This window comes from Xanthomonas sp. GPE 39, assembly GCF_000963005.1.
Taxonomy (GTDB): Bacteria; Pseudomonadota; Gammaproteobacteria; order Xanthomonadales; family Xanthomonadaceae; genus Xanthomonas_A.
Genome location: NZ_JZHZ01000007.1, coordinates 3015704 through 3072505, shown reverse-complemented (window position 1 = coordinate 3072505; position 56802 = coordinate 3015704). Strand labels below are relative to the sequence as shown.

Below are 56802 nucleotides of genomic sequence, written 5' to 3'. Positions count from 1 at the left end.
AGGAAACCGTGCGCGCGATGGACGCGTTGATCCGGCAGGGCAAGGTCTTGTATTGGGGCACGTCCGAATGGCCGGCCGAGCGCATTCGCGAAGCGGCGCAGGTCGCGCGTGCGCTCGGCCTGCACGGGCCGTCGATGGAGCAGCCGCAGTACAACCTGTTGCATCGTCAGCGTGTGGAACAGGAATACGCGCCGCTCTATGACGAGCTTGGTTTGGGCACCACGATCTGGTCGCCGCTGGCCTCGGGGTTGCTGACAGGCAAGTACAACGATGGGATCGATCCGGCTTCGCGGCTGGGACAGGACCGCAACGCCTGGTTACAGGAGGAAGTGATCGGGCCGCCAGCGCAGCGCCGGGTCGCGCGAGCGCGCGCCTTCACCGCGCTGGCCGCGGCCGAGGGCGTGGCCCCGGCGGTGTTGGCGATTGCCTGGTGCTTGCGTCACCCGCAGGTGTCCACGGTGATCCTCGGCGCTAGCCGGGTCGCGCAATTGCTGGAGAATCTCAGCGCGCTGGAGTGGGCCGGACGCGAGGATAAGGCGCTGTGGGACAGGGTCGAAGCTGCCGTGGAGTGAGCATGGGCATGGGGGCCGCCTTGCGCCTGTCCACGGGTCAATGGCGGCACCTCAATTTGTTTTGACTTTCAAAGTTAAAGATTCGATCTTGAATTTGAATTGATTTGATGAGAATCAGTCTTGATAAGTAATTGAGAATCATTATTATTGGAAGTGCCCTGTGGAAGGAATTCGACCATGACCGCTCAAACCGTTTTGCTACGTCGTCCCGAGATCCTGAGCCTGCCCGAACGCGTGTTGTCGCGCGCGCTGCCGGTCGACGCACCTGTCACGAGTCAGTCGTTGCTCAACGGCCGTCGTGAGGTCCTGATCCAGCATGGTGACCGGCTCTATCGCCTGCGTCACACCAGTAACGACAAACTCATTCTCACCAAGTGATGTCTGTTCGGCTGCGCTGCACGACATCAGTGACGCCATCGACCTGTTGCAGGCCGAGACGCGCGAAGAGCATGGCCGCCAGACGCAAAACTTGCGCACCGGAGCAATCGGTAAGGCGGTGAGCATCGAGACGTTCCCGGTGCGCGATTTTTCGATCACCACCACGCTTAAGGCCAGCGCCGACTGATGGCCGCTTCAGTCTGATTTCGGCGCTGCGTGCGGACGATGATCGGTGATTACTGCATGTGGATGCGGTCCTCGCGACCCGCAATCTCGCAGTGGCGGTGAAGAGGATCGATACAACCCAGGTCTTGTTCAAGCTTGGCGCGATCTGGCGCTGGGCGTGATGCGCAATGCCGACGTGTTCAACGTGACGGGTCGCCGCTACATCGATGCGGAGATGTTGCCCAGTGCGACGTTGACCAGATAGTGTGGCTGTAATCCGGTCACGCGTGCGCCGTCGCCACCCAGTGGCGGCGACGAATGTGGTCGTCGTCGTCGCGGACAGCCTGAGCAAAGTGGCATTGCAACATCTGCTGGTAGACGCCAAGAGCGGTCACGTGACCAAACAATGGTGTCAGCAATGGATTTGCGAAGCGTCGCAGCGCTTGGAATTCAGCATCCACACTATCGGTGCCGGTCGCGTTCATGGCTCGCGCAGTGCCAACGCCGGTGGCGTGCGCAGGATGCGCCGCGTTCCCGACCAGCCGGCCAGTACGCTCAATCCGACGCCGCCAACGCCACCGAGCAATAGCGCTGGCCATGGAGGTGTCAGGGTCAGGTCGAAGGCTTGTTTGGCGACCACCACGCCGATGAGTGCCGCCGCACTGGTCGCGAGCAGCGCGGCGAGCAGGCCGAGTGCACCGAATTCCACCAGGACCGCGCCGCGCAGTTGCCCACGGCGTGCGCCCAGTGTGCGCAATACCGCGCTGTCGTAGCGGCGCTCGCCAGCGGTCGCCTGCAATGCCGCCAGTAGCACCAAGGCACCGGCCACCAGGCTGAAACCCATGACCAGTTGCACCGCCTGCGCCACGCGGTCGATGACCTCCCGCACGCGTTGCAAAATTGCATCGATGTCCAGCAGCGACACGTTCGGATACGTGCGGCTGAGGACGCTCAGTTTAACGGTGGAGCTGTGTGGCAAATGAAACGCACTGATCAGGTTGTATGGCGCATCCTGCACTGCACCGGCGTTGAGCAGCAGGAAGAAGTTGGCTCGGAACGAATCCCAGTCGGCCTTGCGCACGCTGGTCACGGTGAAGCTGCGTTGCTGCTCGCCGAGCAACAGGGTGATGCGATCGCCGAGTCGCAAGTTGTAGCGTCGCGCCCAGGCCTCTTCCACCGATGCCTCGGCCGCCGTGCTGCTCGCGCTCCAGAAGCGACCGGACAATAAACGATTGGCGGGTGGAAAGTGGTGCCGCCAGGAGAAGTTGATCGGACGGTCGGCTGCGTCGCCATCGTCGTCTGGTCCTTGCGTGTGGCCTTGGGGCGGCTTGCCGTTGATTGCCAGCAGTTTGCCGGTGCTCAGTGGCTCGGCCGTCGGATCGGCGACGCCGAGTCCGCGCAAGGTGGCGAGCACCGGGCCGACTTGTTTGGGCTGGATGTTCATCAGGAAATAATTCGGTGTGTCCGCCGGCAAGCGCTCACGCCATTGCACGAGCAGGCCAGGTCCGATCACCGCCAGCAACAGCAAGGCGCACAACGACAACGACAGGCCCACCAATTGCACCACGCTTAGCGCACGGCGTCGGGTCAGCGCCGCCAGACCCAGTTTCCAGGGGCCGCGCAGACGCGACTGCAATCGTCGCAGCAACATCAGCAGCACGCTGCCGATCAAGGCAGCGAACATCGCCAACAGGCTCAGTCCGCCCAGGACCCACGCCGCCAGCACGCCGTCGCCAGTGGCGTAGACCGCCAGCACCACGGTGGCGATCAGCGCGGCGGTATAGACCAGCAGTGAGGTCGGCGGCAGGGCGGCGAAACTACGGTTGAGCACGCGCATCGGCGGCACGCCGCGTAGGCGCAATAGTGGCGGCAGGCCGAAGCCGAGCAACAACAGCAGGCCGATGCCGGCGCCGCTCAATGCCGGTGCAGCCTGCGGCAGCGGTAGTCGGTCGGGAAGCAGGCTGCCCAGTGCGGCAACCAAACCGAGTTGTGTCAGCATGCCAAGGGCAATGCCCAGCGCGCAGGCCGGAATCGCCAGCAGCAGCAATTGCAGCGCCAATGCACCGAGGATATCGCGCTGGCGCGCGCCCAGGCAGCGCAGTATCGCCACGCTGTCGATGCGCTGCATGGCGAAACGGTTGGCCGCTAGCGCCGTGGCGACGCCGGCCAGGAGGACTGCCAGCAAGGCTGTCAGCGCGAGGAAGCGTCCGGCACGGTCGAAGGTGCCGCGGATGCCGCGCTGGCTGTCTTCGATCCCGATCAAACGCAATGCCTTGGCGCGCGGTGCCAGCCATGCACGCAGGGCGGCGATCTCCTGCGCAGCGCCGATAAACATCAACCGATAAGAGGCGCGGCTGCCGGGGCCGAGCAGGCCGGCAGCGTCGATGTCGGCGCGGTTCACCAGCAGTGGTGGTGAGAGTTGCATCAACTCCCCGGAGGTGTCCGGTTCGGCGCGCAGGACCCGGGTGACACGCACGCTGTCCGCGCCCAATTCCAGCGTCTCTCCGAGCCGCAGGCCCAGTGCATCGAGCAGGCGCGGATCGGCATAGGCCTGGCCGCGCGGAGGCGGTCCGGCGGTTTCGCTATCGGCACTGGCGCGATCGCGCGCCACCCGCAGTTCACCGCGTAATGGATAACCGTCGCTCACCGCCTTGATGGTGGCCATCTGGCTGGCGTCGCCATGGAATAGCACGCTCGGGAAGCTGACCACCCGCGTGCTGCGCAGGCCGCGGCGCTGGGCTTCTTGGGCGAAAGCGGCGGGAATCTCCTGGCGTCCGCTGACCCCGAGATCGCCGCCGATCACCTCCGCCGCGCTGGCGGTCAGCGCCAGGGTGACGCGGTCGACCAGCGTGCCGACCGCAGTCATCACCGCCACGCCCAGCACCAGGGCGGCGAACACGGTCAGCAGGTCGCCGGCGAACACTTCGCGACGCAGGGCGCGTGCGGCATGGCGCAGCAGGTTCATGTGCCGGACACCGTGTCTGCGCCGCGCAGGCGGCCGCCGTCGAGCCGGTAGCGGTGCGCACAGCGTTGCGCCAGGCGCAGGTCGTGGGTGACTAGTACCAGGGTGGTGTCGCTGCTGACATTGAGCGCGAACAGCAGGTCGCTGATCTGCTGCCCGGTGGCTTGGTCCAGGCTGCCGGTGGGTTCGTCGGCGAACAAAATCCGTGGCCGTGCCACGAACGCGCGCGCCAGCGCCACACGCTGCTGCTCGCCGCCGGACAACTGCCGTGGATAGTGTTTGGCACGTGCGCTCAGGCCCACCGCCTCCAGCACCTCGCGGACCCGCGCCGGCTCCTCGCGTCCGGCCAGTTCCAGCGGTAGCGCGACATTTTCCGCCGCCGTCAGCGACGGCAGCAGGTGGAAACTCTGAAACACGAAGCCGACCATGCGTGCGCGCAGCGCGGCCCGCGCTTCCTCGTCCAGCGCGTTGAGCGAGTGCCCGGCCAGCAGGATTTCGCCACGGGTCGGCAGGTCCAGGCCGGCGAGCAGACCGAGCAAGGTTGTCTTGCCGGAGCCGGACGCACCGACGATAGCGACACTGTCGCCTTCACCGATGGTCAATCCGACTTTGTCGAGAATGTGGACCGTCCCATCCGGTCCGCTGACGGATTTGCCGATATCGCGCACGTCGATAGCGATGCCGGTGCGGGGAGTGCGGGGCTGACTGTCGATGAGGGGATCTCCGGATGATGCGTGGCGATGCGACGAAAACTAGATTGGCCTGGATGCGTTGCGCCTGGCTATGGCTGGCATGGTGTGTGCTGCTACCCATCGTCGCCTGTGCCAAAGATGCCACGGGGCCGGTGCTGGTGGTCGGCGATAGCCTCAGTGCCGCGCACAATATCCCGGTCGAGTCCGGTTGGGTGGCGCTGCTGGACAAGCGCTTGCACCAGCAACGACGCACACCGCCGGCGGTGGTCAATGCCAGTATCAGTGGTGAGACCTCCTCGGGTGCGTTGACCAGATTGCCGTCGCTGCTGCAGAAGCATAAGCCCTCGGTGGTGGTCATCGAACTCGGTGGCAACGACGCGCTGCGCGGCCTCGCGCCCGCAGAATTACGCGCTAACTTGGAGCAGATGATCGTGTTGAGCCGTCGTGCCGGCGCGAAGGTCTTGTTGTTGGGCATCGATATGCCGCCGAACTATGGGCCGGCGTATCGCCAGCGGCTGCGCGCCGTCTACGCCGATCTGGCCGCACAGTACCGTACCGGGCTGTTGCCGTTCCTGCTGGAGGGCGTGGCGCTGCATCCGGCGTTGATGCAGGACGATGGCCTGCACCCCACCGCCGCCGCCCAGTCGAAGGTGCTGGACAATGTGTGGCCTCAACTCAAGCCATTGATTGAGAGGTAGATTTTTCTAATCCCGAATGAATTACAACAATCTTCACGCTGTCACTACCCCGCATCGATCATGTTTCACAAAGCTGAAGAATGGGGGAGATGGTCATGCGTCAGAATAAGGAAACATCCGGGCTTGTGTTGGTCGTTGAGGATAACCGCAATATTTCCGAGATGATCGGTGAGTATTTGGAAGGGCGTGGATTCGAAGTGGATTACGCCTGCGATGGTTTGGACGGCTACCGCCTTGCAGCGGAGAACAGTTACGACGTGGTCGTGCTGGACCTGATGCTGCCGCGTCTGGACGGCATCGAGGTCTGCCGCCGCTTGCGCAACGATGCGCGCAAGTCCACCCCGGTGCTGATGCTGACCGCGCGCGATACGCTCGACGATAAGCTGACCGGTCTTGGCTTCGGTGCAGACGATTACCTGACCAAGCCATTCGCCATCCAGGAACTGGAAGCGCGCTTGCGCGCGTTGATTCGTCGCGAGCGTCGTCAGGTCGGTGCGGAAGTGTTGAAAGTGGCCGATCTGGTGCTCGATCCGGTGAGCATGCGCGCCACCCGCGCTGGTAGCGAATTGCAGTTGTCGCCGATCGGCCTGCGCCTGCTGACGATTTTGATGCGCGAATCGCCGCGTGTCGTCACCCGCCAGGAGATCGAGCGCGAGATCTGGGGTAATGGTCTGCCCGATTCGGACACGCTGCGCAGCCATCTGTACAACCTGCGCAAGATCATCGACAAGCCGTTCGACCGTCCGCTGCTGCACACCGTGCAGAGTGCGGGCTACCGCATCGCCGACATCGCCCAGCCGATGAGTTGAGGCTGGTGCCGATCGTGGCGTGCAAGCGCCCCCAGTGGATGGGGACGCTTGCACGAAGGACTCACGATCACTGTTTTTATAATCGCGGCAACGATCATGGACGCTGCAATGCCGCACAATTTGTCGCGTAAATTCCGTTTGCCCCCGATCGCCCGCGTCCTGTTCGTGGGCTGTTTCCTTGTGCTCGCCGGTTATCTGCTGGTGGCGATTGTGCAGCATTCGTTAGTCGGCTCGATCCTGCACGAGGAAGCACGTCACTACTGGCAATTGCGCGCGCAACAGCCGCAACAGCCACCGCCGAACAGCTACAGCCTGCGCGGTTATCTGGTGCCGAGCGGGCAGTCGGATCTTGGTTTACCGGCCAGCTTGCGCACCTTGGCACCGGGTATGCACGCCGATCATCTTGGCGGTGAAACGGTGTTGGTCGATCAGACCCCGGCCGGACGCCTGTATCTGGTGTTCATGCCTGCGCAGGTGCAACGGCTCATGTTCTGGTTCGGCGTCGTGCCGGTCGTGTTGATTCTGGTCGCGGTGTTGCTGGTCGCTGGGCTGACACGGCGTGCTTCCCAGCGTCTGCTGTCGCCGGTGATCTGGCTGGCGCGTCATGTCTCGCATTGGGATCCGCGCTGCCCGGTCGCCGCCGAGTTGGCACCGGAAAATTTGCCGGCCGAGGTACAGGGCGAGTCGCGGCAATTGGCCCTGGCGCTGCATGCGCTGGCGCAACGCGTCACGGAGCATGTCGCGCGCGAGCACAACTTCACCCGCGATGCGAGCCACGAATTACGCACGCCGCTGACGGTGATCCGCGTCGCCACCGACATCGCGATGACCGATCCCGAACTACCGCCACGCTTGAACCGCAGCTTGCAACGCATCCAGCGTGCTGGGCGCGACATGGAAGCGGTGATCGATTCATTTTTGATCCTGGCGCGCGAAGCGGATGTCGTGCCGCAGAGCGAGACTTTCGAGGTTGCCGACGTGCTCGAGTACGAGCTGGAGAATGCGCGCGAGTTGCTGGCCGGCAAGCCTGTCGAGCTGAGCGTGCGTGTGCTTGCTCCTGTACGCTTGCATGCCCCGCCAAGGGTGTTGCACGTGGTCATGAGCAACCTGTTGCGCAACGCATGCAGTTATACCGATGCGGGTCGTATCGAGGTCGAGGTCGCAGTCGACCGGATCAGCATCCGCGATACCGGCATCGGCATGTCCGACGACGCGTTGCAGCGTGCCTTCGAGCCGTTCTTTCGTGCCGAGTCGGATCGCCCGCAGGGAACTGGGCTTGGCTTGTCGATTGTGCATCGCTTGTGCAATCGCTTCGGCTGGCGGATCGGGCTGGAAAGTGCCGAGGGCGGTGGCATTACCGCCACGGTGTGTTTCGATCCGGCCAAGTGAGCGCAGCGTCCGACTGCCGCTACGGTTCCAGCGCGGATGGCACGCGATCAACCGTAGCGTATTCGCCAATGCAAGATCGTGCTGCGGTAGGACTGGGAAATCCACCATCCGCTCGGCGCAGGCACGCGGCTTGTGGCAAAATCTGCGCATACCCGGCTTCGCCCTTGCTCATGACCGTTCTTCCTCGGCCTTCGTTGTCGCATCTGTATCGCGCAGGGTTGCGCTGAGCCATGGCCGACCAATTCGGTCACTTGCCGCGTGGACCACGGCGCATGCTGATGGCCGCGCGCTGGTCGTTGCAGGGTCTGCGTGCGGCTTGGCTGCACGAGTCCTCGTTTCGTCTGGAAGTGTGTCTGTGCGTGCTGCTGGTGCCACTGGCGCTGTGGTTGGGGCAGGGGGCGGTGCAGCAGATCTTGATGATCGGCTCGCTGCTGCTGGTGCTGTCGGTGGAGTTGCTCAATTCCGCGATCGAGGCGGTGATCGAACGTTACGGCCCAGAACATCACGAACTGGCCGGTCGGGCCAAGGACATGGGGTCGGCGGCGGTGTTTTTGATGTTGGGCAATGCGTTGCTGTGCTGGGGGTTGATCCTGTTGCCGCGCATGCTGTGACTTTTCTCGGTCTTTTACATCGTCAAAGAAGGATGTGCCCGCATGGCCCTTGAATTCCTCGCCGACCCCAACACCTGGGTGACGCTATTGACGTTGAGCGCGTTGGAAATCGTGCTGGGCATCGACAACCTGGTGTTCATCTCCATTGCGGTGGGCAAGTTGCCGCAGGCGCAGCGTCCTGGGGCGCGCAGGTTCGGCATCGCCTTGGCGTGCCTGACCCGTATCGCGTTGCTGGTGTCGTTGGCGTTCCTGGCGCGGATGCAGGGCGAATTGTTCAGCGTTGCCGGCATGGGCATTTCGATCCGCGACCTGGTCTTGATCGTTGGTGGCCTGTTCCTGCTGGTGAAAGGAACGATGGAGATCCGCGAGCTGATCGCCGGTGGCGAGGAGGAGGCTGATCCCGGCACCGGCAAGGCTTCGACCGTGTTCTGGATGGTGATCGCGCAGATTGCGGTGATCGACATCGTGTTTTCGCTGGATTCGGTGATTACCGCCGTGGGCATGGCGCAGCACATTCCGGTGATGATCGCCGCGGTGTTGCTGGCGGTGGCGGTGATGCTGCTGGCGGCCAATCCGCTGGGCCGTTTCATCGATGCCAACCCGACGGTGAAGATGCTGGCGTTGGCATTCATCCTGATGATCGGCGCGGTGCTGATCCTGGACGGCCTGGACGTGCACGTACCCAAGCCCTATATCTACGCAGCGATGGGATTCTCCGTGCTGGTGGAATGGTTGAATCTGCTGATGCGCCGGCGCGCCGCCGCGCACGCGATGCGGGGCGCCGGTAAGCGCTGAGTTGGGTAAACCCCTGCGCATCGCAGTGATGCGAGATGCCTGCGTCGCGGTTGGTGAGGGCTGTGCTGTGGCCTGCCCGTAGATGAAGCGGTCTGTGTCGATGGCAATCGCGATGCGGTGTCGGGCGGTGTCGGTGGCAGAATAGGCAATCTTTGCCTACTGGCTTACGTCTGCGTATGACCTATCTCCATCAAATCGATCCCATCGCCTTCTCGCTCGGCCCGGTGAAGGTGCACTGGTACGGTTTGATGTACCTGGCCGGTTTCGTGTCGGCCTGGTGGCTGGGACGCAGCCGAATCCGGGCCGGGCGGCTGCCGGGCGTGGATGCGGACGGGTTCTCCGACCTGCTGTTCTACGCGATGCTCGGGGTGGTGCTGGGCGGGCGCATCGGCTACATGCTGTTCTACGCGTTGCACGATGTCCTTGCCGATCCGTTGCTGGTGTTCAAGGTATGGGATGGCGGCATGAGCTTCCACGGCGGCCTGATCGGCGTGCTGGTGGCTTCGGCGTGGTGGACGCGCAAGGCGCGTCTGCACTTCTTCGATACCATGGATTTCATTGCCCCACTGGTTCCGCTGGGGCTGGGGTTCGGTCGCATCGGTAACTTCGTCGGCGGCGAGTTGTGGGGCAAGTTCACCGACGCGGGCTGGGGGGTGATTTTCCCGCGCGCGCCAGAACTACAGGATTGGCCGATGGCGCAGATTCAGGCGCAATACGCCACCGGCGCGTTGGATAAGTTCGCGCGGCATCCCTCGCAGCTGTATGAAGCGACGCTGGAAGGTCTGGTGATGTTCGCGGTGTTGTGGACATTCTCGATGCAGCCACGGGCGCGCTACGCGGTGTCCGGGCTGTTCGCACTTTTATACGGCGTCTTCCGTTTCGCGGTGGAGTTCGTGCGTGTGCCGGATGCGCCAATCGGTTATCTGGCATTTCACTGGCTGACGATGGGGCAGATCTTGAGTACGCCGCTGATTTTGTTGGGTCTGTTCTTATTGTGGCGCTCGCGTAGCGCACCGGTACTGCAGCCAGTGCCGCCGATGGAGGTTGCCAAATGACCCCGTATCTGGAGTTGTTGCGTCATGTGCTCATGCACGGCGCGGAGAAATCCGACCGCACCGGAACCGGCACGCGCAGCGTATTCGGTTGGCAGATGCGCTTCGATCTCAATGCGGGCTTTCCACTGGTCACCACCAAGAAGCTGCATCTGCGTTCGATCGTGCATGAGTTGCTGTGGTTCCTGAAAGGCGAGACCAACATCGCCTACCTCAAGGACAACAAGGTCAGCATCTGGGACGAGTGGGCCGATGCGCAGGGCGAACTCGGCCCGGTGTACGGTAAGCAGTGGCGGCGCTGGTCCAGTGCTGATGGCCGCGAGATCGATCAGATGCAGTGGCTGGTGGAGGAGATCAAGCGCAATCCGGATTCGCGGCGGTTGGTGATCAGTGCCTGGAACGTGGCCGAGCTGCCGCAGATGGCGCTGATGCCGTGCCACAGCCTGTTCCAGTTCTACGTGGTCGACGGCAAACTCAGTTGCCAGCTTTACCAGCGCAGCGGCGATATTTTCCTCGGCGTGCCATTCAACATCGCCAGCTATGCGCTGCTCACGCACATGGTGGCGCAGGCCACCGGTCTGGGCGTGGGCGATTTTGTGCATACCTTGGGCGACGCGCACCTGTATTCCAATCACTTTGCGCAGGCGCGCGAGCAGTTGGCACGCACGCCGCGGCCGTTGCCGACCTTGCGTCTTAATCCGGCAGTCACCGATCTGTTTGCCTTCACTTACGACGACATCGCAATCGAAGGCTACGATCCGCATCCGGCGATCAAAGCGCCGGTGGCGGTATGAGGGGGCGGGACTCGGGACCTGGTGCCCGGGACTCGGCAAAAACACAAGCAACGCTGGCAGGTGGGGAAACGAATGCGCTCCGTGGCCTGGGCGATGGGTTGCGATTGACGCTGATTGCCGCACTGGATCGGGCAAATGCCATCGGTCGTGACAACGACCTGCCATGGCGGCTGCCGGATGATTTGAAACGCTTCAAAGCACTCACTCTGGGCAAGCCGGTGCTGATGGGGCGCAAAACCGCGCAGTCGCTGGGACGCGCGCTGCCGGGGCGATTGAATCTGGTCATGACCCGATCCGGACACGTGCCGTTCGCGGACATGCAGGCGGTGGCGTCGCTGCAGGCGGCGCTCGATACGGTCCAAAATGCCGGTGCCACGGAACTGGCGGTCATCGGTGGTGGCGATATTTTCGCCATGACGCTGCCGCTGGCCGGACGGCTGTACCTGACCCATGTCGACACGCTGGTCGATGGTGCCGATGCACATTTCCCTGTGTTCGATCCGACGCAGTGGGAGGTGCTGGCACGGCAACCGCATCCGACCGATGCCCGCCACGCCTTGGCGTTCGAGTTCGTGGACTACCAGCGCCGACCAAGCGCGGTGTAGGAGCCTAGATGTGCGAAGCGATCAGTCCTGGCCTGGCGACGATGCCGTAGGCGCGTTGCGTTTTTGAGGGTGACGCTGCCGCGAGTTGCCGGTGCGTGCTGCCGGTGGCGGCCCTTCGACTGGGCGCCCCGGCACTTGCACGACCTGCAGCTCCTCGCTGTCCAAGCGCAGTGCGGTGAGCTTGCCCCCCCAGACCGCGCCGGTGTCGATGGCATGCACGCCCTGGGTGATGGTCAGGCCCAGCGTGGACCAGTGGCCGCAGACGATCTTCAGGTCCCGCTCGACCCGTCCTGGCACTTCGAACCAGGGATACAGGCCCTGCGCCTGGGTGCCTGGCGCGCCCTTTTCCTCGATGGCGATGCGACCGCGCGGGGTGCAATAGCGGGCGCGGGTGAATAGGTTGATGATCGCTCGCGAACGGTCGTAGCCAGTCAGTCCTGGCGTCCATGCCGGGCGGTCGCCGTACATGTTGCGCAACAGCCTGCGGTAGCCGTTACCGTGTAGTTGTTGCTCGACCTCGCGAGCGTGTTTTTCGGCCATGGCCGTTGTCCACTTCGGTGCGAGTCCGGCATGGATCATCATCCAGCCTAGTTCACGGTCGGCGTGCAGCAGTTTCTGCATGCGCAGCCAGGTCAGCAGTTCGTCGCGATCTTCGGCCAGCACGATGCGCTGCAAGTCCGGGTTGACCTTGCGCTGTTCGTCCGCACTGCGTTCGCCGATCGCCAGTAGCGAGAGGTCGTGGTTGCCAAGCACCACCACGCTTTGGTCGCGTAACGCGTGCACCAGGCGCAGCGTCTCCAACGACTGCCCGCCGCGGTTGACCAGGTCGCCGCAGAACCACAGCCGATCCACCGCCGGATCGAAGCGGATTTTTTCCAGCAGCCGCTGGGTTATGTCGTAACACCCCTGCAGGTCGCCGATCGCCCAGACGCTCATGTGGCCGCCATCAGTGCAGTGTCCGTGGCACGGATAGCACGAACGGCGCGATCGCGGCGATGAACTGGGTGCCGTCGTCGGCCTCCATGTCGTAATGCCCGCGCATCATGCCGTGTTCGGTTTCCAGCATGAGTCCGGAGGTGTAACGGAAATCCTCGCCGGGGCGCAGTCGCGGCTGTTCGCCGACGACCCCGTCCCCGTCCACGCGTTCGATCCGGCCATTGCCGTCGGTGATCTCCCAGTGTCGGGCGATCAGACGTGCGGCGACGCGGCCACGGTTGCGGATGCGGATCGTGTAGGCGAACGCATAGCGCCCTTCCTCCGGTGCCGATTGGTCGACGAGGAATCGGGGCAATACTTCGACCTCGATGCGATAGGGGGCGTCATCATTCATGCTCACAGTGTAAGCAAAGCGGACGCCAGAATGGACGGCCTGTGCCGAGGAGCGTATCGGGGAAGCAGAACGCAGCGCATTGGTGTGGCTGGCTCATGAGGGCGGCAGGTTGGCTAGTCGCACGAAATCGGCGACCGCCAGTTGCTCGGCGCGCGCGTCTGCGCGGACCCCAGCGGCCTCGAACTGCGCGCCATCGCAGACCCCGTTGAGCGCATTGCGCAGGGTCTTGCGGCGTTGCCCGAACGCGGCGCGCACCACGTCGGCGAAGCGGCGCGGATCGGCGATGCCGACCTCCTGGGCAGGCCGTGGGACCAGCCGCACCACTGCTGAATCCACTTTGGGAGGAGGGCGGAACGCGCCCGGTGGCACGACGAACAAGGCGGTTACTTCGCAGTAGGCTTGCAGCATCACGCTGAGCCTGCCGTAGACCTTGCTGCCCGGTGCGGCGGCCATCCGGTCGACCACTTCTTTTTGCAGCATGAAGTGCATGTCGGCGATCGCCGCGGCATGGTCCAGGGCATGGAACAGGATCGGCGAGGAGATGTTGTAGGGCAGGTTGCCGACCAGACGGATGCGGCCATCGCCAGCCAGCGCGCCGAAGTCCACCGAGAGCACATCGCGGTGAAGGATGGTGAGTTCGCCGAGGTTGGCTGCGGCGGTGGTCAGTGGCGCGATCAGGTCGCGATCGAACTCGATCACGGTCAGCTCTCCATGCCGACGCAGCAACGGGAAGGTGATCGCGCCCTGCCCGGGGCCGATCTCGACCAGTCGGTCGCCTGGTTTGGGATCCACCGCGCGGACGATGTTGTCGATGTAGTGGCGGTCGCTGAGGAAGTGTTGGCCGAGCGATTTCTTGGCCGGTGCGCCGAAGCCGGGAGAGGAGGTCATGGCGTGCATTTTATCGGCATGGGATGGACGATGCGGCGTGCCGGCATCATCCGCATGCGCGTCCTCGGATTTTTGGTTGCCTGGCTGAGCATGAGCGGTGTCCTTGGGCGATTCCGCGTTCTGCTGCCTTGCGCGCTGTCAGTTGCGACGCGCGTTGTGGAGGATGTCGCATGGGCGTGGACCACTCCAAGCCGACGTCGCTGCGACAACCCAGGCAAGGTTATCTGTCCTGGCGCGCAGCCAGTTGCGCGCACAAGGCGACTGCGGCGAACAGACTGGATGGGTCGGCAAGGCCACGGCCAGCCAGTTCCAGCGCGGTGCCGTGGTCGACCGCTACGCGCGGGTAGGGCAGGCCCAAGGTCAGATTCACCGCCTGCTCGAAACCACTGTATTTCAGCACCGGCAGCCCTTGATCGTGGTACATCGCCAGCACGGCGTCGACTTCGGTCAGCTTCTGCGGCAGGAATGCGGTATCGGCGGGTAGCGGGCCGAGCAAGCGCATGCCCTCGCCGCGCAGGGCTTCCAGTACCGGCTGCATGACCTCGATTTCCTCGTGTCCCAGATGACCGTCCTCGCCAGCGTGCGGGTTGAGTCCCAGTACGGCGATGGTCGGCATGGCGATGCCGAATGTGCGGCGCAGCGCGGCGTGGGTGATGCGCAGGCTGCGTTCCAGGAGTGCGGGGGTCAGGGCGTCGGCGACTGCACGCAGCGGTAAATGCGTGGTGGCCAGGGCGACGCGCACGATCTCGTTTGCCAGCATCATCACGACCTCGCAGCCTGCGTGTTGGGCGAGCAGTTCGGTCGTGCCGGTATAGGCGATGCCCCCTGCGTTGATCGCAGCCTTGTGCACCGGGCCGGTGACCATGCCAGCCAGTTCGCCACGCAGGCAGGCGTCGGCGGCCTGGGTCAACGCGCCGATCACCGCAGCGGCATTGGCCGGCTCGGTACGACCAAATCGGTTGGGCGCGGCATTGGGGACGGTGCGCAGACGCAAGTCGCCCGGGGCGATGGCGGCACTGGATTCGGGTAGCAGCCGCAGTGGTAGCGAGAGTGCGGCGGCGGCGGCGCGGAGTGTGTCCGGATCGGCGAAAGCCAGCAGTTGGCAGTCGTGGCGCGGCTGTTGTGCCAGCCGCACGCACAGCTCCGGGCCGATCCCGCCCGGCTCGCCTGGGACCAGCGCGAGCGAGGGGCGCATGGTTCAGTGCTTGGTAGCAGTGGCCGCCGGCGCTGGCGTGGTCTCCGCGGCCGGCGTTGTCGTGTCGGTGTTGCCCAGGCGCAGGTCGACGTAGGCTTCGCCGCGCATTTCCTGCAGGAAGCGGTTGTACTCTTCCTCTAGCTTGCGACGACCGATGGTCTCGCGGACCTGGGCGCGCTGCGTGTCGCTGGTGACATCGGTCTGGCGCGCGCCGACGCGTTGCAGGATGTGCCAGCCAGCCTCGGTACGGAACGGCTGGGAAATCTGCCCGTCCTGGAGGCTTTCGACCTGGTGGCCGAAATCCGCGCCGAACGCATCGATTGGGAACCAGCCCAGATCGCCGCCCTGACTACGGGTGTTGGCATCTTCCGAGGCTTCCTTGGCCACTTTCTGGAAATCGGCGCCACCGGCGATGCGCGCACGCAAGGTCTCGATCTTGGCCTTGGCCGCAGCATCGGTCTGGGTGTCGTTGATCCGCGCCAGGATGTGGCGGGCGTGGTACTCGGTGACGGTTTTCTTTTCCGGGTTGGCGGCGGCGTCACGCACTTCGACCAGCTTCAATAACTGAAAGCCGCTGGGGCCGCGCAGCGGGCCAGCGACCTGGCCGGGCTTCATATCGCGGATCAACTGCGCGAATGCGTTCGGGATCTCGTCCAGGCTACGCCAGCCGAGGTCGCCGCCTTCCAGCGCGTTGGGGCTGTCGGAGTAGCGCACGGCGGCGGCATTGAAGTCGATCTCGCCCTTGTCGATCAGGCTCTTGACGCCATCGATCTTGCCCTGCGCGGTCTTGATCTGCTCGGCGGTGGCGCCTTCCGGCAAACCAACCAGGATATGCGCGAGGTGATACTGGGTGCCGATGGTGGCCTGTTGGGTCAGGGCGGCATCCACTTCGCTTTCGCTGACGTTGATCCGGCTTTGCGCGAAGCTCTGGCGCAGGCGTTGCACGGTGATTTCGTCGCGCACCGAGTTGCGGAAGTCGTCGTAGGACATGCCGTCTGCGGCGATTTTCTTGCGCAGGCCATCCACGTCGGTATTGTTTTGCTGGGCGATGCTGGCGATGGCGCGGTTCAGTTCGTCGTCGCTGACATGGATGCCGGTGCTGTTGGCGCGGGCCACTTGCAGTTTGACCAGAACCAGACGCTCGAGCACTTGGCGGCGCAGCACGTTATCAGGAGGCAACTGCGTGTCGCGACCGGCATACTGTGCTTTGACGTTGCGCAAGGCGCGATCCAGCTCGCTCTGCAGCACGACATCTTCGTCGACCACCGCAGCGATGCGGTCCAGTGGTTGGGTTTGTTGTGCGGTGGCCTGGGTGGAGACGCCAGCGATGGCCAGCACGGCGACGAGGAAAGCAGAGAGGGTCTTGGTCATGGAATCTGGTTCGGATCGTAAGCGTCCGGATCGGCCGTGGTATTGCTGGGCGGGACCAAGTACAGGTCGTCGCGGTTGTAGCCGAGGATAGCACGGCGCAGAACGCGGTCCGTGTCCTGCCCCAGCGACGAGAACCCCTTCAGGACGAATTCGATCTGGAACGCGGTGTCCATTGCGCCGGTGCGATTGCGCACGTAGCGCCGTGCCAGCGCACGCACGGCCACGCAGCAACTGTCCCATTGCACGCCGAGGATGGTCTCCAGCGGCTTTTTGTCCATGAACGAATAGTAATGACGGCCGACCAGGCTCCAATTCGAATTGATTGGGTACAGGAACGAGGCGTCGGCCTGCTCCAGCAGGTCGCGGCGGTAGCGGTAGGCGACGTTGACGATGCCGTCGCCCGGCAGCAGGTAACGCATGCGGACGCTGGCCAGATCCTTGCGGTGATACTTGGGATCCCACTGATAGGTGCTGCCCAGCGTCCAACGGTCGTTGATCATGTAGTTGGCGTCGGCGACCCAGGCCGACTTGCCCTGCGCGATCGTGGTGTCGCTGTTGGGCAGGCTGACCCGGGAGTCGTCGAAATACAGGATCTGTCCCAGGCTGACCGATAGCTTTTCCTTGCCGTCGTTCTGGCGCAGCAGGCGCGAACTCAATGCCATGGTCAACTGGTTGGCATCGTTCTGGCGGTCGGCGCCGGTGTAGCGCGAGTCGCGGAACAACTGTCCCCAACTGAAGGTGAACTCGCGGGTGTCGAAGATTGGCAGGTCGTTCTGGTCCCGATACGGCGTGTACAGATAAAACAGCCGCGGTTCCAGGGTTTGCAGATAGTTGGTGTTGCCGAATTTGGCATCGCGGTCGAAGTAGACCCCGGCATCGACGCTGGCGATCGGCAGGCTGCGCGAGGGGGTGGTGTTGCCGCCGAGCGTGTTCGCCAGGTCCCTTTCCAATTGGTAGGTGGTATAGCGCCATGCCAGGGTCGGCTTGAGGAACCAGGCGGCACCGGCCAGCGGCATGGAGAGGTAGGGTTTGAGATCCAGGCGCTCCCCGCCGGGCCGCTCGCTGATTACCCCGGTGCGCTGGTACAGCGCGTCCTTGGCGTGGACGTCGTCGTGTACGAAGCGCACTGCTTCGCTGTACAGCCCAGCCTCGAAGTAGTCGCCGAGGGGTTTGTTCCAGTTGAAGAACGCGCGCGGCTGGCGGCTATAGGGCAGTGAATCTTCAGTGAGCGTGTAGTCGGCCAGTTGCCAGCGATCGGCCATCAGTCCGGCGGTCCAGGTCTCGCCGGTGCCGTAGACACCGACCGTACTCTGCAGGTTGCTGACGGTGTTGCCGAGCAGGCGGTTGGAAAAGTCTTCGGTATAGCGATCGTCGCTGACCCAGATCAGCGAGGCGCGCGCCTGCCATTGCGCGTTGATGTTGTGGTAGCCCAGGTACTGGAAGCGACCACGGTCCTTGTCGCGTAGTTTGTCATTGGGCAGGTAGCCCGCCAGTGCCTCGCCCTTGCCGCCATCGTAGAGATAACGGAATTCGCTGCCGAGCATCAGGCCGCGTCGGCTCATGAAGCGCGGATACAGGGTGGCGTCGTAGTTCGGTGCCAGATTCAAATAGTAGGGTTGGGTGTAATCGAACCCATTGCGGCCGGTGAAGCCGAACGTCGGAAACAAAAAGCCGCTGCTGCGACTGTCGTCGATCGGGAACTTGAACCAGGGCGAGTACATGACCGGCACGTTGTAGATTTTCAGGATCGCATTGCGCGCGGTGCCGAACCCTTCGTTGCTGTCGACGTCGATCTCCGGTGCGGAGAGTTCCCACACCCGTTGCGAGGGATCGCAGGTGGTGTAGGTGGAGTGGTGCATTTGCCCCAGAGCACCTTGCAGGTCTACCGAGTTGGCGGTGCCGTTGCCGCGGCGGGAGATCAACTGATAGCGGATGTTGGTGATCTTGTGGGTGTTGGTGTCCTGATTGCCTTCGGCGCGGTCGGCGATCAGGCGGATCGACGAATCCTGGTAGCGCACGTGACCCTGTGCGATGTAGTTGCCGGTCTCGGTGTCCATCCGCAGGCTGTCGGTGCCCATGAACTGGTCGCCGCGCTTGAGCGCGACGTTGCCGGTGTAGTTCGGGATGGTCGTGGTGCCCGAGAGTTGGTCGCCCTCGACATCGGTCGGCTGCTGTTCGCGGTTCTCGGCGAGCTTCGGATCCGGCTTGGGGGCGTCGTCGAACTTGGGCAGCACGTCAGGGGTTGGGCACAGCCCCCAGTTCGGCGGCTTTTCGGCCGCCACTGCCGGCAGACAGAGGGCGATACTGAACGGAAGGGGTAGCAGGCGGAGAGCTCGGCGCACGCGCGTCAGGTATCGGGCGAAAACGGTCGCTAGCTTGCCCCATCCTGTGCATGGGGGCAATGAAGATGGCCTGCGGAGCGTGAGGGGTGTATCGGGGGCGTAGGGGTTCAGCGCAATGCGTCGACGTGGGCGATGCTGCATTCGCGCAGCGCTTGCAGGTCGTAGCCGCCTTCCAGTAGCGACACCACCCGGCCGTGTGCATGCCGCTGTGCGAGCGTGCGCAATTGCGCGGTGAGCCAGGCGAAGTCTTCGCTGTCCAGCATCAGGTCGGCGAGCGGGTCGCGCAGATGCGCGTCGAAGCCAGCGGAGATCAGCAGCAGTTGCGGTTTGAAGGCGTCCAGCAGTGGCAGCAGCCGGTCGGCCCAGATGTTACGGAAGCCCATGCCGTCGCTACCCGGTGCCAGCAGGGCATTGTGCAGGTTGCCGATGCCGCGCTCGTTGCTCCCACCCGAGTGCGGAAACAGACCGGACTGGTGGGTGCTGAGGTAATGCACGCGAGCGTCGCGCTCGAAGATCGCTTGGGTGCCATTGCCGTGATGCACATCGAAGTCGACGATGGCGATCCGCTCCAGGCTATGGGTGTCCAGGGCGTGGGCAGCGGCGATTGCAACGTTGTTGAACAGGCAAAAGCCCATTGCGGTGGTCGCGGTGGCGTGGTGGCCGGGCGGGCGTACCGCGCAGAAGGCCGTGTCGCTTTCGCCGCGCATGACCACATCCACCGCCGCAATCCCTGCCCCGGCGGCGCGTAGCGCGGCGGCGCGCGAGCCAGGCGAGAGCACGGTATCCATGTCGAGCGCGTGCGTGCCGTCGATGTCGGCCAGGATGCGATCGATCAGTGCCTGCTCGTGCACTCGTGCCAGATCACCGAGCTTGGCCAGCGGTGCTTGACGCCATTCCAGTGTGGGGAAAGCCTCGCGCAGGGCGGTGACGACCGTTGCCACGCGCTCTGGTCGTTCCGGATGTTCTGGTCCCGGCATGTGGCCGAGGCAGTCTGGATGCGTGTAGATCAACATGTGCGGGCGCGGTGTGGGGTGCTGCTCAGGCGTGTCGACGGTCGTGGCGCCACAGGACTTCGCCGTGACCATCGGCGCGGGCCAGTACGCGCGCCAACACGAACAGCAGATCCGACAGGCGGTTGAGGTAGCGCACCGCCTCCGGGCGTACCGCGTCCTGCCGCGAGAGCGCGACCGTCTCGCGTTCTGCGCGGCGCACGATGGTCCGAGCCAGGTGACAGCGCGCCGCTGCCTCGCCGCCGCCGGGCAGGATGAAGTCCTGCAAGACTGGCAGGGTGGCGTTGTAGCGGTCCAGATGCTGTTCCAGCGCGTCGATGTCGGCGGCCTGGATCGCGGCGTGGCCGGGAATGCACAACTCGCCGCCAAGGTCGAACAGTTGGTGCTGGATCGCGGTCAGCAACTGGCGCACATCCTCGGCCAGCGCACAGGCCAGCACCAGGCCGATTGCCGAATTGGCTTCGTCCACGGTGCCGTAGGCGGCGACCCGGGCCGAATCTTTGCCGACCCGGTTGCCGTCTCCCAGTCCGGTGCTGCCGTCGTCGCCGGTTCGGGTATAGATCTTGGTGAGACGGTTGCCCATGTCCGTTCAGTGGCTGGTTGGCTGGTTGCGTTGGTCCAGGCGTGCCAACTGCTCGCGACCGACCTGGATCGCGGCGGCCAGCGCCACGTACAGGCCTGCGCTACTCAGGTAAGGCAACAGCCAGTCGCTGTAGTTCTTCAGCCAGCCAGCCACCGTGGGATTGGCTACGCTGTGGCTGACCCAGTAAAAGCTGCCCTGGGCGATCAGGTGGCACAGGGCCACCGCGGCCAGCAGGCTGCCCGTGGCCAGGCCCAGCGCGCGCCAGTCGGCGCTGCGGTAGCGGTGCGCCAGCCAAGCGCCGCCGATCCACAGCACAAAGTACGCCGGGATCAGACACCAGTACGCTGGCGATACGCAGTAGTGCTGCCAGAAATCCAGGCCTTGGCCGTGGATGACCAGATAGTCGACCAGTACCGCCAGTGCCATCAGCAGCGGGAACGCCCAGACGGTCCAACTGCGCAGGTAGAAGCCGCCGATGAAGAACACCGCCCAGGACGCATCGGGAATGGCGCCGAAGTGATTGATGCGGGTTGCAGCCAGCAGTGACGCCAGCAAAAGCAGGGCGGGAAGGCGGTGGGGGGAGGACGTCATGGCGAAGGCAATCGTTTGCGCGTGAGACGATGCATTCTACTGGGCTGTATGGGGCTTTGCCGCTGCCGAGTCGAAAGTGGTGGTAGTTACGGGAGTCTGCAAATTGAACCGTTTAACTCTTATGCGATGAACGACGTGCTAAACCGACTTGTCGCACAGGCTGTGAGAATGGCTGCATCTATCGGCAAGCCTGATTTTCTTTCCTCAATGCTTCTTCTAACTGTGCGCGATCACTCCCTGAGACTGCGTCTCTCATCGAATCGACCTCTTCTTTTCGGATGATGCATGGGTCGATGGTATAGCCTGGGGGCCAGAGGCCGATAAAATTTGAAACCATTGCAATAACTTCTCGCGGCGGCAAGTTGGTGCGCATATGCAATCGTTCCGGCCCGGAAGAAAAGGTTTTCTCACTTGTACGGTGCGCCATGATTTTCGGTACGAAATCGATGTTGTCTCCGGATTGATTACCTTTCAGGGAATCAGTTGGTAGCGTCAAGATGAGATGATCTGGTGAGTGTGCCGTGGGTGCAGTTGAATCTTCTTCTGTTTCATGGATTGAGGCGGGGGGGGGGGCATTGGTGTTGTTTGATTTTTTCGGTTTTCCCGAAGCGCGCTTTTGGGCTAATGGCATATCGCGCTCCTTGCCTACGACGATATTGTCTGTGATGTGCTGCAAAGAGGGAGGCTCCAAAGAACTCCTTTGGATGAATTTTATTTTTATTCCTGCTTGGCTGTGCAGGGGTGTTACGGCTGATTTTGAAATTAAAAACAAGAAGAAAAAAAAATGAAGAATTAGGACGGAAAGTGCTGAAATAAATTTCAGTTTTAAATTGCTGTTTTCGAGTTCTTTTTTTGATTTTGAATGCATGGTGCGTGCTTGCCTATTTAGATTGAGATCTCCGGAATTTTGGCTGCGTTAATTCTGGGGTCTTTTGATATTATTGCATCTATTTGAGTGACGTTGATTTTTTTATGGTATTTCGGGGTAGGAGGGTGGCATGAATGTTCAAAGATATAGAGCCAGTAAATAAGGTCTTTGCCAATCATTTCCTCGTAACATTTGTACACTTCTGAAATTGTGTTGTGGTCGCAATAAAAATTCGGCTTGCTGGATATTGGGATTAATTTATCGTATATTTCATTTGGCCTCATGTGGTTTGATTTTATTATTTTGAATTTATAATTTTCCATTATGGGTTTCGATAGAAATGGGATAATTGCGCTATTTGATCGTCTGGCGATATATGCCGCTCCAAGAAGGGTTCTGTAAAATCTACCCATAAAATCGATCGTGTAGGTATTTTTTGTTGAATGGAAGACGTCTGTCATAATTATAGCGACACCTCCCGTTTTTAGCGTTCGGATAATCGATGCTAGTCCTCGTGAGTTGTTATGGACTGGGGTGAAATTGCCACCAACTTCTGCCGCCATTTTTTTTGCTATTAAGTCAAAGTCGCGATTTTTATAATTGACTTCTGGGGGGTCGTAAATTACGCATATCTTTCGGAATTTTGAAATATGAAAAACTAATGCGAAAATGGCGGGGACAAAAGAGCCATAGTGCATGGTGGTGAGGAGTGTGCCGCTATCAGCTTTAATTACAGCCTGTTCGATTTCTTCAACATTATGTGTGTTGTTTTTGATGAAATTGATGCATGCAACGGAGTCTGATTGCTTTAAGATATCAATTGCCAATCTTTCCCTGAGTCTCCATTTGTAATAGTGGTTTATGGTGCAGCCTGAATTTTTACACGCATCGGCCAAGATATCAAAATTCGCTTCCGAAAATTTTATTCCAGTTGCATATTCAACAATTCTGCTCTTCTTATTTTTGGGCGAAAAAAGTAAAAGGAAATCAATTAGGAATTTCTTTAGCGGGATTGGTTTTTTCACGTGTGGCGCCCGGTTTTTCTGATAATATTTTCAATATTCTCCTTGATGCCCTCCAAGTTATTGATGCTGTTTATGGCTTTAACTGCATCAGTGGAGTTATTTGCATTCATGGCCAGGAGGGATTGATAGTGATTTATGTGAATAATCGCCTCTTCCATAACTTTTGGCATTAATCGACGGGGTTGCAGATTGCTTGTTAGCCACGTGCTTTTTAAAATATTATCAGCTTGGTCAAGATAGTTATTCAAGTGGTGGAGTATTGTGGCTGCACTTGCGCATTTTTCGATTTTCACGAATTCATGCCCTTGCCAAATGAAGAGTGTTGATCCGTATTTTGATGCGGCTAGTATCTCAAAGGCGCAAAATCCTCGGCTCAATCCATTGCGAGATGAAAATATTTGGATGTTGGGAGGGGAGGTGATTTGGTCTGGGAAGGAAAATATAATTGGAAGTAATTCATTCTTGCTTTTGCTTGTCGCATCAATTATGGAAATGGCTTGAGAGCGGCTGATTATATTTTTATTGGAAGGGTGAAGTTCTGATAAAATATCTGGATCGCCAGAAATGTACAAATTCTCTCTGCTCTCCTCGCGAAAGGAGAGGTCGATGAAGTTATGGGTGGTTGGTAAGGCAATTATTACGGGGCAGTCAATGTGGCCAAACGCCGTCATCATGACTTCGTCAATAGATATGCCGTGCATCGTCGGTATCTAATAATTAAAAAATAAAAGGGCCGTCAAAATGACGGCCCACCTTGGAATCTAGATTTTATTAAAAATGGCAGACGCAAATAGGGGTGGTCCCGGGCTGCGGTACGTCGCTGGCTAGAAAAGAGAGGTGATCTTTGATGTGATCTGCTGCCATCAGGCTATTTTGCAATACGTCGAGAAAAATATCAGGCGTAACCATTATGAATTATCCTTAATATAAATATGGTTTAATTTGCCAGTTTCGACCGGCATTGCGATTCAAGCAATCTGTAGTTCTCCTTGTCAAGGGCAATTGGTGAAATTTCTACACAGGTAGACGCGCGGGGCTTGGCCGCACCTTGCGAGGCTGGTCGTATCATGGTCGGATGAGCAAACGACATGACGTAGTGATAGTGGGCGGCGGCCTGGTCGGTGCCAGTCTGGCTATCGCGCTGGACCGCCTGGGGATGGACGTGGGCTTGGTCGAGGCCGCGCCGCCGGGCGCGTTGCCGCCGGTGTTCGACCAGCGCAATCTCAGCTTTGCCGCAGCCACGGTCAACGCACTGACCGCGCTCGGCGTGATGCAGCGCTTGCGCGCACCGACCGGCCCGATCCGGCGCATTCACGTCAGTCGTGCCGGCGATTTTGGTCGGGTTCGGCTGGACGCCGCCGACTATGGGCGCGAGGCATTCGGTCAGGTGGTGGTGGCGCGCGACTTCGGCCAGGCGCTGGAGGAGAGCCTGGCCGCGGCCTCGCATGTGCACCGCTACCGGCCCGCGCGCTGCGTGGCGGTCGAAGACGGGGACACTTCCAATGTGCGGCGGCTGCGCGTCGTTCACGACGGCACCGAGCAGGTGCTGCAGGCGCGCTTACTGGTCGGCGCCGACGGTAGCGCCAGCGCGGTGCGCGATGCGTTGGGTATCGGCGCGATCGGCCACGATTTTCATCAAACCCTGTTCGTGGCGCGGGTGCGTGGGAGCCGTCAACCCGACGGCACCGCCTACGAGCGCTTCCGCGATGACGGTCCGACCGCGCTGCTGCCGCGTGGTGATCGGCATTACGGTGCGATCCACGCGGTCGCCACCGAGGACGCCGACGCAGTGGCGGCGTTGGACGAGGAGGCTTGGCTGCGGCGCTTACAAGACGCGCTGGGTTGGCGGGTGGGCCGCTTGCTCGGCAGTGGCGAGCGCAGTGTGTATCCGATCGTGCAGGTTCTGGCCGATCGCCTCACCGATGCGCGTGCGGTGCTGCTGGGCAATGCCGCGCAGACCCTGCATCCACTGGGTGCGCAGGGTTTCAACCTGGGGCTGCGCGATGCGCTGACCCTGGCCGAACTGCTCGAACACGACCGGACCGATCCCGGCGCGCCGACGCTGCTGCAGGACTACGTGCAGCGCCGCGAGCAGGATCGCCAGCGCACGGTGGCTTTTTCTGGCGGGCTGGCGCGGTTGACGGCCAATCCCGCGTCCGTGCTGCGCCCGTTGCGCAGTCTGGGTCTGCTGGCCGCAGCACGGGCCGCGCCGCTGCAATCGTTGCTGGTCGGTGGGGCGATGGGTTTCCGTGGCGAGGTGCCGCGGCTGTGTCGGGAGGCCGCAACATGAGCCGGCGCGGGATGTTGGATGCGGTGGTGGTCGGTGGTGGTGTGGTTGGTGCGGCGTGCGCGTTGGCATTGGCTAATGAGGGCTTGGCGGTGGCGCTGGTCGAGGGGCGCGAACCGCCGCGTTGGTCGCCGGCGACGCCGGACTTGCGGGTGTATGCCTTCGCTGCGGATAACGCGGCGCTGTTGCACGGCGCGGGAGTGTGGTCGCAGGTGCTCGCGCGCCGTGCTTGCGCATACCGGCGCATGCGCGTGTGGGATGCCGGCGGCGGCGGTGAGTTGGCGTTCGATGCCGATGCGCTGGGGCGCGATCAGTTGGGTTGGATCGTCGAACACGCTCTGTTGGTCGAGCAACTGTGGGCGGCGCTGCCAGCGGCGGGTGTGCAGTTGCACTGCCCGGCACAGGTGGAGACGTTTGAACCGTCGCACGAGCGCGTCCGTTTGCGCCTGGACGATGGCCGCCGGCTCGATGCGCGTCTGGCAATCGCCGCCGATGGTGCCGAGTCCACCTTGCGTGGTTTGGCCGGATTGGATGCGCCGGCACACGATTATGGTCAGTGCGGCGTGGTCGCTTTCGTACAGACCGAATTGCCGCATCAGGACACAGCCTGGCAGCGTTTTCTACCGGGCGGGCCGCTGGCACTGTTGCCGTTTGCCGATGGCCGCAGCTCGATTGTGTGGACATTGCCCGAGGCGGAGGCGAGGCGAGTGCTGGCGCTGGATGAGGCGGCCTTCGGCGCGGAACTGACTCAGGCTTTCGGGGCCCGTCTGGGCACGATGCGTGCCGCGTCGCCGCGGGTCGGATTCCCGCTACGTCGACAACTGGTGGAAACGTATCGGCGCGACGGTCTGTTGGTGCTCGGTGATGCTGCGCATGTGGTACACCCGCTGGCTGGGCAGGGGGTCAACCTCGGCCTGCGCGATGTCGCCGCACTGGCGGCGCTGGTGCGGCGGGCACAGGCGCGCGGTGTCGATTGGGCTGCGCCGCATCGGTTGGCGCGTTGGGCGCGTGCACGGCGCAGTGACAACACCGTGGCTGCTTATGGTTTCCATACGATCAACCGGGTGTTCTCCAACGATGACCTGCACCTGACCCTGCTGCGTGGGCCGCTGTTGGGGCTGGCCGGTAAATTGCCGCTGTTGATGCATGCATTTTGGAAGCGCGCATCCGGGATGTGAGTGTGCGTTGCATTGGCTATGCGTGATGCTTATCGAGTCGACTTGTGGCTGCTGCCGTGAGCGAGGTGCGACGAGGCAGGGCTTACCGCCAGCCGGCCAATTGCGTGCGACTGAGGCGTCCGCTATGGGGGGTGTCCAGTGCATCGAATTCGTCGGCCAGCGATGGATTGGCTTGTGCCTCGCTGCGGCTGATGTAGCCGTCGTGATCGCTGTCCAGCGCGTCGAAGTCGATGTGGTAGTTGCCCGCGACGCGCTCGGGTTGGATCGTGCGCACGGTCACCGGCGCTTCGCCGGCAGCGGTGTGCAACTGGACCTGGTGCGTCACCACGCCGTTGCTCAGTGGCTGCGAGCTGACCGTGGCGTGGACATCGCGCAGTGGTTGGGTGGTCACGCTGGAGGTCGCGTTGAGATTCTGTGCGACGCTGGGCATGGCAATCGTTGCGGACAGGCAGGCGATGAGGATGGCGCGAGGGTAGTGCATGGACATGACGGACTCCGGTACAGCAATCGGTGAGCGGTGATGGTTTCAGAGTGGGATGAACGGGAACGCGAGTTTCAACAGTCCCTTCAATCCGCCTTCTGCAGTGCTGGCGATGGCTTTGACGCCAAGGCTGTTGAGCACTCTGCGTACATCCTGCCAGCGTAGCTTGCTCAGGTCTTGTTTCAACAGCTCGGCGACTTCTTCTGCGGTGGGGGCGAGCTTTTCCAGCGCGCGTGTCACCTTTTCCGGTTCCGGCTGCAGGTAACCCCAGCGTTCGGCAATCTTCAGCAGCGTGTCGAAGCGCACGGCGATCACATCGCGGTTGCGCTCGTATACCGGCATCGCGCCGACGTCGAGGATGGCTTGTTCAAAGCGCTGCTGATCGTCCGGGTGCTCGATGCGGATTGCCAGAAAGCCATCTTTTTTGCTGCGCTCGCTGACATGTTTTGCCCCGGCGCGCAGGTTGTCCTCGGTCAAAAGTGCGGCCACGATGCGTTGCAGCGCGGCTTCGCCGTCCTCCGGCACCAGTGCGCGCCAGCGCGCGTAGCCATCGCGACGCAGGCCCTTCACTTTGGTCGGTGTCACCCGCAGGCGCAGGGCCACCACCGCGTTGGGATCGCTGCGCGCGATTGCGCCGTCGCGTTCCAGCAAGACGAAAATCAGTAATTCCAGGTCGCGTTTGGTCAGCGACTGGAACCCTTGAAGCAGGGTCAGTCTGAGGAATTCCTCGGCGAAGCCGGCGGGATCGTTCAATGTGAGCGGTTGCATGTGTGCGTTCCTCCAGGCAAGGCGCGCAGGATGCCCTGCGCCGATTGCGTGGATTGAGACGCCGCTGCGATGCGTATCCCATCAGTGCCCGTGTTCGCGTCCTGGATGATCGCTGCGGAATGTCTCAATCGCGCCGCGATCTTGCAGGGTCACATAGACCTCGCGCCCGTCTTTGCCGCCGAAGGCCAGGTTGGTGGGCTTGCGGCCCTTGGTCGCGATTTCGTGCAGGACGCTACCGTCGGGCGCCAGTACCAGCACCTTGCCTGCATCGTAGCGGGCGATGTACAGGTTGCCGTCGGCGTCGCAGCGCATGCCGTCCAGGCCGAAATCGACGAAGCTGGTAAACAGCCGCTTGTTGGACAGCGTGCCGTCGCTGGCGCGGTCGTAGACCCAGATCCTGCGCTGTATGCTCTCGTTGACGTATAGGCGCTTGCCGTCCGGGCTGACCTCGATGCCATTGGTCGTGCCCATGTTGGTTTCGATCAGATGCGCGCTGCGGTCGCGATCGATGCGCCACAGTTGGCCGACGTTGCGTTTCCAGTCCGGATCGCTGGCGTATAGCGTACCGTCCGGCGCCATCGCGATATCGTTGGGCTGGAAGGCGCCGGGAAGTGCGGCGTAGACCTCGATCCGTTTGCTGTGCAAGTCGATACGCAGGATGCGATGGTGGCCGTAGTCGGCCACGTACATGCGTCCACGGCGGTCGAAGCGGATGCCGTTGCCGATGCTGCCGTCGGGAAGCTCCACGAACAGTGCCGCGTGCGCATGTCCGGCGGAATCGTGGTTGACGCGACCGATACTGCCGTCGTGGCCGAAATTGACCACGTACAACGCACCGTCCGGTCCACTGGCCGGGCCTTCGATGTTGTGGGTGAAGACGCCATCGCCGATCAGGTCGTGGGTGCTGAAGAGGCTGTCTTGCGCACCTGCGGAGGAGGTCAGTAGCAAGGTGGCGATAGCGAGGAACAGGCGGCGCATGCGCGTCTCCGGGAGGGCGGGAGCGGCAGTGTGCCAGAGCCGTCGCCGAGCCGGTGGTACGCCGCGCACTGTGCGATGTGGTGGATGCGGTTAAGCTGTTGCCACTGTCCGGTTGGAGTTGCGCATGACGCTGTCCTCGCCGAATCGTCGTCTTCTGCTATCGAGCGCGTTGTCCGCGGCCGCTGCGGGAACCTTGGCCGCGCCGCTGTGGGCAAGGGGGCGCGGCAAGCGTCGCAAGCCGTTGGGTGTGGCGCTGGTCGGACTGGGCAGTTACGCCAGCGAGCGCTTGGCGCCGGGCTTGGCATTGACCCGGTATTGCCGACTCGCCGGCATCGTCACCGGTTCGCCGGATAAAATTCCGCACTGGCAGGCCAAGTACCGTATCCCGGATCGCAACGTCTACAGCTACGACGAGCTGGAGCGTATCGCCGATAATCCGGCGATCGACGTGGTCTACGTGGTCACACCAACCTCGCTGCATGCGCCACTGACGCTGCGCGCCGCAGCGGCAGGCAAGCATGTGTGGTGCGAGAAGCCGATGGCGCTGCATGCGGACCAGGCCCAGTCGATGATCGATGCCTGCGCGCGCAACAAGGTACGGTTGAGTATCGGCTATCGCATGCAGCACGAGCCGAACACACGGCGGATCATCGCCTTCGCCAGCGAACGCCCATTCGGTGCCATGCACAGGGTATACGCCGAAGCCGGCTACGACGGCTACCACGACACCGATCCCGCGCAGCGGCCATGGCGGCTGCGTGCGCAGTTCGGCGGCGGTGCGATGTACGACATGGGCGTGTATCCGCTCAACGCGGCGCGCTACACGGTGGGCGCCGAGCCGCTGGCGGTCAGCGCGATCCGCTCAACGGAACGGCCGGCGTTGTTCGACGAAGTCGACGAACAGATGCGCTTCACCCTGGAATTTCCGCACGGCGTGGTGGCCGAGTGTGCAACCAGCTTTGGTCGCAACATGAATCGGCTGCGTGCCGAATGCGAGCGCGGTTGGTATGGATTGGCGCCGTTCCAGGCATACGACGGCATCCATGGCGAGGCCAGCGACGGACGTGTGTTCGATGCGACGGTGCGTCATCAACAGGCGTTGCAGATGGACGAGGATGCCTTGGCGATCCTCAACGGTGGGCCATTGCGCGTACCGGGCGAAGAAGGCTTGCGCGATATCCGCATCGTCGATGCGACTTACCGTTCGGCTGGCGCTGGCGGGCAGCGCATCGTGTTGTAGCGGGTATGGCGCAGATGTTCGTTGCTGGCGCGTTATGCGCTGTGTTGCAGCCGAACAAACGCTGCAATCGGCAGTGTGCGCTCAGCCCGGTATCGCCAGCACGGTGATCTCTTCACGGTCGTGATAGAGCTGTTTGGCGCGCACTTGCAGGGGGCGTTCAGCGCGTTCGGCGAATAGATCCAGGCAGAGCTGGGTTTCGTCCCAACGTTTTTTCATCGGCAGCTTGAGGTTGAAGATCGCATGCCGGCACCAGCCCTCGCGGAACCAGGTGGCCATGCGTTCGGCGACGCGCCGTGGTTGTTCGACCATGTCGCAGACCATCCAGTCCAGCGGCTGCGGTGGTTTCCAGTGGAAACCGTCGGCGCGCAGGTGATCGACCAGGCCGCTGTCGAGCACGTGCTGGCGTAGCGGGCCGTTGTCCACGCTGGTTACATGCAGATGTTGGCGGGTCAGCACCCAGGTCCAGCCGCCGGGGGCGGCACCGAGGTCGGCGGCACGCATGCCCGGTCGCAGCAGGTTTTCGCGCTCGTGCGGTGTCATCAGCGCCAGCAGTGCTTCTTCCAGCTTCAGCGCCGAGCGCGAGGGGGCATCGGGCAGCAGTTTCAGCCGTGGAATGCCCAGCGGCCACGGCGCACTGTCGTTGCTATCGGCGATGCCGAGCAGGGCGTGGGTGCCGCTCAGGAAATACACGTGTAGGCGCGGTAGCCGAGGTTGTGGCGTGTCGCTGAGCAGGCCGGCCTTGCGCAGCGCTGGCCGTAGCGCGTTGCCGAAGCTGCGCGCCAGGCCCGAGAGTGGCTTGCCGCTGTCCGAGTCCGGGTGTTCGACCCATAGATCGCCAAAACGTGCCTGTCCGGCCAGCGCCAGCACGATGGGGGCGATGCGGTCGTGGGTGGGCAAGTCGCGCAGTTCGGCCAGCAGGTGCAATGTCTGCCGTGCGAAAATCAACTCGCGCCAGCGCAGCGTGTGCGCTGGCAGTGGGGTATCACAGATCAGTAGCGCGTAGCTGCTGTTGCGCTCGGTGCGTGCGTAGGCAGCGAGCCCGATGCTGGCGGCGCGCGCGTTGAGTTCTGCGGCCAGTTCGGGTTCGAAGCCGGGCCGGCAATAGCACAGCAGGCCGTTGACAGAGGACATGGGCAAGCCTTGGGTTGGCGAGGTCAATAGCGGGCGCTGTCGAGTTCGCCGTAGCGACGCAGGACCGCGCAGGCGGCATCGCGGTGCAGGCCACGTACCACCTCGATACCGCGGCGTTCCAGTTCGCCGACCCAGTCTGCAGGCAGTGGGCCTTCGTCGAATGTGGTCAGTGCCATGACGTCCTCGGCACTGGCGCCGATCAGTAGGCGGTCGATGCCGGCCCAGATGGTTGCGCCATAGCATTGGCAGCACGGTTGCGAGGATGTCGCCAGGGTGACTGGCGATAGCACGGCGTTTAGACGCGGACTTTGCAGGCGCTGTTGCGCCAGCATGTAGGCCATGTTCTCGGCATGCGCCAGCGACGTGGTTTGCGGCACCACCCGGTTCACCCCGACCGAGACGATCCGGTGATCCGGGCCGAAGACCGCCGCGCCGAACGGACCACCGCTGCCGGCCTCCAGGTTCAGACGCGACAGCTCCACCGCTAGCGCTACCTTGTCGGTATCGCTGGCATAGACGGCCTGTGGATCGACCGCATCGTGGATCCAGGCGGGCAAGGTGAGATGGACTTGCGCGAAAAGCATCGGTGGACGGGGCGACTGACTGGGGAGGCGTAGCTTAGACGCAATTTCCAACTGCAACATCGCCCGCGCGGTGCTGTGGCGATTTGCAAGCGGCATTGGGCAGGACCAGGTGCGCGCGTTGGATCCAATGCCGCTGCCGGTCAAGCATCTGCCCGCGCCGCCTTGACCTGGCGCTTGCGCGCCAGCTCCAACCGCATGTGTGGCGATTGTTGTCGCAAGCGGAAATCGGGCCGTAGATCGATCGCGATTTCCCGCTGCGGCGGGCATGCGCCACTGGAGTTCAGTGCGCGCATTGGCAACATCGTGCTGCTGGTACAGGCCGACGCGGCCGGCTGCAATCGGCCCGCTGGTCGGCCCGCTGGGCTGAACGCGTTGCGGCATCTGCGTTGGATACGCGGTGACGCTGGCGTTGCCCCGGTTCAAGTGGGGCGTCGTATAGTGCGCCGCACGCGCGGTGGTCCGCGTTTGCCCATGTCGGTCTCTGCGTGCGCTTGTTGCCCCGTTTCGTGTCCCTGTCCGTGGTGTTGGTCGTGTTGCTGTGCGCGGCCATGCTTGCGTCCGCTCAGCCGCAGGGTGCGGCCATGCCGCAGGACCCGCAGGTCTTGTTGGATCACGCCGAGCAAGCGTTGAAGGATGCTCGCCGCGCGCAGGCCGATGCCGCCGACCAGGGGGCATTGCAGGAGCTGGTGGCGCAGGTGGGCGACGCCGAGGACGAGGCGCAGGGGGTGGTGTCGAGGCTTTCCCCGCAGTTGGCGCAGGTGGATGCCCGCCTGCAGCAACTCGGACCGGCCGCCCCCGGCGACGGACCCGACATCACCGCCCAGCGCAATGCCTTTATCCGCCAGCAGGGCAGGCTGGATTCGGGAATCAAGCGCGGCAAGTTGCTCGCGATGGAGGCCAGACAGCTAGCCGATGACATCGAGCGCGCGCGCGCTGAGCATTTCAGTCAGGAGCTGTCATTGCGCTCGCCCTCGCCGCTGTCGCCCGCGCTGTGGCAGCAGATCGCCAGCGATTTTCCTGATGATCGCGACCGTCTATTAGCGCTGTATGCGCAGGCGGAGCAGGCGTTTGATACGGCGCTTGCCGATCACGGTGCTGGTGCGCTCGGCATCGGTGTCACGTTGGCGTTGTTCTTGTTGTTTCCATTGCGTTACCTGCTGCGCTGGCTGGGTAAACGCTATGCAATGTCGCGTGCGCCGGGCAGTCGTCTGCGCCGTTCCGGGTTGGCGCTGTGGTTTCTGCTGCTGGGTACGTTGACCCCTGGTCTTGCCGCGCTGGTGCTGGCCGAGACGCTGCGCAGTATCGACGCGATCCCGGCGCGGCTGGAGGCTGTGCTCAGCGGGTTCGTCGTGGTGAGTTTTGCGACTGCATTCATGGGGTCGCTGGGGGCCAGTGTGCTGCTGCCCAACCAGTCGAGTTGGCGGTTGTTCCCGATCGATGACGCCACCGCGCGGCGTTTGCGCAAATACACCTGGGCGACTGCGGCGCTGTCCTGGATCAGCGGCATGTTGTTGGTGTTGAAGCAGGCTAGTCGTATCGGCGATGCCGCCACGGTCGCGGTCGATGGGGTGGTCACACTGGCCTACGCCGTGCTGATCCTGGCGACGGTCAATAGCCTGTCGCGGTTGCGTCGACGCCAGTACGCCGAGGCGGCGGCGCAGGCACTGGCCCATGCGCAGCCGCCGTCCAGTCGACATCGTGGTGCGTTGGCGTTGATCGGTGTGTTGGTCAAGGTGGTGGTGGCGGCGGCGCTGCTGGCGTCGCTGTTGGGCTATCTCTACCTGGGCTTGTTCATCACCCGCCAGCTCATCTGGATCACGATGATCGTCGGCGCAATGCGCCTGACGATGAATTTCGCCGATGATTTCGCGCTATGGCTATTTGCCAGCGATGGCCATATTGGCCGTATCAGCCGTGTCGCCAATGGCGCTTTCGGCGTGCGTCCCAGCCGCTTGGAGCAGGCCGGCGTATTGACCTCGGCGCTATTGCGGGTGTTGCTGCTGCTGATCGGTGTCGGCGCGTTGTTGATGCCATTCGGCACCAATGTGTCGATCTTCTACGACAGGTTCTCGCTCTTGTTCGATGGCATTCGGGTCAGCGACAAGGTGGTGTTGTATCCAGGCGCGATTGCACGTGCGGTGCTGGTGCTGCTGTTGGGTTTGGCCACGATGCAGTACCTGCACCGCTGGTTGACGCATACCTATCTGCCCAAGACCGAACTGGACGATGGTGCGCGCAATTCGATCAGCACCATGGCGCGTTATGCCGGCATCCTGCTGGCCACGCTGTGGGCGCTGGCCGCGCTGGGTATTGGCCTGGAGCGGATCGCCTTGGTGCTCAGCGCATTGTCGGTCGGTATCGGTTTCGGCTTGCAGTCGATCACCCAGAATTTCGTCTCCGGCCTGATCCTGCTCGCCGAGCGTCCGGTGAAGATCGGCGACTGGATCAAGATCGGCGACTATGAAGGCGATGTGCGGCGGATCAGCGTGCGCTCCACCGAAATCCAGGTGGGCGACCGCTCCACGCTGATCGTGCCCAACTCCGAATTCATCACCAAGACCTTGCGCAACATGACCCTGGCCGGGCCGTTGGGGCGGGTGCAGATCCAGTTCGCGGTGCCGTTTGGCAGCGATGTGGCAAGGCTGCAGACGTTGTTGCTGGAGTTGTACGCGGCGCATCCAGGCGTGCTGGAGGAGCCGGTGCCGTCGGTGTTCATCGACTCCATTGCCAATGGCAGCATCACGCTCAACAGTTACGCTTATGTGGCCTCGCCACGGTTGGTCTACGCCACCCGCAGCGATCTGTTCTTCGCCTTGCTGCAGCGTCTGCCCGAGGAAGGCATCGCACTGGAATCGCCGCAGCAGATCAAACTGCTACGCGATCCGCATGAATAAGCGAGGTTGTACTGTGCACGTCAGGCGTGTGCGCTGGTGATGGCGGGTTATGCGTGCCGTGTTTGCCGGTAGCGCATGCTAATCGGCCGAGATCACCCGGTTTTTGCCTGCTTTCTTTGCTTCGTACATCGCGCGGTCGGCGCGCCGCACCAGGGCATCCTGGCTTTCGCCCGCAGCACGCATCGCGACTCCGGCGCTGAAGCTGACAAAGACGCGCTGGTCCTCGTGCGTCACCGCGCGCTGGGACAGGGCGCGCAGCACCCGGTTCACCGCCGCGTTGGCCTCGAAGATCGTGCAGTCCGGCATCAGTAATAGAAATTCCTCGCCGCCGAAGCGCGCGATCGCATCGCTGGCACGCAGCGTGGTGCGCGCCACCTCGACCACATGGCGCAGTGCGGCGTCACCGCCGGCGTGGCCGTAGGTTGCGTTGAGCGTGCGGAAGTCGTCCATGTCCACCATCGCCACGCACAGCGGCTGCGCGCTGCGTTCGGTGCGCACCAACTCGCGCGCGAACAGTTCTTCCAGGCCGCGACGGTTGAGGCTGCCGGTGAGTTGGTCCACTCCCACCAGGTCGCTGACGTCGCGTAGTTCCTGCTCTAGGTGCAGGATGCGTTGCTCGGCCGCTTCCACTTCCTGGCGCGCGGCGATCAGGTGGTCGCGCGCTTGCAGTGCCTGCTGCTGTACATGGCCGGTGTCTTGCAGCACTTCCTGCAGTAGGCGGTTAAGGTCGGCGATGCTGCGTGAGTCGCGGATGGTCTGCGAGTAATCGGCGATACGGTCGTGGAACTCGCCGGTGCTGGTCGCCATGCCGTTCAGTTCCTCGACGAAGGACACCATCATGCCTTTCATCGCATCCTTGGATTCGGCGATGCTCTGCTTGAGCAGGCCCTGCTTGTAGATTACTTCGCGCAGGTTGCCGCGCGCTTCTTCGATCGAGTAACGGTCCAGCGGCCCGACGATCAGATCGCGTACCACCGCGATCTGGCCTTGTAACCAACTGGTGTCGTCGAGCAGTTCGCCGATGTTTTCCAGTAACAGGTCGAACAGGCTCAGCAGCAGGGTCTGCTGCTCCTGGCTGTCGTTGGCGCGCAGCGCGATCTGGTGGCACAGCTCGCGCACGCGCTGCGCGACCGGTTCCAGCGGCTGTCCGGGTTGCCACTGGCGCAGGGCTTCGCCGCTGGCTTCGGCTTCGTTGGCCAGTTCCGGCAGCGTGTGCAGCAGCGAGGCGAGGGCACCGGCCACGGTCTGGCGCAGCAGGTCGCGCAGGCGCTCGCTGTCGCTGGGTCCGGCCAGTGGGTCTTCCACATCGATGGTGCGGATGTATTTGTCGATGAGTTGACGCAGTGCGCGGCCATAGCTGGGCCAGTCGCCGCTGCTGGCCGCCGATTGCAGGCGCCGGCCCATGTCGCCGAGTTCGCCATGCAGCCCGGCCATGCCGTCGGCGAAGGCGCCGAGCAGTTCTGGTGGTTCGTGTGCGTGCTGAAACAGGCGAATCAGCGCTGCGGTGGCAGCGGCCGGGTCGGTTGCGGGGTTTGCCAATGGCACGTCCTCGTGCGCCTGCACCTGCGCCTGCTTGCGCGTGCGCGCAGGCGCTGGGGCGGCGGCAGCGGTCGCTGGTGCCGGATCTCGCCGCCGTGGCGACAATAACTTGCGCAATCCGCTCACTGGCGGCTCGTCGCGTTGATCCGGCATGCCAGCTCATCCTCCCCGTGGATGGGCACGCCTTGCCGCATGCGCGACCCCAGGGCGACCCTCAGGTCCTGGATATCGGCGCCGATCGCGCAGGCTTGAGGGGCGCCGGGAGGTGACTCAGAGTGCGCTGCGCACTTGGTCAAGGGATGGCGGGTTGGCCCCGGCACGGGTGCAGTTGATCGCTGCTGCGGCCACGCAAAAGCGCACGAGCTGCTCCAGTGCGGCGGGGGTGCTGCCCAGCGCCGCGAGCGCGGCCAGGTTGGGCAGTTGGTGCAGCAGGGCGGCTTGGAAGCTGTCGCCGGCGCCGACGGTGTCGGCCACCTGCACCACCCGCCCGGCTACGCGTACCTCGCTGTCGCCGCTCCAGGCCACCGCACCGTCGCCGCCCAGGGTCATCACCACCAGCGATGGCCCGTGTTGTAGCCAACTGCGGGCGATGGCGAACGGATCTTGGTCCGGGTACAGCAGTTCGATGTCTTCCTGGCTGACCTTGACCACGTGCGCCAGGGCGATCCACGTCGCCAGCCGCGCACGCCATACCGCCATGTCCGGTTCCACGGTAGGCCGCACGTTCGGATCCAGCGAGATCAGCCGCTGCGCGCGTTCGCGCTCGGCCAGGGCCTGGAAGGTGCTGGCGGTGGTTTCGGCAACCAGTGTGTAGGAGCCGAAATGCAGGCCGCCGACTGCCGGAGCCAAGGTCGGTAGATCGACGCTGGTCAATGCGCGGTCGGCGCAGCCGGTGCCATAGAACGCGTAGTTGGGGACGCCGCCGGCATCCAGCGCGACCATCACCAGGGTGGTCGCCTCGCGTTTGTCCACGCAGTAGTCCAGCGTCACGCCTTCGTGCTCCAGGGTGGCGCGCAATTGGCGGCCCAGCGGATCGGTGGACAGGCCGGTGAACAGCGCCGAGGCCGAGCCTAGCCTGGCCAGGCCGATTGCCACGTTGAACGGCGAGCCGCCCTGCCGCGCGGTCATGCCGACCGACGTGCCGGCATAGCCATCGATGAAGATGTCGTACAAGGCTTCTCCACACACTACGAACATCGAACGGCTCCTGGTCGGGGGGTAGCGGCGCCGGTCGGCGCGCCAAGCCGGCTATTGTGGCCTATCCTGCGCCGCCAGCGTCATGGGATCGGTCTTGCATGATGGGGCGATCCGCAGCCTGCGGCCGGTTCTGGCACCATGGCGGCCCGCGTCGCCCCTGCAGCGCACGCGCAGTCGCGATGTCGTGGCGTGCGCTGCGCCACCGCAGCCAGCGCCTGTTCCCTTTTCAGGATGTTCGCAGTGAAGAAGACCTACCGGCTCCACATCGAGGGTAAGCACCCCGATCGTCTGCTCGATGCCGCCAAGCACGATATCCGCAAGTACATTCGCCGCGAGCGCCGCAAGACCTTGCCTGCCGGTGCCGACTACTGGGATTTCGACACGTTGTTCGGTGCCGAGCAGGCCAATGCCACGGTGTTGCCGCCGGCGGAGTTGCTGCGCGCGGTGGATGCGCTGGTCGCCGCTGGGGGCACACAGTTCTATGTGGAAATCCGTAGCCGTCCCTGCGCGCGTCCGCCCCGTGCCAAGGGCGCGTCCACCGTTGCCGAGGTTGATCCGTTCGACGACTGAGGGGCCGTTATTGTGCCGCGTGCCGGTCTCTTTATCGGTCCTGCTGGCCGAGGCGACAACCACGCAGCGTGTGTGTGGATGCCGCGATGGTGAAAGTGGCGGACACGCGTTTGCTCGGCAAACACTGGCGTTTGCTCGGCCGCCGGGACGGTTCGCCTGTGCGCGTGGAACAAGCTGCCACAGCCGTCGCTGCGGTACCCTTGCCGGCCCAGACCGTCCGCCCCGCCCATGCCCGTCGAACATAACCAGCGCCCGCTCGAAACCGGGATCCATACCGATCTGGAAGGCCGTCTGACCTATAGCGGCTACCTGCGCCTGGATCGGCTGCTGTCGGCACAGCAGCCATTGTCGGACCCGCCGCACCACGACGAGATGCTGTTCATCATCCAGCACCAGACCTCCGAGCTGTGGTTGAAGCTGCTGGGGCACGAGTTGCAGGCGGCAATCGCGCATTTGCAGCGCGATGCGGTGTGGCCGTGCCGCAAGGTGTTGGCGCGTAGCAAGCAGGTACTGCGTCAGCTCACCGAGCAATGGTCGGTACTGGAGACGATGACACCATCGGAGTACATGGGCTTTCGCGATGTGCTGGGGCCATCCTCCGGGTTCCAGTCGCTGCAGTACCGCCTCATCGAATCCATGCTCGGCAACAAGAACGTGCAGATGTTGCCGGTGTTCGACCATGACCCGCAGGGCCAGGCCGCGCTGCGTGCGGTGCTGGAAGCGCCCAGCCTGTACGAAGAATTCTTGCGCTATCTGACCCGCTTCGGCCATGCGGTGCCGGCGACCTATCACGCGCGCGATTGGCGTCAGCCGCATGTCAGCGATCCGTTGCTGCGCCCGGTGTTCGAGCGCATCTACGAGTACACCGACCGCTATTGGCGCGAATACGCGCTGTGCGAGGACCTGGTTGACCTGGAGACGCAGTTCCAACTCTGGCGCTTCCGCCACATGCGCACGGTGATGCGGGTGATCGGTTTCAAGCGCGGTACGGGCGGCTCCAGTGGCGTCGGTTTCCTGCAGCAGGCACTGGCGCTGACGTTCTTCCCCGAGTTGTTCGAGGTACGCACATCGGTGGGAATGGACAGCCTGGATCCAGAGCGCTTGGGCGCAGAGCTGCAGGCGATGCCACGGGCGATGCAGCCGTAGCGCGCGGCGCAGGCTAGGCCCCGTCTTTGCGCCGATGCCTGGTTTTTCGGGGCTACTGCTGCGCGAAAGCAGCGCTCCGATGGCGTTGCGGCGCGGCAGCGTGTGCGCGCTGCTCTTTACGTCCGCAGTGGCCTGTTTTTTCCGTGTTCAGGATCTGGTACCCCACGGCCATTTGACGCCGCGCGCCCGCTCGGTAATCCTCGCCCGTCGCCCGGCCTGGCCGGATACCTCCCCCCAGCCCATACTGAATACGCAAGGGAACACCGAATGAGTGTTGACGTCGTCGCGTCGAACCATCCCGCCTCACCGCAGCCGCCCGAGTTCAAAACCCTGCTGGGCCATCCACGTCCGTTGTGGATGCTGTTCATGACCGAATTCTGGGAGCGCTTCGCGTTCTACGGTATCCGCTGGGCGCTGACCCTGTATATCGTCGCCGAGTTCTTCAAGGGCGCAGGGACGGGCGAGGCACCGGCCAATAAACTCTACGGTGCCTATCTGGCGCTGGTGTACGCCTCGGCGCTGTTCGGCGGTTTCGTCGCCGACCGGCTGATTGGCTATCAGCGCTCGTTGTTGATCGGTGCGGTGGTCATGTCGGTTGGGCTATTCCTGATCGCGGTCCCCAACGAAGAAGTATTCAAGATTGGTCTTGCCACGATCATCGCCGGCAACGGACTGTTCAAGCCGAACGTTTCGACCATGGTCGGCAAGCTGTATCCGCCCAGCGATCCGCGTCGCGATTCGGGGTTCACGATTTTCTACATGGGGATCAACGCCGGCGGATTCTTCGCGCCGATCCTGACGGGCCTGCTGGCCGATAAGCTGTTCGGCACCGAGGCCATGCCGGCCTACAAATATGTGTTCATCGCCTCGGGGATCGGCATGCTGATCAGCCTGGTGTGGTTCTGGATCGGACGGCGCCAGCTCGGCTCGGTTGGCCGGCCGCCTGCCGGCGCCGAAGGCATGGGCCGCACGGTTGCGGTGCTATTGGCGACGCTGTTGTTGATTCCCACGGCCTACGGCTTGCTGCTCATCGATGCCAGCATTCTCGGCTGGATCCTGACCACCTTGTTCGTGGCGTTATGCGCAATGATCCTGATCGAGGGCATCCGCGAGGGCAAGGTGCCGCGCGATCGTTCAATCGCAATGCTGATCGTGTTCGTGTTCAACGTGATGTTCTTTATGTTCTTCGAGCAGGCGGGTAGCTCGTTCAACTTCCTCGCTCAAAATATTGTCGTGCGCGATCTGGGTGGCTGGATTTTCCCGGTTGGCTGGTTCCAGTCGGTCAATACGCTGGCGATTCTGGTGTTGGGGCCGGTGTTCGTGTTGCTGTGGGTGGCGCTGCGCTCGGCCAACCCGTCGATTCCGCGCAAGTTCGGCTTGGGTCTGATTTTCAACGGTCTGGCTTTCGCGTTGTTGATGTACGCGTTGTCCGCGTTGGTCGATAGCGCCGGCAAGATTCCTTTCTGGACCTTGTTCATGGTCTACGTGATCCAGACTGTTGGCGAGTTGTGCTTGTCGCCGATTGGGTTATCGATGACCACCAAGCTGGCGCCGACCAAGGTCGTGGCGTTCGCTATGGGCGGTTGGTTCCTGTCCACGGCGATTGGTAACAACCTCTCGGGCATCTTCGCCGCGGGCGTCAGCGGCGAAAGTGGAATGACCGTGGCCTCGGCGCTGAAAGGCTACACTTTCGGCTTCTGGGCGTTACTGGGCTCGGGCGTGTTGCTGTTTCTCATCGCACCGCTGATCAATAAGTTGATGCATGGCATCAAATGAATTTGAGGATGTCGCAATGTCGATGAACAAGACGATGTGGACTGCGCTGGCGTTGATGTTGGCGCTTGGTGCTTGCGGAAAGAATACCTCTCCCCCCGAGGCGCCGGCCAAGCCGTTGGATACCTCGGTGCAGAAGCCGCCGGTGGCCGATCCGAGCCAGCCGGTGGCCTCGGGCAATACGCCGGCGGCGGCCGACGTGGCGGCGGCGGCGGCGTTGAGTGCGCAGTTCGATCCGCACCGCGATCCGGCAGAGGACTTGAAGACCGCCATCGTCGAGGCCAAGCGCGGCGGCAAGCGCATCATGCTCGACGTGGGCGGCGAATGGTGTTCGTGGTGCCACATCCTCGATACGTTTATCCAGGGTGACGCGGAGCTGCGCAGTTTTCGCGACGCCAACTACGTGTGGGTCAAGGTCAATTTCAGCGAAGACAACAAGAACGAAGCGTTTCTAGCGCAGTACCCGAAGATCGTGTCCTTCCCGCATCTGTTGGTGCTCGATGCCGACGGTAAGTTGCTGCATTCGCAGTTCACCGGCGAGCTGGAGAAAGGCAACAGCTACGACCGCAAGAAGTTCTTCGCCTTCTTCAAGGAATGGGCGCCGCCCAAGCCGTAGCGGCGTGATCGCGACAGCGCCGTGTTCTCGGCGGCTGTCGCGGTTGCAGGCGCGCCCTGCAACGGGCAGCGTGGCCTCAGCGGCCGGTCATGCTGGCCAAGCCTTCGGTGGCTAGGCGGTCGATCAGTTGGTGCAGGAGATGTTGCTCGTCTTGGTTGAATGGTGCCAGCAGGCGTCGCTCGCATTCCAGCACCATCGGCGCGACCACGTGATAGACCTCCACACCTGCGTGGGTCAGGTGCAGCACCGAGCGGCGGCGGTCATCGCCGTGCGTCTCTCGATGGATGAAGCCGCGCTCGAGTAGGCGCGCCACCGCGCGGCTCACCGCGACCTTGTCCATCGCGGTGCGCTCTGAGACCTCACCGGCCGACAGCCCTGGATACAGCGCCAGCACCGCCATCACCCGCCATTCGGTTACTGCCATGCCGTAGCGCTCGCCATAGACACGGGCGATGTTGCTGCTGATCCGGTTGGACAGCACGCTGATGCGGTAGGGGAGGAACTGTTCGAGATCCAGCGAAGGTTGGTCAGACGTCGGTGAGACGGGCGTTGCGATCATCATGCTGCATTGCACCTTGATAGTTGTTTCATTTGTAACTACAGTGGAAGAAAGAGATACTTACCCTCCATTCTCGCGAGTCTTGTGTCCGTCCGCATGTGAAATTTCGGCTGCGGTCGCTGCGACTCGTCTTCCAGGAAACGCGTCATGCGTACACAGCCGCAACATTCGCCGCAGCCGATCAATCTCGGCATGCAGGTCACCACTTTCGAGAACCCGATGGGTATCGACGGTTTCGAGTTTGTCGAGTTCGCCGCGCCTGCCGGTCAAGGCGAGCGCTTGCATGCTTACTTCCGCCGTATGGGTTTCACTGCGGTGTTGCGTCACCGCCATCGTGCGATCACGGTATACCGGCAGGGTGGGGTCAACTTCCTGGTCAACGAGGTGCCGGATTCGTTCGCTGCCGATTTCGCTGCCGCGCATGGCCCCTGCGCCTGCGGTTTCGCGATCCGCTTCAAGCATCCGGCCGATGCGGTGTTCGCCAAGGTGCTGGAGAACGGTGGCGAAGCGGTGGCGAACAAGGCCGATACGCGCGCCGTGCCCGCACCCGTGGTCAAGGGCATTGGTGACTGCATGCTGTACTTGGTCGATCAGTATGGTGATGCGGGATCGGTGTATGCCGAGTTCGAGCCGGTGCCCGGTGCCGACCTGCATCCAGTCGGCTTCGGCCTGACCTTCATCGATCACCTGACGCACAATCTGTATTTCGGCAATATGCAGCGGTGGTCGGATTACTACGAGCGGCTATTCAATTTTCGCGAAATCCGCTACTTCGACATCAAAGGTGCCAAGACCGGGTTGGTATCCAAGGCGATGACCGCGCCCGATGGCGTGGTGCGCATCCCGCTCAATGAATCGCCCGACCCGAAGAGTCAGATCAACGAATATCTGGACGCCTACCATGGCGAGGGCATCCAGCACATCGCTTGCTTCACCGACGATATCTACATCACTGTGGAGCGCATGCGTGCGGCCGGAGTGGAGTTCCTGGAGACACCGGAGACCTATTTCGATGTCATCGACCAGCGCATTCCCAATCATGGTGAGGATGTGGCGCGGCTGGCCAGGAACAAGATCTTGATCGATGCCGATCCGGAGACTAAGCAACGTAAGTTGTTGCAGATCTTTACCCAAAACTGCATCGGCCCGATTTTCTTCGAGATCATCCAGCGCAAGGGCAACGAAGGGTTTGGCGAAGGCAATTTCCAGGCATTGTTCGAGAGTATCGAGCGCGACCAGATCAAGCGCGGCGTGCTTTGAACGCCGCGCAGGCCAATACGCTCATACGCGCCTCGTCCGCCGCGCTTGGCCTGCTAGGGTTGCTCGATGGCCTGCGCGCACGCTGCTGGCGGTAAGCTTTCCACGCGTTACGTCTTCCGTCATTGCGAGCCCGATCATGCACCTGGATTCTCTTCGCTATCAGTCCGGTTTCGGTAACGAATTCGCTACCGAGGCGGTCGCCGGGGCGTTGCCGGTCGGGCAGAACTCGCCGCAGCGCGTGGCCCACGGGCTGTATGCAGAGCAGTTGTCGGGTACCGCGTTCACCGCGCCGCGCGCGGCCAACCGACGTAGCTGGTTGTATCGGATCCGGCCGGCGCTGCTGCATGGTGGCTTTGTCGCCTACACCCAGGCGCGCGGGTTCCATAACGCGTTCCAGAATGGCCCGGTGCCTCCTGACCAGTTGCGCTGGAGTCCGTTGCCGTTGCCGGAAGCATCGGTGGATTTCGTCGATGGTTTGTACACCATGGCGGGCAACGGCTCGGCCGAAGCGCAGCATGGCGTGGCGGTCCATCTGTACGCGGCCAATGCGTCCATGCAGGGGCGTTTCTTCTACAACGCGGATGCGGAGCTGTTGATCGTGCCGCAACTGGGGCGGCTACAGGTGTGCACCGAGCTGGGGACGCTGGAGGTGGCGCCGCAGGAAATCGTGGTGATTCCGCGTGGTGTGCGGTTTCGTGTCGCGCTACCCGACGGCCCATCGCGGGGATATGTCTGCGAAAACTTCGGCGCCTTGTTGCGCTTGCCGGAGCTGGGACCCATCGGCGCCAACGGTTTGGCCAACCCGCGCGATTTTCTCACCCCGGTGGCGGCCTACGAGGAAGACGAGGGGGACTTCGCATTGATCGCCAAGTTCCAGGGGCATTTGTGGCAGGCACCGATCGGGCACTCGCCGTTGGACGTAGTCGCCTGGCATGGCAACTACGCGCCTTACAAATACGATCTGCGCCGTTTCAATACTATTGGTTCGATCAGTTTCGATCATCCCGATCCGAGCATTTTTACCGTGCTCACCGCGCCCAGCGACACGCCAGGCACCGCCAACCTCGATCTTGCGATCTTTCCGCCACGCTGGTTGGTGGCGCAGCATACCTTCCGGCCGCCGTGGTTCCATCGCAATGTCGCCAGCGAGTTCATGGGCCTGGTGCAAGGCGCTTACGACGCCAAGGCCGAGGGCTTCTTGCCTGGTGGGGCGTCGTTGCACAACAGCATGAGCGGGCACGGTCCCGATGCCGCCACGTTCGACAAGGCATCGCAGGCCGAGCTGACGCGCCCTGACGTGATCGTCAATACCATGGCCTTCATGTTTGAGACCCGTGCGGTGTTGCGCCCGACTACGCAGGCGCTGGAAGCCGCGCATCGCCAGCGTGATTACCTGCAATGTTGGCAGGGGCTGCGTCGGCACTTCCGCGCGCCTTGAGCGCGTAGTCCATCGGCTAGGTGCTGTGCGTTCAAGCGACGGCCAGTGCGCTGTGCAGTGATGTTGGCAAGATTTCCAGCACCCGTTCGCGAATACGCTGCGCGTAACGCTCTGAGGTCATCTCTGGCATGGCGTGCAGCGCCTGCGCAATGGCGTGCAGGGTTTCGGTTTCCTCGCGCGCTGCGCGCAATTGCTGTTGCAGTGCCAGCGAGGCCGGATGGCGCTGCAACTGCAGCAGGTCAAGCAGGTACATGCGCGCATTGAGCAGTGCGCGGCGCGGGTCCGGGGACGTGGTGGGCACTGCAGCCGGCGTGGCGGCATGGCGACCGTCGTCAAGATATCCCTGTTGCAGTAGCGCCTGCATGATCGCCGCAGCATTGTGCCCGCCCAGTGCGATCAGCTCCTCGGCGCTGCGCTGGCCGTCGGCCAGGATCAAGACGCGCCGTTGGCGCATGTCCAGCGGGGTGTCGTGGGATTGCAGTGCCGCAAGGGCGAGGGCGGTCTTGCGCGGATGCATGTGCGGGCACATGGACGGGCCCCCAGCGTGTCGATCTGCCGTGAAACGCGGATGACAAAAGGCATTATTTATGTTTAATTTTCGCTAAAAAGCATCAGGTCATGTCATGCGCGCCGCACCTGCGGAGGCGGCGCGTTAGGCTATCTGTCATTCCTGCGAGAGAGAGACTGTCAATGAAGCCGACTCTGCTTGTCACCGCGTTGCTGCTGTTCGGCCTTGCCGCTTGCGACCGGGGGCCGCCGCCGCCGTTGTCGCCGCCTCCCGCTCCACCGCCGGGTCCTGCACCGGTGGCGCCACCACTGCCCCCTCCACCCGTTGCGGATGGGGATAGGGCGTTGCCGCCACCGGACATCGACCAGCCCGATACCGACGTTCCGCCCGCACAGGCGCCGGTCAAGCGCTAATCGGCTGTCCGCATGACGGAGGCGGTCTAGCCGGCACGAGGCCTGCGTTGTGCGTGGCTGGTCGATTGTCGCGTGGCTGCACGGTGTCTAGCTGTGCAGCACACTGCGACGTGTTTCAGGGCTGCGTTGCGATCGGCAATTGCTGGCGCCGTGCGCGGCGCCGTTCGCGTCGCGCCCGCCAGCGCTCGCGCAGGCAGGAGAAAATCACGTAGAGCGCCGGGGTGCTGAGCAGGGTCAAGCTCTGCGAGACCAGCAAACCGCCGATCATCGCGATGCCGAGCGGGCGTCGCAGTTCCGAGCCTTCGCCCAAGCCCACCGCCAGCGGCACCGCCGCCAGGATCGCCACCATGGTGGTCATCATGATCGGACGGAAGCGCACCAGACAGGCCTCGCGCACGGCTTCCATTGGGGCTTTGCCATGTGTGCGCTCGGCGACCAGGGCAAAGTCGATCATCATGATCGCGTTCTTCTTGACGATGCCGATCAGCAGCACCAGCGCGATCATCGAGACCACCGACAGTTCGGTGTCGGTGATCCATAGCGCCAGCAGCGCGCCCATGCCGGCGGCTGGCAGCGTGGATAGAATCGTCACTGGGTGCACCAGATTTTCGTACAGCATGCCCAGCACGATGTAGACCACCACGATGGCCGTCAGCACCAGCACCAGCATCGATTGCGGTTGCATCTTCGCGGTGAAGTCGTCCTTATCGGCAATGCGGATGTCGCCGGGCATGCGCAAGCCGTCGGCGGTGGCCTTGATGATCGCATCGGCTTCGCCGGTACTCACGCCTGGCGCCAGGTTGTAGCTCAGGTCCATGGTCGTGTACTGATCTTGATGGGTGATCTGCGACGGCGCCAGGCCCGGCACCTGATGCGCCAGTGCCATGAGCGGGATCATCGTGCCGTTGCGCGCACGCACGTAGATGCGGTTCAGTGCCGTCGGTGTGGCGGTCTGATCGGGCAAGGCGTTCACCACCACACTGTACTGGTTGATATTGGAGTAGATCGTGGAGATCTGGCGCTGGCCGAAGGCGCCATACAGCGCGCCGTCAATGGCGCCGATCGACACGCCCAGGCGTGCGGCCAGCGCGCGGTCGACGACGATGTTCTGGCGAAATCCGGCGCTATCCACGTCACTGCCGACGTCGCGCAGTTTCGGGTTTTGCCTCAGCGCCGCTTCCAGCTTGGGGAGCCACTGCTGTAACTGTGCGGTGTCGTTACCCTGCAGCGACACGCGGTACTGCGCGCCCTGGTTGGTGCCGCCTCCACCGTCGCTGGGCAAATCCTGGATCGCGTGCAGCCGCAGTTGCAGATCCGGGTAGTGGTTAGCCTTGGTGCTCAGCCGCGTTAGCACCTGCGCGGTGGTATCGGTGCGGCCCTCGTCGTGTTGCTTGAGTTCGATGTTGAAGCTGGCGCTGGAGCCTTGCCGGCTGCTACCCAGGCGCACACCGACGGTTTTTACCGACGGGTCGGACATCAACATGTCGGTGATGCGGCGCTGGCGGTTGAGCATGTCGGCAAAGGACACGGTGGAGCTGGACGTTGCGCGCCCCCAGATCAAGCCGGTGTCCTGCTCTGGGAACGCGCCTTTTTTCACTGTCCCGAGCAACAACACCGTGGCGACAATCAGCAATAGTGGGGTCAGTGCCAGCAGCAGCGCGTGGCGCAACGAGAAGTCCAGCAACACGGTATACGCGCGCAGCATGCCGGTGTGCATCCGTTCCAAAAAAGCGCCGATGCGACCGGGCCGTTCCGGTTCGGCGTGCGCGGACAGGAAGCGGCTGCACAGCATCGGCGTCAGGGTCAGCGACACCGCCGCCGAGACGCAGATCGCGGAAACCAGGGTGACGGTGAATTCGCGGAAGAACATGCCCATGATGCCGTTTGCGAACAGCATCGGAATGAACACCGCCACCAGCGAGGCGGTGATCGAGACGATGGTGAAGCCGATTTCGCGCGCACCGACCAGAGCGGCGTCCATGCGCGACATGCCATCGTCGAGATGGCGCATGATGTTCTCGATGACCACGATGGCATCGTCGACGACGAAGCCGATCGCGATCACCAGTGCCAGCAAGCTCAGATTGTTGAGCGTGTAGCCCAGGATGTACATCAGCAGCGCGGCACCGGCCAGCGAGAGCGGCACGGTTGCTGCGGCGATCAGCGTCGGCGCTAGCCGGCGCAGGAACAGTGCCATGGTCATCACCACCATGGCCAGGCTGATCAACAGCGTGGCCTGCACCTCGTTCAACGACGCACGAATGGTTGGGGTGCGGTCGAAATAGGCGGTCATTTCGGTGCCGGGCTGCAGGTAGGTATGCAGCATCGGGATCTGTGCCTTGACCCGATCCACTGTCTCCACGATGTTGGCGCCGGCGCGAGTGAACACGTACATCACCACCGCCCGTTTGCCGTTCAACCAGGCGGCTTGGTAGGCGTCCTGCTGGCCATCGTAGACATTGGCGATGTCGCGCAGACGCACCGTGCGGCCTTGCTGCTGTGCGATCACCAACTGCCCGAAATCCGCCGCCTTGGCCACCGCGTCGTTGGCGACGATGGCGGTGGTGGATACGCCGTCGCTGAGAAAGCCGGTGGGCGAGGTGACGTTGGCCGCGCGCACGGCGTTGCGTAGATCGTCCGGGGTCAGGCCCATCGCGTTGAGCGCGCGCAAGTTCACGTCCACCCGCACCGCTGGGGTTGAGGCACCGCCGATATCCACCGAGGCCACGCCGTTGATCTGGCGCAGGCGCTGCGCCAGCAGTGAATCGGCGACGTTGTACAGTTCGTCGGCCGACTGTGTGTCCGAGGTCAGGGCGATGGCGATGACCGGGGCGTCGTTGGGGTTGGCCTTCTGGTACATCGGGGTGGGCAGACCCGATGGCAGATCGGCTTGCGCGGCGTTGATCGCGGTCTGCACATCCTGCGCGGCCGAATCGATATTGCGTGTGCTCTGGAAGATCATGAACACTTGGCTGTTCCCCTCCGAACTGGAGGAACGCATGGTGTCGATCCCGGGCAACTGGCCCAGGTGTCGCTCCAATGGCGCGGTGACCGTTGCGGCCATCGTCGAGGCATCGGCGCCAGCCTGGGTGGCCTGCACGAAAATCACCGGGATCGAGACGTTCGGCAGCGCCGCCACGCTCAGCCGCAGGTAGCAGAGCATGCCCATCACGAACAGGCCGATGGCCAGCAGTGCGGTGCCGATGGGGCGGCGGATGAAGGGCGCGGAAATGTTCATGCGGCCGAGTTCCTGCCGGTGGCAGCCGAACTCATGCCTGTTCCCCCGCGACCGCGCCAGCCTGCGCCGCGCGCCGTGCGCGATAGGCGCGCAGGCGTTCGGCGGCGCGCTCCATGTACAGGTAAATCACCGGCGTGGTGTAGAGCGTGACCAACTGCGATAGCAGCAGGCCGCCGACGATGGCCAGACCCAATGGCCGGCGCAGTTCCGAGCCGATGCCGTTGCCCAACGCCAGCGGTAGCGCGCCGAGCATCGCCGCAGCGGTGGTCATCATGATCGGGCGGAAGCGCAGCAGACAGGCGCGGCGGATCGCGTCGTGCGCGTTGGCGCCGTCGTGGCGTGCGTCGATCGCGAAGTCGATCATCATGATCGCGTTCTTTTTGACAATGCCGATCAGCAGCACGATGCCGACGATGCCGTCCACCGACAGGCTCAGTCCGCACAGCATCAGTGCCAGCAGTGCGCCCACGCCCGCCGGCGGCAGCGTGGAAATGATTGTCAGTGGATGGATGTAGCTCTCGTAGAGGACGCCGAGCACGATGTAGATCAGCACCACCGAGGCCAGCAGCAGCCACACCACATCGGTCTGGCTGCCGGTGAATTCGGCGGCCTTGCCGATGAATTCGGCATGTACTTGCTGCGGCAATTGCAACTGTGCCTGGGTCTGCTCGATCGCCGACACCGCCTGCGACAGTGAGTAGCCTGGTGCCAGGTTGAACGATAGCGTCACGGCTGGAAGTTGCTGCTGGTGGCTGACCACCAGCGGCGTGGTCGCCAGCTTGGCGTCGGCCAGCGCCGCCAACGGCACGGTGCCGCCGGCGCCGACGGCGATGCCGATGTTCTGCGCGCCGATGCCGGTGGCGGTGGAAGAGTTGCTCGACGTCGTCTGGCCGAAGCTGGTGGCGTTGCTGGCGGTCAGCGCGCCGCTGCCGTTGCTGGCAACAGCCAATTGGTTCAGAAGCGCGGTGCTGGTGCGGAACTCCGGCGCCACCTCCAGTACCACCCGGTATTGGTTGAGTTGGGTGAAGATGGTGGAGATCTGGCGCTGGCCGAATGCGTCGTAGAGGGTGTCGTCGATGGTCTGCATCGGTACGCCGAGCGTGCTGGCCTTATCGCGGTCCACGGTCAGTTCCAACGCGCGGCCTTGATCGGCCAGGTTGTTGTCCACGTCGGCCAGCTCCGGCCGCTTGCGCAGCGCGGCAGTCAGGCGCGTGGCCTGGGTCGCCAGTTCGGCGCTGTCCACGTCCGATAGCGAGAACTGGTATTCGGTGGCGGCCACGCGGGTGTCCAGGGTCACGTCCTGCACGGGTTTCAAGTACAGCGCGACACCCGGCAGCCCCGCTGCCGCCCGTTGCAGCCGTGGCAGCAGTTCTTCCAGGCTGACGCGCGCGTTGCGCGGCTTCAGCACGATACTGAGTTGGCCTTGATTGAGGGTGGGGTTCATCGAGCCGGCACCGATGAATGCCGCCACGCCGGTCACGGCCGGATCGCGGCGCAGCGCCGCGGCCACGGCCTGGGTGCGTTGTTCCATCTGCGGGAACGCGACGTTTTGGTCGGCCTGCACCACGCCGGTGATCAGCCCGGTATCTTGCTCGGGCAACAGACCTTTGGGGATCGTCACGTACAGCAGCACGGTCAGGACCATGGTCGCCAGCGCCACCAGCAAGGTGAACTTTTGATGGCCAAGGACCCAATCCAGGCTGCGTTCGTACAGCCCCACGGTTCGCGTCCACAGCGTGGTTTTACCGGCCGCCGCCGCGCGTTCGTGCGCGTCTTCGCCTTCGGGTAAGGCATCGGGTTTGAGCAGGTACGCGCACATCATCGGCGTCAGCGTCAGCGACACCAGCATCGAGATCACCACCGCGATGCTCAGCACCCAGGCAAACTCGTGGAACAGTCGGCCGGTGACGCCGGGCATCAGGATCAGCGGCAGGAACACCGCCACCAGCGACACGGTGAGCGATAGCACGGTGAAGCCGATCTGGCGTGCGCCGATTTCCGCCGCCTCGCGTCCGCTTTTACCCTGTTCGATGTAGCGCACGATGTTTTCGATCATCACGATCGCATCGTCGACCACGAAGCCCGTCGCCACCACCAGCGCCATCAGCGACAGGTTGTCCAACGACATCCCGGCGAAGGCCATCACCGCGAAGGTACCGGCCAGCGACAGCGGCACCGCCACCGACGGGATGATGGTGGCCCATAGCCGACGCAGGAACACGAAGATCACCGCCACGACCAGGCCGATGGTCAGGATCAGGGTGAACTTGACCTCGTGCACCGAGGCGCGGATGGTTTCGGTGCGGTCGGAGAACACGTCCAGATGCACGCCGCTCGGGAGCACCTTGCGCAACTGCGGCAGGATCGCGCGGATCTGCTCCACGGTCTGCACGATGTTGGCGCCGGGCTGGCGGCGAATTTCCAGCAGCACGGCCGGCTTGCCGTCGGCCCAGGCGGCAAGCTGGTCGTTCTCTACGCCGTCCACCACCTTGGCCACGTCCGACAACCGTACCGGCGCGCCGTTGCGGTAGCTGATGACGGTGTCGTTGTATTCGGCGGCACTGGACAATTGGTCGTTGGTGCCGATGCTGTAGGACTGGGTCTTGCCGTTCAACGATCCCTTCGGCGCGTTGACGTTGGTCTGGGTCAGTGCGCTGCGCAGCGCTTCCATGGTCAGGCCCATGTTCGACAGTTGCGCTGGGTTGACCTGGATACGCACCGCCGGACGGACATTGCCTGCGATCGACACCAGACCCACGCCGGGCACCTGCGACAGCCGCTGGGCCAGGATGGAGTCGGCGTAGTTGTTCACATCGCGTAGCGTCAGCGTGTCGGAACTGAGCTTGAGCGTGATGACCGCCGCATCGGCCGGATTCACCCGGTTGTAGACCGGCTGGTAGGGCAGCGAGGGCGGTAGGATGGACTGGCGAATCGCCGCTTGCACGTCCTGTGCGGCGATGTCGATGTTGCGGTTCATCGCGAACTGCAACACGATCGTGGACAACCCAGCCGACGAATCGGACGTCATCATCTGCAGGCCGGAAATCTGCCCGAGCTGCCGTTCCAGTGGCGTGGTGACCAGCGAGGCCATGGTGCTGGCGTTGGCACCGGGGTACTGCGTGGTCACCACCAAACTGGGTGCGTCGATTTCCGGCAGCGCCGACACCGGCAATTGCTTGTAGCCGAGGATGCCGAGCAGCAGCACTCCTGCCATCAGCAAGGTGGTGGCGATTGGGCGGCGGATGAAGAGCGTCGAAAAGCCCACGGTGTGATCCTTGCTGGTGGAGGTCCGCTGCGGCTGTGCCGGCAGCGGGAAAAACGGTGGCGTCTCGCGTTACCTGGCCCAGCCCGATGCCATGCCCAGGGCGGTGCATGGAGGGCTGGAAGCGATGGCGATGATGCCGGTGTTCATGCGCACGAGCGCCTGCGCCAGAGGCGCGCGGTCAGTGGCATGCCATGGCCCGCCGATGCGCTGCACGGGCGTTGACGACCGGGGAGGCAGCTGTGGGACGTGCTCACTCAGTGCGGCCCGCCGCGACGTCCGCCACCACCGTTGGTTTGCTTGCGGTTTTGTTTTTCCTCGGCGGCCTTCAGCTCGGCCTCGGTCGGCGCGGGTGGCGCCTCGCCGGGTTTGAGCGCGTTGACCTTGGTGCCGGGCTTGAGCCGGAACTGCCCTTCGGTGACGACGCGTTCACCGGCCTTCAGGCCTTGAGCGAGCTGCACCTGGGTGTCGCCGACTTCCGCGCCTTGCAATACCGTCTGCATCTTGACCGTGTTGTCGCCCTGCACCACGTACACGTAGTCGCCGTTGGGGCCGCGCTGCACCGCCTGCGTCGGCACCACCACGGCGTCAGGCATGGTACGCAGGGTCAGTCGCACATTGACGAACTGTCCCGGCCACAGTGCCCGGTCGGTATTGGGGAACTGGGCGCGGACCTTGAAGGTGCCGGTGTCGGGGCTGATCTGGTTGTCGATGACATCGACATGGCCATCGTCGGTAATGACGTGGGCATCGGTGCGGTCCAGCGCCGCCATTTGCAGTGGGCCAGCGGCCTGCGCCTGACGTAATTCCTGCAACTGCCGTTCGGGCAGGTTGAACGTCACATAGATCGGGTGGACCTGGGTGATGGTGACGATGTTGCTGCTGGTGGTGACGATGTTGCCCACGTCCACACCGCGCAGGCCGGTGAGGCCATCGCTAGGGGCCAGGATGCGGGTGTACTGCAACTGCACCTGCGCCGCGCGCATTTGCGCGTCGTTGGCCGCGACCGCCGCTTCATACTGGGCCACCTGATTGCGTTGCGTATCCAGGTCGGTCTTGGCCACGTACTGGCGGTAGGCGGGTGTGTCCGAGCGCTGGAACGTGGAGCGTGCGGTGGCGAGCAGTGCCTGGTTCTGGCGTTTGCTCGCCGCAGCTTGATCGTAGCTGGCTTGCAGCGAACGCGGATCGATCCGCGCCAGCAGGTCGCCCTTTTTCACTTCCTGGCCCTCGCGGAAATTGATACTCAACAGTTGGCCGCCGACCTGTGGATTCACGGTGACGGTACTCAGTGCGGTGACCGTGCCGGTGGCGGTGGCGTAGATCGGCACAGCTTGATGGGTCGCGGCGACCACTGTCACCGGGACCGGCGCTTTGTCGGTGTCTGCAGCATCCATGTCCGTGCCGCTATGCAAGCCGCCGTGCAGCACACGCGATCCCACCATCACGACAACCACTGCTGTAAGGATCAGCAGCACAATCTTCCAGAAACGCGACATCCGAGGAAACTCCTTTGGGAAAGCAAGGCGGGAGCCGCCTCGGCAGTGGTTGGTGAGATAGTCCAAGCATATCGTCGCTGTGTTTCGATTGGACCATGACTTAAGGGATAGACCGCCGATGCCTGTCACGTCGGTCACTGGCTGCGGAAACGCATCGGTACGGCATCGGTTGACACGGATTGGCAAGGGTTTTCTCGTCGCGCCGCCAATCATTGGTCGTTCCGAGTCTGCAGCCAATGCACTACGTTGCCTGAACGCCTTATTCCCTTTCACTCTGTAGATCGCCATCCCCGGCGTCTGCCGGTGTTCACCCCGTTCTCACTGTGGCTTTTACGCGCAGCGTATGGCGGTGGCCATGGTGTTTCAGCTAAAACTGGTGGCGTGTACATCCGCCAGCCAGATCGTGCCGATTACACTGCGCACTATGAATACCCCCCAGGATTCCAGTCTCGGCCGTGAGGTCGTCTATCCCGCCAAGTACGATCCGGCGCTGTTGTTTCCCATTCCGCGTGCTGCTGCGCGCACTGAGATCGGCATTGATGTCGGGGCCCTGCCGTTTTTTGGTCTGGACCGCTGGCATGCCTATGAACTGAGTTGGTTGGATGCGCGGGGCAAGCCGTGCGTCGCGACGGCGACGCTGCAGGTGCCTTGCACTTCGTCGTCTTTGATCGAATCCAAGTCGCTCAAGCTGTACCTCAATTCGCTTAACGCCGTGCGTTTCAATAGTGCCGAAGCGCTGCGCAGTTGCATCGTCATCGACCTGTCGGCACGCGCCGGCGCCGATGTGATCATGGAATTCGGTCTGCCACCATTGGAGACGGTCGGCGCGGGCGAGTCGATCGATACCCTGGACATCGCCATCGATAATTACGGCCCGCCGCATCCGGAATTTTTGTCCGCCACTGCGCACGACGTGGTCGAAGAAACCCTTACCAGCGCTCTGCTCAAGTCCAATTGCCCGGTCACCGGCCAACCGGACTGGGCCTCGCTGCACTTGCATTATCGCGGTGGACGCATTGATCGTGCGGGCCTGCTGCGCTACCTCGTCAGCTTTCGCGAGCATGCCGGCTTCCACGAGCAATGCGTCGAGCGCATTTTTCACGACATCATGCGCCGATGCCATCCGCAGTCGTTGCAGGTCGAGGCGCGCTATACCCGGCGTGGCGGTTTGGATATCAATCCCTGGCGGGCCACGCCTGACATCGTCGAGCCACTGACGTTCCTGCGCGATCAGCGTCAATAAGTCTGTGGTGATACGGCGGCCTTGCCTTCATCAGGTTCGCATGGCGGGCGCTCGTCATCGGTTGCTTACTTGTAAATGGCGGCGTGGATCGTTTCGAGGCACTTGCGACTCTAATCTGGTCGCACGGGGGCGGCGGGTTTCATTGGGAAATCGGGTCTAAGCGTTGCTGGCGGTGTTTCGAGCTGCCTGACGCGGTTGGCAGTCAATTGTGTCGGCTGCTAATGCTTTGGCCCAGGTGATGCATAAGCTATCTGCGAGGGTTCCCAACACGCAGGAGGACGTATGCATGAGTCTTTCAGACAGGGGGCGCCGGCCGCGCTATGGCAGGCGTTGGTACAGGAGGCCGCTCAGCGATTGGGACGGCCTTTGGATGTGTCGCGCGAGCACTATCTGGTGTTCGTGCTGTTGCGCTACCAGCGCGATGCACAGTTGCTGGCGCGCACTCAGGCGCTTGCCTGGCTGCATGCGCAGGAGCAGGTCGGTGGTGCCCGTGCCGATGCGTTGCGTGAGGTTGGCGATAGCTGTCTGTTGATTGCCGGGTTATTCCCCGGTCTGGCGGCGCGGCGTCGGGTCAGCGTGGATTACTTCATCGATCTTGGTCGGGGCGCTTACCATGCGGTCGCCGAGACGCGTGCCAGCGACGCGGAACTGTTCGAGCAACTCGCACGCAGCTATCGTGATCTGGTCGTGACCCTGGGTGCCTTGCGCCCGCCGCGTCGGGCACTGGCCGCGACGGAGACGACGTTGCACTTCCAAGTTTGAGGGCGTGCACGGCGCTATGGTGGCGCCCGCTCGGGCCGCGACGAGAGCGGTTGCCTCTGGATCGCGGTGCGGTCATGCAGTTGGACGGTTTGGATTGGCTCCTCGCTGTAGTCAGGCCCCCCCGGGGTTGCCGGATGTGCAGCGTGGCGGCGACTTCGCACCTTGTGGGCGAGGAGGTTCAGTATGCCGAGCGCCGCCGCTGGGGGGGAGGCATCCGGACATGGCGACGGACGTGTATCGTGGGCGCTGTCTTTCCGCTTTTACATTGCTATGACGCAGCGCGCTTGGGTTGCCAATGCCATTCATACGATCGAAGCCGATTTCAATCGTTCGGCCGACACGCATCTGATTCCGCTGGATTTGCCCGGTTTTCCAGGGATCGACTTTTATTTCAAGGACGAATCCAGCCACCCTACCGGCAGCCTCAAGCACCGTCTTGCGCGCTCGTTGTTCCTGTACGCGCTGACGAACGGCTGGTTACGCGAGGGGCGGCCGGTGATCGAGGCATCCAGTGGCTCCACCGCAGTCTCCGAGGCCTATTTCGCGCGTCTGCTGGGGTTGCCGTTCATTGCGGTGATGCCGGCGACGACGTCGCCGGAGAAAATTGCCGCGATCGAATTCCAGGGCGGGAGGTGCCACCTGGTCGGGCGCGCTTGTGATTTACACGCTGAGTCGCTGCAACTGGCGCGCGAGACAGATGGTCATTTCATGGACCAGTTTCTCTATGCCGAGCGTGCCACCGATTGGCGCGCCAATAACAACATTGCCGAATCGATTTTCCGGCAAATGCAGGAGGAGTCTTACCCGGTACCGGAATGGATCGTGTGCAGCCCCGGTACCGGCGGTACCGCCGCCACGCTCGGCCGTTACGTGCGCTACCGTCGCCACCCCACGCTTATTCTGTGCGCAGATCCAGAGGTGTCGCTGTTCTTCGATAGTTACTGCGAGGCGTTGGCTGGGCGTGATTATGCTGGCCTGACCAGTAACAACGGCTCGCGCATTGAAGGCATTGGGCGTCCGCGAGGGGAGCCGAGCTTTATCCCCAGTTGCATCGATGCCATGATCAAAGTGCCCGATGCGCTGAGTCTGGCGGCGATGCGTTATGTCAGTGCGCGTTTGGGGCGGCGCGTGGGCGGTTCCACCGGCACCAATTTCGTCGGTGTGCTGCAGGCGGCCATGCGCATGCGTGCGCAGGGCCGTCGGGGCTCCATCGTCACCATCCTGTGCGATAGCGGCGAGCGTTACGTGCATAGCTATTACCGGCCGGAGTGGTATCTGCAGCAAGGCATCGATGTCGAAAGCGCCGATGCGCAACTGGCCGTTGCCGTGGCGGGCGGGGATCTGCCGCCGCTGCCTTGTGCTGCGCTGGAATGAACGCCATCTCCATCGTGACGGCTGGCGTCGCCGGTCCTTCCTTCACTACCGAGAGTTCTGCGATGACCAATCCTCTGCTCGATTTTTCCGGGCTGCCGCGTTTTGATGCGATCCAGCCCGAGCACATCGCCCCGGCGATCGA

Annotated in this window: 51 protein-coding genes and 2 pseudogenes (2 of these 53 only partly in view); 26 read left to right on the top strand and 27 right to left on the bottom strand. The window is 63.0% G+C overall.

The features are described 5' to 3' along the window. The 3 genes from XALGPE39_RS12900 to XALGPE39_RS16005 form a co-directional block, all read left to right on the top strand. A protein-coding gene (locus XALGPE39_RS12900) for an aldo/keto reductase (RefSeq protein WP_045728522.1) crosses the window boundary here: on the top strand, nucleotides 1-572 show its 3' portion. It extends 400 nt beyond the left edge of the window; 572 of the gene's 972 nt are visible here — the last part of the coding sequence; its start codon lies off the left edge, out of view; it ends in the stop codon at nucleotides 570-572. A gap of 177 nt (nucleotides 573-749) precedes the next feature. Then, nucleotides 750-950: a hemin uptake protein HemP gene (locus tag XALGPE39_RS12895; RefSeq protein WP_045728521.1), complete on the top strand. Its 201-nt coding sequence runs from the start codon at nucleotides 750-752 to the stop codon at nucleotides 948-950. Further along, entirely contained in the window at nucleotides 892-1137 is a 246-nt protein-coding gene (locus tag XALGPE39_RS16005) for a hypothetical protein (RefSeq protein ID WP_235429813.1), read from the top strand. The genes XALGPE39_RS12895 and XALGPE39_RS16005 overlap by 59 nt, the downstream gene beginning before the upstream one ends. A gap of 259 nt (nucleotides 1138-1396) precedes the next feature. Here XALGPE39_RS16005 and XALGPE39_RS16000 read toward each other — a convergent pair whose 3' ends face one another. The 3 genes from XALGPE39_RS16000 to XALGPE39_RS12880 are packed head-to-tail and all read right to left on the bottom strand — an operon-like array spanning nucleotide 1397 to nucleotide 4679. Beyond that, nucleotides 1397-1600, bottom strand: a complete 204-nt coding sequence (locus tag XALGPE39_RS16000) for a hypothetical protein (RefSeq protein WP_045728520.1) — start codon at nucleotides 1598-1600, stop codon at nucleotides 1397-1399. Then, complete coding sequence (locus XALGPE39_RS12885) at nucleotides 1597-4080, bottom strand: FtsX-like permease family protein (RefSeq protein ID WP_045728519.1); 2484 nt, start codon at nucleotides 4078-4080, stop codon at nucleotides 1597-1599. Before XALGPE39_RS12885 ends, XALGPE39_RS16000 begins: the two co-directional genes overlap by 4 nt. Beyond that, on the bottom strand, nucleotides 4077-4679 hold the full coding sequence (locus tag XALGPE39_RS12880; protein ID WP_045729207.1) for an ATP-binding cassette domain-containing protein: 603 nt from the start codon (nucleotides 4677-4679) through the stop codon (nucleotides 4077-4079). The genes XALGPE39_RS12885 and XALGPE39_RS12880 overlap by 4 nt, the downstream gene beginning before the upstream one ends. Before the next feature lie 164 nt (nucleotides 4680-4843). Here XALGPE39_RS12880 and XALGPE39_RS12875 point away from each other — a divergent pair, with 164 nt between their 5' ends. From XALGPE39_RS12875 to XALGPE39_RS12840, 8 genes are all read left to right on the top strand, one after another. After that, nucleotides 4844-5467 (top strand): arylesterase, encoded by a 624-nt coding sequence (locus XALGPE39_RS12875; RefSeq protein ID WP_235429912.1) that lies wholly within the window; start codon nucleotides 4844-4846, stop codon nucleotides 5465-5467. Nucleotides 5468-5562: 95 nt separating this feature from the next. After that, complete coding sequence (locus XALGPE39_RS12870; protein WP_012917243.1) at nucleotides 5563-6276, top strand: response regulator transcription factor; 714 nt, start codon at nucleotides 5563-5565, stop codon at nucleotides 6274-6276. Nucleotides 6277-6384: 108 nt separating this feature from the next. Then, a complete protein-coding gene (locus tag XALGPE39_RS12865) occupies nucleotides 6385-7665 on the top strand; it encodes a HAMP domain-containing sensor histidine kinase (protein ID WP_045729205.1) in 1281 nt (426 codons plus the stop codon). Between the two features lie 230 nt (nucleotides 7666-7895). After that, complete coding sequence (locus tag XALGPE39_RS12860) at nucleotides 7896-8276, top strand: diacylglycerol kinase (protein WP_045728518.1); 381 nt, start codon at nucleotides 7896-7898, stop codon at nucleotides 8274-8276. 42 nt (nucleotides 8277-8318) lie between these two features. Next, the gene (locus tag XALGPE39_RS12855; protein WP_045728517.1) at nucleotides 8319-9071 is read left to right on the top strand and encodes a TerC family protein; all 753 of its coding nucleotides are present in this window, start codon (nucleotides 8319-8321) and stop codon (nucleotides 9069-9071) included. Nucleotides 9072-9247: 176 nt separating this feature from the next. Beyond that, nucleotides 9248-10126, top strand: coding sequence for a prolipoprotein diacylglyceryl transferase (lgt, locus tag XALGPE39_RS12850; protein ID WP_045728516.1), 879 nt, complete (start codon nucleotides 9248-9250; stop codon nucleotides 10124-10126). After that, nucleotides 10123-10917 carry a thymidylate synthase gene (locus XALGPE39_RS12845; protein ID WP_045728515.1) on the top strand — a complete coding sequence of 265 codons (795 nt, stop codon included), beginning with the start codon at nucleotides 10123-10125 and terminating at the stop codon, nucleotides 10915-10917. The genes lgt and XALGPE39_RS12845 overlap by 4 nt, the downstream gene beginning before the upstream one ends. 98 nt (nucleotides 10918-11015) lie before the next feature. Next, the gene (locus XALGPE39_RS12840) at nucleotides 11016-11522 is read left to right on the top strand and encodes a dihydrofolate reductase (RefSeq protein WP_045728514.1); all 507 of its coding nucleotides are present in this window, start codon (nucleotides 11016-11018) and stop codon (nucleotides 11520-11522) included. 93 nt (nucleotides 11523-11615) lie between these two features. Here the strand turns inward: XALGPE39_RS12840 and XALGPE39_RS12835 are convergent. The 12 genes and pseudogenes from XALGPE39_RS12835 to XALGPE39_RS15800 form a co-directional block, all read right to left on the bottom strand. Further along, a pseudogene (locus XALGPE39_RS12835) lies at nucleotides 11616-12458 on the bottom strand (symmetrical bis(5'-nucleosyl)-tetraphosphatase); the annotation flags it as partial. Between the two features lie 10 nt (nucleotides 12459-12468). Beyond that, nucleotides 12469-12852: a Co2+/Mg2+ efflux protein ApaG gene (gene apaG, locus XALGPE39_RS12830; RefSeq protein ID WP_045728512.1), complete on the bottom strand. Its 384-nt coding sequence runs from the start codon at nucleotides 12850-12852 to the stop codon at nucleotides 12469-12471. 93 nt (nucleotides 12853-12945) lie between these two features. Then, nucleotides 12946-13740, bottom strand: coding sequence for a 16S rRNA (adenine(1518)-N(6)/adenine(1519)-N(6))-dimethyltransferase RsmA (rsmA, locus tag XALGPE39_RS12825; RefSeq protein WP_045729204.1), 795 nt, complete (start codon nucleotides 13738-13740; stop codon nucleotides 12946-12948). A 220-nt stretch (nucleotides 13741-13960) separates the two neighbouring features. Then, nucleotides 13961-14935 (bottom strand): 4-hydroxythreonine-4-phosphate dehydrogenase PdxA, encoded by a 975-nt coding sequence (pdxA, locus tag XALGPE39_RS12820; protein WP_045728511.1) that lies wholly within the window; start codon nucleotides 14933-14935, stop codon nucleotides 13961-13963. Nucleotides 14936-15022: 87 nt separating this feature from the next. Continuing rightward, a pseudogene (locus XALGPE39_RS12815) lies at nucleotides 15023-16306 on the bottom strand (peptidylprolyl isomerase); the annotation flags it as partial. Further along, complete coding sequence (gene lptD, locus XALGPE39_RS12810) at nucleotides 16303-18648, bottom strand: LPS-assembly protein LptD (RefSeq protein WP_082061906.1); 2346 nt, start codon at nucleotides 18646-18648, stop codon at nucleotides 16303-16305. The pseudogene XALGPE39_RS12815 and the gene lptD, both read right to left, overlap by 4 nt. Before the next feature lie 107 nt (nucleotides 18649-18755). Then, the gene (locus tag XALGPE39_RS12805) at nucleotides 18756-19661 is read right to left on the bottom strand and encodes a histone deacetylase family protein (protein WP_045728508.1); all 906 of its coding nucleotides are present in this window, start codon (nucleotides 19659-19661) and stop codon (nucleotides 18756-18758) included. A 25-nt stretch (nucleotides 19662-19686) separates the two neighbouring features. Further along, the gene (locus XALGPE39_RS12800; RefSeq protein ID WP_045728507.1) at nucleotides 19687-20241 is read right to left on the bottom strand and encodes a cob(I)yrinic acid a,c-diamide adenosyltransferase; all 555 of its coding nucleotides are present in this window, start codon (nucleotides 20239-20241) and stop codon (nucleotides 19687-19689) included. Nucleotides 20242-20247: 6 nt separating this feature from the next. Beyond that, a complete protein-coding gene (locus tag XALGPE39_RS12795) occupies nucleotides 20248-20832 on the bottom strand; it encodes a hypothetical protein (protein WP_045728506.1) in 585 nt (194 codons plus the stop codon). A gap of 178 nt (nucleotides 20833-21010) precedes the next feature. Further along, nucleotides 21011-21700: a hypothetical protein gene (locus XALGPE39_RS15810; protein WP_152624906.1), complete on the bottom strand. Its 690-nt coding sequence runs from the start codon at nucleotides 21698-21700 to the stop codon at nucleotides 21011-21013. Between the two features lie 17 nt (nucleotides 21701-21717). Then, complete coding sequence (locus XALGPE39_RS15805; protein WP_152624905.1) at nucleotides 21718-22725, bottom strand: hypothetical protein; 1008 nt, start codon at nucleotides 22723-22725, stop codon at nucleotides 21718-21720. Then, complete coding sequence (locus XALGPE39_RS15800; RefSeq protein WP_152624904.1) at nucleotides 22722-23426, bottom strand: hypothetical protein; 705 nt, start codon at nucleotides 23424-23426, stop codon at nucleotides 22722-22724. The genes XALGPE39_RS15805 and XALGPE39_RS15800 overlap by 4 nt, the downstream gene beginning before the upstream one ends. A 374-nt stretch (nucleotides 23427-23800) precedes the next feature. Between XALGPE39_RS15800 and ubiH the strand changes: the two genes are divergently transcribed. Together ubiH and XALGPE39_RS12785 are read left to right on the top strand one after the other, a co-directional pair. Continuing rightward, nucleotides 23801-25015 (top strand): 2-octaprenyl-6-methoxyphenyl hydroxylase, encoded by a 1215-nt coding sequence (gene ubiH / locus XALGPE39_RS12790; protein WP_045728505.1) that lies wholly within the window; start codon nucleotides 23801-23803, stop codon nucleotides 25013-25015. Beyond that, nucleotides 25012-26190 carry a UbiH/UbiF family hydroxylase gene (locus tag XALGPE39_RS12785; protein WP_045728504.1) on the top strand — a complete coding sequence of 393 codons (1179 nt, stop codon included), beginning with the start codon at nucleotides 25012-25014 and terminating at the stop codon, nucleotides 26188-26190. The genes ubiH and XALGPE39_RS12785 overlap by 4 nt, the downstream gene beginning before the upstream one ends. An 82-nt stretch (nucleotides 26191-26272) precedes the next feature. Here XALGPE39_RS12785 and XALGPE39_RS12780 read toward each other — a convergent pair whose 3' ends face one another. The 3 genes from XALGPE39_RS12780 to XALGPE39_RS12770 all read right to left on the bottom strand — a co-directional run bounded on the left by XALGPE39_RS12780 (nucleotide 26273) and on the right by XALGPE39_RS12770 (nucleotide 28417). Beyond that, nucleotides 26273-26620: an EF-hand domain-containing protein gene (locus XALGPE39_RS12780; RefSeq protein WP_235429910.1), complete on the bottom strand. Its 348-nt coding sequence runs from the start codon at nucleotides 26618-26620 to the stop codon at nucleotides 26273-26275. Between the two features lie 96 nt (nucleotides 26621-26716). Continuing rightward, nucleotides 26717-27439: a hypothetical protein gene (locus XALGPE39_RS12775; protein WP_045728503.1), complete on the bottom strand. Its 723-nt coding sequence runs from the start codon at nucleotides 27437-27439 to the stop codon at nucleotides 26717-26719. Nucleotides 27440-27520: 81 nt separating this feature from the next. Then, nucleotides 27521-28417 carry an SMP-30/gluconolactonase/LRE family protein gene (locus XALGPE39_RS12770; RefSeq protein ID WP_045728502.1) on the bottom strand — a complete coding sequence of 299 codons (897 nt, stop codon included), beginning with the start codon at nucleotides 28415-28417 and terminating at the stop codon, nucleotides 27521-27523. A gap of 124 nt (nucleotides 28418-28541) precedes the next feature. Here XALGPE39_RS12770 and XALGPE39_RS12765 point away from each other — a divergent pair, with 124 nt between their 5' ends. Further along, nucleotides 28542-29657: a Gfo/Idh/MocA family oxidoreductase gene (locus XALGPE39_RS12765; RefSeq protein ID WP_045728501.1), complete on the top strand. Its 1116-nt coding sequence runs from the start codon at nucleotides 28542-28544 to the stop codon at nucleotides 29655-29657. Nucleotides 29658-29738: 81 nt separating this feature from the next. Here the strand turns inward: XALGPE39_RS12765 and rlmM are convergent, their stop codons facing one another. Then, nucleotides 29739-30788, bottom strand: a complete 1050-nt coding sequence (gene rlmM / locus XALGPE39_RS12760; protein ID WP_045728500.1) for a 23S rRNA (cytidine(2498)-2'-O)-methyltransferase RlmM — start codon at nucleotides 30786-30788, stop codon at nucleotides 29739-29741. Nucleotides 30789-30811: 23 nt separating this feature from the next. After that, a complete protein-coding gene (locus tag XALGPE39_RS12755) occupies nucleotides 30812-31372 on the bottom strand; it encodes a nucleoside deaminase (protein WP_045729202.1) in 561 nt (186 codons plus the stop codon). A 506-nt stretch (nucleotides 31373-31878) separates the two neighbouring features. On the opposite strand from XALGPE39_RS12755, the gene XALGPE39_RS12750 reads away from it, so the two are divergent. Beyond that, nucleotides 31879-34266 carry a DUF3772 domain-containing protein gene (locus tag XALGPE39_RS12750; protein WP_235429812.1) on the top strand — a complete coding sequence of 796 codons (2388 nt, stop codon included), beginning with the start codon at nucleotides 31879-31881 and terminating at the stop codon, nucleotides 34264-34266. Between the two features lie 78 nt (nucleotides 34267-34344). On the opposite strand, the gene XALGPE39_RS12745 is transcribed toward XALGPE39_RS12750, so the two are convergent. After that, nucleotides 34345-35958 carry a GGDEF domain-containing protein gene (locus tag XALGPE39_RS12745; RefSeq protein WP_045728499.1) on the bottom strand — a complete coding sequence of 538 codons (1614 nt, stop codon included), beginning with the start codon at nucleotides 35956-35958 and terminating at the stop codon, nucleotides 34345-34347. Between the two features lie 117 nt (nucleotides 35959-36075). Continuing rightward, entirely contained in the window at nucleotides 36076-37002 is a 927-nt protein-coding gene (locus tag XALGPE39_RS12740; RefSeq protein ID WP_045728498.1) for a carbohydrate kinase, read from the bottom strand. Nucleotides 37003-37242: 240 nt separating this feature from the next. Between XALGPE39_RS12740 and XALGPE39_RS12735 the strand changes: the two genes are divergently transcribed. The 4 genes from XALGPE39_RS12735 (at nucleotide 37243) to XALGPE39_RS12720 (ending at nucleotide 41107) form a co-directional block, all read left to right on the top strand. Continuing rightward, nucleotides 37243-37572, top strand: a complete 330-nt coding sequence (locus tag XALGPE39_RS12735) for a DUF6172 family protein (protein WP_045729200.1) — start codon at nucleotides 37243-37245, stop codon at nucleotides 37570-37572. 228 nt (nucleotides 37573-37800) lie between these two features. Next, nucleotides 37801-38718 carry a tryptophan 2,3-dioxygenase family protein gene (locus XALGPE39_RS12730; protein WP_045728497.1) on the top strand — a complete coding sequence of 306 codons (918 nt, stop codon included), beginning with the start codon at nucleotides 37801-37803 and terminating at the stop codon, nucleotides 38716-38718. A 267-nt stretch (nucleotides 38719-38985) separates the two neighbouring features. Then, on the top strand, nucleotides 38986-40494 hold the full coding sequence (locus XALGPE39_RS12725; RefSeq protein WP_045728496.1) for an oligopeptide:H+ symporter: 1509 nt from the start codon (nucleotides 38986-38988) through the stop codon (nucleotides 40492-40494). Nucleotides 40495-40510: 16 nt separating this feature from the next. After that, a complete protein-coding gene (locus XALGPE39_RS12720) occupies nucleotides 40511-41107 on the top strand; it encodes a thioredoxin family protein (protein ID WP_045728495.1) in 597 nt (198 codons plus the stop codon). A gap of 76 nt (nucleotides 41108-41183) precedes the next feature. Here XALGPE39_RS12720 and XALGPE39_RS12715 read toward each other — a convergent pair whose 3' ends face one another. Beyond that, nucleotides 41184-41669 carry a MarR family transcriptional regulator gene (locus XALGPE39_RS12715; RefSeq protein ID WP_045728494.1) on the bottom strand — a complete coding sequence of 162 codons (486 nt, stop codon included), beginning with the start codon at nucleotides 41667-41669 and terminating at the stop codon, nucleotides 41184-41186. Nucleotides 41670-41858: 189 nt separating this feature from the next. Between XALGPE39_RS12715 and hppD the strand changes: the two genes are divergently transcribed. Beyond that, nucleotides 41859-42926: a 4-hydroxyphenylpyruvate dioxygenase gene (gene hppD, locus XALGPE39_RS12710; protein WP_152624973.1), complete on the top strand. Its 1068-nt coding sequence runs from the start codon at nucleotides 41859-41861 to the stop codon at nucleotides 42924-42926. Nucleotides 42927-43062: 136 nt separating this feature from the next. After that, the gene (gene hmgA / locus XALGPE39_RS12705) at nucleotides 43063-44364 is read left to right on the top strand and encodes a homogentisate 1,2-dioxygenase (RefSeq protein WP_045728492.1); all 1302 of its coding nucleotides are present in this window, start codon (nucleotides 43063-43065) and stop codon (nucleotides 44362-44364) included. A 31-nt stretch (nucleotides 44365-44395) separates the two neighbouring features. Here the strand turns inward: hmgA and XALGPE39_RS12700 are convergent, their stop codons facing one another. Further along, nucleotides 44396-44881, bottom strand: a complete 486-nt coding sequence (locus XALGPE39_RS12700) for a hypothetical protein (protein ID WP_045729199.1) — start codon at nucleotides 44879-44881, stop codon at nucleotides 44396-44398. 173 nt (nucleotides 44882-45054) lie between these two features. Between XALGPE39_RS12700 and XALGPE39_RS15995 the strand changes: the two genes are divergently transcribed. After that, entirely contained in the window at nucleotides 45055-45285 is a 231-nt protein-coding gene (locus XALGPE39_RS15995; protein WP_045728491.1) for a hypothetical protein, read from the top strand. Nucleotides 45286-45400: 115 nt separating this feature from the next. Here the strand turns inward: XALGPE39_RS15995 and XALGPE39_RS12690 are convergent, their stop codons facing one another. From XALGPE39_RS12690 to XALGPE39_RS12680, 3 genes are all read right to left on the bottom strand, one after another. Continuing rightward, nucleotides 45401-48523 carry an efflux RND transporter permease subunit gene (locus XALGPE39_RS12690; protein WP_045728490.1) on the bottom strand — a complete coding sequence of 1041 codons (3123 nt, stop codon included), beginning with the start codon at nucleotides 48521-48523 and terminating at the stop codon, nucleotides 45401-45403. 31 nt (nucleotides 48524-48554) lie between these two features. Beyond that, nucleotides 48555-51788 (bottom strand): efflux RND transporter permease subunit, encoded by a 3234-nt coding sequence (locus XALGPE39_RS12685; protein WP_045728489.1) that lies wholly within the window; start codon nucleotides 51786-51788, stop codon nucleotides 48555-48557. Nucleotides 51789-52042: 254 nt separating this feature from the next. Further along, nucleotides 52043-53281: an efflux RND transporter periplasmic adaptor subunit gene (locus XALGPE39_RS12680; protein ID WP_045728488.1), complete on the bottom strand. Its 1239-nt coding sequence runs from the start codon at nucleotides 53279-53281 to the stop codon at nucleotides 52043-52045. 424 nt (nucleotides 53282-53705) lie between these two features. On the opposite strand from XALGPE39_RS12680, the gene queF reads away from it, so the two are divergent. The 4 genes from queF to XALGPE39_RS12660 all read left to right on the top strand — a co-directional run. Then, entirely contained in the window at nucleotides 53706-54524 is an 819-nt protein-coding gene (gene queF, locus XALGPE39_RS12675) for an NADPH-dependent 7-cyano-7-deazaguanine reductase QueF (RefSeq protein ID WP_045729198.1), read from the top strand. A gap of 282 nt (nucleotides 54525-54806) precedes the next feature. After that, a complete protein-coding gene (locus XALGPE39_RS12670) occupies nucleotides 54807-55286 on the top strand; it encodes a hypothetical protein (protein ID WP_045728487.1) in 480 nt (159 codons plus the stop codon). Between the two features lie 270 nt (nucleotides 55287-55556). Then, nucleotides 55557-56660, top strand: a complete 1104-nt coding sequence (locus XALGPE39_RS12665) for a PLP-dependent cysteine synthase family protein (protein ID WP_045728486.1) — start codon at nucleotides 55557-55559, stop codon at nucleotides 56658-56660. A 62-nt stretch (nucleotides 56661-56722) separates the two neighbouring features. After that, a protein-coding gene (locus XALGPE39_RS12660) for a M3 family metallopeptidase (protein ID WP_045729197.1) crosses the window boundary here: on the top strand, nucleotides 56723-56802 show its 5' portion. It continues 1942 nt past the right edge of the window; 80 of the gene's 2022 nt are visible here — the first part of the coding sequence; the start codon lies at nucleotides 56723-56725; the stop codon falls past the right edge of the window.

Coding starts and splice junctions, on each gene's coding strand:
- XALGPE39_RS12895 (WP_045728521.1), top strand. CDS start 750: ATGACCGCTCAAACCGTTTTGCTACGTCGTCCCGAGATCCTGAGCCTG.
- XALGPE39_RS16000 (WP_045728520.1), bottom strand. CDS start 1,600: ATGAACGCGACCGGCACCGATAGTGTGGATGCTGAATTCCAAGCGCTG.
- XALGPE39_RS12885 (WP_045728519.1), bottom strand. CDS start 4,080: ATGAACCTGCTGCGCCATGCCGCACGCGCCCTGCGTCGCGAAGTGTTC.
- XALGPE39_RS12875 (WP_235429912.1), top strand. CDS start 4,844: ATGCGTTGCGCCTGGCTATGGCTGGCATGGTGTGTGCTGCTACCCATC.
- XALGPE39_RS12870 (WP_012917243.1), top strand. CDS start 5,563: ATGCGTCAGAATAAGGAAACATCCGGGCTTGTGTTGGTCGTTGAGGAT.
- XALGPE39_RS12865 (WP_045729205.1), top strand. CDS start 6,385: ATGCCGCACAATTTGTCGCGTAAATTCCGTTTGCCCCCGATCGCCCGC.
- XALGPE39_RS12860 (WP_045728518.1), top strand. CDS start 7,896: ATGGCCGACCAATTCGGTCACTTGCCGCGTGGACCACGGCGCATGCTG.
- XALGPE39_RS12855 (WP_045728517.1), top strand. CDS start 8,319: ATGGCCCTTGAATTCCTCGCCGACCCCAACACCTGGGTGACGCTATTG.
- lgt (WP_045728516.1), top strand. CDS start 9,248: ATGACCTATCTCCATCAAATCGATCCCATCGCCTTCTCGCTCGGCCCG.
- XALGPE39_RS12845 (WP_045728515.1), top strand. CDS start 10,123: ATGACCCCGTATCTGGAGTTGTTGCGTCATGTGCTCATGCACGGCGCG.
- apaG (WP_045728512.1), bottom strand. CDS start 12,852: ATGAATGATGACGCCCCCTATCGCATCGAGGTCGAAGTATTGCCCCGA.
- rsmA (WP_045729204.1), bottom strand. CDS start 13,740: ATGACCTCCTCTCCCGGCTTCGGCGCACCGGCCAAGAAATCGCTCGGC.
- pdxA (WP_045728511.1), bottom strand. CDS start 14,935: ATGCGCCCCTCGCTCGCGCTGGTCCCAGGCGAGCCGGGCGGGATCGGC.
- XALGPE39_RS12805 (WP_045728508.1), bottom strand. CDS start 19,661: ATGTTGATCTACACGCATCCAGACTGCCTCGGCCACATGCCGGGACCA.
- XALGPE39_RS12800 (WP_045728507.1), bottom strand. CDS start 20,241: ATGGGCAACCGTCTCACCAAGATCTATACCCGAACCGGCGACGACGGC.
- XALGPE39_RS12795 (WP_045728506.1), bottom strand. CDS start 20,832: ATGACGTCCTCCCCCCACCGCCTTCCCGCCCTGCTTTTGCTGGCGTCA.
- XALGPE39_RS15810 (WP_152624906.1), bottom strand. CDS start 21,700: ATGCATTCAAAATCAAAAAAAGAACTCGAAAACAGCAATTTAAAACTG.
- XALGPE39_RS15800 (WP_152624904.1), bottom strand. CDS start 23,426: ATGCACGGCATATCTATTGACGAAGTCATGATGACGGCGTTTGGCCAC.
- ubiH (WP_045728505.1), top strand. CDS start 23,801: ATGAGCAAACGACATGACGTAGTGATAGTGGGCGGCGGCCTGGTCGGT.
- XALGPE39_RS12785 (WP_045728504.1), top strand. CDS start 25,012: ATGAGCCGGCGCGGGATGTTGGATGCGGTGGTGGTCGGTGGTGGTGTG.
- XALGPE39_RS12780 (WP_235429910.1), bottom strand. CDS start 26,620: ATGCCCAGCGTCGCACAGAATCTCAACGCGACCTCCAGCGTGACCACC.
- XALGPE39_RS12775 (WP_045728503.1), bottom strand. CDS start 27,439: ATGCAACCGCTCACATTGAACGATCCCGCCGGCTTCGCCGAGGAATTC.
- XALGPE39_RS12770 (WP_045728502.1), bottom strand. CDS start 28,417: ATGCGCCGCCTGTTCCTCGCTATCGCCACCTTGCTACTGACCTCCTCC.
- XALGPE39_RS12765 (WP_045728501.1), top strand. CDS start 28,542: ATGACGCTGTCCTCGCCGAATCGTCGTCTTCTGCTATCGAGCGCGTTG.
- rlmM (WP_045728500.1), bottom strand. CDS start 30,788: ATGTCCTCTGTCAACGGCCTGCTGTGCTATTGCCGGCCCGGCTTCGAA.
- XALGPE39_RS12755 (WP_045729202.1), bottom strand. CDS start 31,372: ATGCTTTTCGCGCAAGTCCATCTCACCTTGCCCGCCTGGATCCACGAT.
- XALGPE39_RS12745 (WP_045728499.1), bottom strand. CDS start 35,958: ATGCCGGATCAACGCGACGAGCCGCCAGTGAGCGGATTGCGCAAGTTA.
- XALGPE39_RS12740 (WP_045728498.1), bottom strand. CDS start 37,002: ATGTTCGTAGTGTGTGGAGAAGCCTTGTACGACATCTTCATCGATGGC.
- XALGPE39_RS12730 (WP_045728497.1), top strand. CDS start 37,801: ATGCCCGTCGAACATAACCAGCGCCCGCTCGAAACCGGGATCCATACC.
- XALGPE39_RS12725 (WP_045728496.1), top strand. CDS start 38,986: ATGAGTGTTGACGTCGTCGCGTCGAACCATCCCGCCTCACCGCAGCCG.
- XALGPE39_RS12720 (WP_045728495.1), top strand. CDS start 40,511: ATGTCGATGAACAAGACGATGTGGACTGCGCTGGCGTTGATGTTGGCG.
- XALGPE39_RS12715 (WP_045728494.1), bottom strand. CDS start 41,669: ATGATGATCGCAACGCCCGTCTCACCGACGTCTGACCAACCTTCGCTG.
- hppD (WP_152624973.1), top strand. CDS start 41,859: ATGCAGGTCACCACTTTCGAGAACCCGATGGGTATCGACGGTTTCGAG.
- hmgA (WP_045728492.1), top strand. CDS start 43,063: ATGCACCTGGATTCTCTTCGCTATCAGTCCGGTTTCGGTAACGAATTC.
- XALGPE39_RS12700 (WP_045729199.1), bottom strand. CDS start 44,881: ATGCATCCGCGCAAGACCGCCCTCGCCCTTGCGGCACTGCAATCCCAC.
- XALGPE39_RS15995 (WP_045728491.1), top strand. CDS start 45,055: ATGAAGCCGACTCTGCTTGTCACCGCGTTGCTGCTGTTCGGCCTTGCC.
- XALGPE39_RS12690 (WP_045728490.1), bottom strand. CDS start 48,523: ATGAACATTTCCGCGCCCTTCATCCGCCGCCCCATCGGCACCGCACTG.
- XALGPE39_RS12680 (WP_045728488.1), bottom strand. CDS start 53,281: ATGTCGCGTTTCTGGAAGATTGTGCTGCTGATCCTTACAGCAGTGGTT.
- queF (WP_045729198.1), top strand. CDS start 53,706: ATGAATACCCCCCAGGATTCCAGTCTCGGCCGTGAGGTCGTCTATCCC.
- XALGPE39_RS12670 (WP_045728487.1), top strand. CDS start 54,807: ATGCATGAGTCTTTCAGACAGGGGGCGCCGGCCGCGCTATGGCAGGCG.
- XALGPE39_RS12665 (WP_045728486.1), top strand. CDS start 55,557: ATGACGCAGCGCGCTTGGGTTGCCAATGCCATTCATACGATCGAAGCC.